General features: G+C 66.3%; 50 protein-coding genes (2 of these 50 cut by a window edge). 31 read left to right on the top strand and 19 right to left on the bottom strand.

What is annotated here, in order from left to right; genetic code table 11:
- From sucC to M3I56_RS01575, 5 genes are all read left to right on the top strand, one after another.
- Window positions 1-907, top strand: partial view of an ADP-forming succinate--CoA ligase subunit beta gene (sucC, locus tag M3I56_RS01595; protein WP_028205962.1) — the 3' portion only. The gene continues 260 nt to the left of window position 1, outside the view; only the last 907 of its 1,167 coding nucleotides appear in the window; its start codon lies off the left edge, out of view; its stop codon occupies window positions 905-907.
- 91 nt (window positions 908-998) lie between these two features.
- On the top strand, window positions 999-1,880 hold the full coding sequence (gene sucD / locus M3I56_RS01590; RefSeq protein WP_028205961.1) for a succinate--CoA ligase subunit alpha: 882 nt from the start codon (window positions 999-1,001) through the stop codon (window positions 1,878-1,880).
- A 186-nt stretch (window positions 1,881-2,066) separates the two neighbouring features.
- On the top strand, window positions 2,067-2,789 hold the full coding sequence (locus tag M3I56_RS01585; RefSeq protein ID WP_254352230.1) for a TerC family protein: 723 nt from the start codon (window positions 2,067-2,069) through the stop codon (window positions 2,787-2,789).
- 126 nt (window positions 2,790-2,915) lie between these two features.
- Entirely contained in the window at window positions 2,916-3,527 is a 612-nt protein-coding gene (locus tag M3I56_RS01580) for a pilin (RefSeq protein ID WP_266233313.1), read from the top strand.
- Window positions 3,528-3,672: 145 nt separating this feature from the next.
- A complete protein-coding gene (locus tag M3I56_RS01575; protein WP_254352228.1) occupies window positions 3,673-5,514 on the top strand; it encodes a Wzy polymerase domain-containing protein in 1,842 nt (613 codons plus the stop codon).
- A gap of 67 nt (window positions 5,515-5,581) precedes the next feature.
- Here M3I56_RS01575 and M3I56_RS01570 read toward each other — a convergent pair whose 3' ends face one another.
- Together M3I56_RS01570 and moaC are read right to left on the bottom strand one after the other, a co-directional pair.
- On the bottom strand, window positions 5,582-5,932 hold the full coding sequence (locus tag M3I56_RS01570) for a nucleotide pyrophosphohydrolase (RefSeq protein WP_254352225.1): 351 nt from the start codon (window positions 5,930-5,932) through the stop codon (window positions 5,582-5,584).
- 4 nt (window positions 5,933-5,936) lie between these two features.
- Entirely contained in the window at window positions 5,937-6,416 is a 480-nt protein-coding gene (gene moaC, locus M3I56_RS01565; protein WP_254352223.1) for a cyclic pyranopterin monophosphate synthase MoaC, read from the bottom strand.
- 182 nt (window positions 6,417-6,598) lie between these two features.
- Between moaC and M3I56_RS01560 the strand changes: the two genes are divergently transcribed.
- A complete protein-coding gene (locus M3I56_RS01560) occupies window positions 6,599-8,386 on the top strand; it encodes a M48 family metalloprotease (RefSeq protein WP_254352222.1) in 1,788 nt (595 codons plus the stop codon).
- Between the two features lie 8 nt (window positions 8,387-8,394).
- Here M3I56_RS01560 and M3I56_RS01555 read toward each other — a convergent pair whose 3' ends face one another.
- The 6 genes from M3I56_RS01555 to M3I56_RS01530 form a co-directional block, all read right to left on the bottom strand.
- Complete coding sequence (locus M3I56_RS01555; RefSeq protein ID WP_254352220.1) at window positions 8,395-9,033, bottom strand: DUF2946 family protein; 639 nt, start codon at window positions 9,031-9,033, stop codon at window positions 8,395-8,397.
- Window positions 9,026-10,114: a YheT family hydrolase gene (locus tag M3I56_RS01550; RefSeq protein ID WP_254352219.1), complete on the bottom strand. Its 1,089-nt coding sequence runs from the start codon at window positions 10,112-10,114 to the stop codon at window positions 9,026-9,028. The genes M3I56_RS01555 and M3I56_RS01550 overlap by 8 nt, the downstream gene beginning before the upstream one ends.
- Before the next feature lie 27 nt (window positions 10,115-10,141).
- Window positions 10,142-10,588, bottom strand: coding sequence for a nuclear transport factor 2 family protein (locus M3I56_RS01545; RefSeq protein WP_028205952.1), 447 nt, complete (start codon window positions 10,586-10,588; stop codon window positions 10,142-10,144).
- 309 nt (window positions 10,589-10,897) lie between these two features.
- On the bottom strand, window positions 10,898-11,923 hold the full coding sequence (gene waaF / locus M3I56_RS01540) for a lipopolysaccharide heptosyltransferase II (RefSeq protein ID WP_028205951.1): 1,026 nt from the start codon (window positions 11,921-11,923) through the stop codon (window positions 10,898-10,900).
- A gap of 209 nt (window positions 11,924-12,132) precedes the next feature.
- Window positions 12,133-12,327, bottom strand: coding sequence for a zinc-finger domain-containing protein (locus M3I56_RS01535; RefSeq protein ID WP_028205950.1), 195 nt, complete (start codon window positions 12,325-12,327; stop codon window positions 12,133-12,135).
- A gap of 60 nt (window positions 12,328-12,387) precedes the next feature.
- A complete protein-coding gene (locus tag M3I56_RS01530; protein ID WP_254352217.1) occupies window positions 12,388-13,311 on the bottom strand; it encodes a branched-chain amino acid transaminase in 924 nt (307 codons plus the stop codon).
- 493 nt (window positions 13,312-13,804) lie between these two features.
- Here M3I56_RS01530 and M3I56_RS01525 point away from each other — a divergent pair, with 493 nt between their 5' ends.
- Window positions 13,805-15,004 (top strand): phosphoglycerate kinase, encoded by a 1,200-nt coding sequence (locus M3I56_RS01525; protein ID WP_254352215.1) that lies wholly within the window; start codon window positions 13,805-13,807, stop codon window positions 15,002-15,004.
- On the opposite strand, the gene M3I56_RS01520 is transcribed toward M3I56_RS01525, so the two are convergent.
- The gene (locus M3I56_RS01520) at window positions 15,001-15,435 is read right to left on the bottom strand and encodes a hypothetical protein (RefSeq protein WP_254352213.1); all 435 of its coding nucleotides are present in this window, start codon (window positions 15,433-15,435) and stop codon (window positions 15,001-15,003) included. The two genes, M3I56_RS01525 and M3I56_RS01520, sit on opposite strands and share 4 nt — an antisense overlap.
- Here M3I56_RS01520 and pyk point away from each other — a divergent pair.
- The 6 genes from pyk (at window position 15,434) to M3I56_RS01490 (ending at window position 22,345) form a co-directional block, all read left to right on the top strand.
- On the top strand, window positions 15,434-16,870 hold the full coding sequence (gene pyk / locus M3I56_RS01515) for a pyruvate kinase (protein WP_254352212.1): 1,437 nt from the start codon (window positions 15,434-15,436) through the stop codon (window positions 16,868-16,870). The genes M3I56_RS01520 and pyk overlap by 2 nt on opposite strands.
- Window positions 16,871-17,280: 410 nt before the next feature.
- Window positions 17,281-18,345, top strand: coding sequence for a class II fructose-bisphosphate aldolase (gene fba / locus M3I56_RS01510; RefSeq protein ID WP_254352211.1), 1,065 nt, complete (start codon window positions 17,281-17,283; stop codon window positions 18,343-18,345).
- Window positions 18,346-18,574: 229 nt separating this feature from the next.
- On the top strand, window positions 18,575-19,465 hold the full coding sequence (locus M3I56_RS01505; protein ID WP_254352209.1) for a phosphoribosylaminoimidazolesuccinocarboxamide synthase: 891 nt from the start codon (window positions 18,575-18,577) through the stop codon (window positions 19,463-19,465).
- A gap of 26 nt (window positions 19,466-19,491) precedes the next feature.
- Window positions 19,492-20,010 carry a 5-(carboxyamino)imidazole ribonucleotide mutase gene (gene purE / locus M3I56_RS01500; RefSeq protein ID WP_028205944.1) on the top strand — a complete coding sequence of 173 codons (519 nt, stop codon included), beginning with the start codon at window positions 19,492-19,494 and terminating at the stop codon, window positions 20,008-20,010.
- Window positions 20,011-20,066: 56 nt separating this feature from the next.
- Window positions 20,067-21,284, top strand: a complete 1,218-nt coding sequence (locus M3I56_RS01495; protein ID WP_254352208.1) for a 5-(carboxyamino)imidazole ribonucleotide synthase — start codon at window positions 20,067-20,069, stop codon at window positions 21,282-21,284.
- Window positions 21,285-21,298: 14 nt separating this feature from the next.
- Complete coding sequence (locus M3I56_RS01490; protein ID WP_254352206.1) at window positions 21,299-22,345, top strand: L-threonylcarbamoyladenylate synthase; 1,047 nt, start codon at window positions 21,299-21,301, stop codon at window positions 22,343-22,345.
- A 102-nt stretch (window positions 22,346-22,447) separates the two neighbouring features.
- Here the strand turns inward: M3I56_RS01490 and M3I56_RS01485 are convergent, their stop codons facing one another.
- The 3 genes from M3I56_RS01485 to dacB all read right to left on the bottom strand — a co-directional run bounded on the left by M3I56_RS01485 (window position 22,448) and on the right by dacB (window position 27,024).
- Window positions 22,448-23,842, bottom strand: a complete 1,395-nt coding sequence (locus tag M3I56_RS01485) for an SGNH/GDSL hydrolase family protein (protein WP_254352205.1) — start codon at window positions 23,840-23,842, stop codon at window positions 22,448-22,450.
- Window positions 23,843-24,024: 182 nt separating this feature from the next.
- Window positions 24,025-24,999: a sterol desaturase family protein gene (locus M3I56_RS01480; RefSeq protein WP_254352203.1), complete on the bottom strand. Its 975-nt coding sequence runs from the start codon at window positions 24,997-24,999 to the stop codon at window positions 24,025-24,027.
- Between the two features lie 342 nt (window positions 25,000-25,341).
- A complete protein-coding gene (dacB, locus tag M3I56_RS01475; RefSeq protein WP_254352201.1) occupies window positions 25,342-27,024 on the bottom strand; it encodes a D-alanyl-D-alanine carboxypeptidase/D-alanyl-D-alanine-endopeptidase in 1,683 nt (560 codons plus the stop codon).
- A gap of 420 nt (window positions 27,025-27,444) precedes the next feature.
- Between dacB and M3I56_RS01470 the strand changes: the two genes are divergently transcribed.
- The 6 genes from M3I56_RS01470 to M3I56_RS01445 all read left to right on the top strand — a co-directional run bounded on the left by M3I56_RS01470 (window position 27,445) and on the right by M3I56_RS01445 (window position 33,310).
- The gene (locus M3I56_RS01470) at window positions 27,445-28,107 is read left to right on the top strand and encodes a response regulator (protein ID WP_028205939.1); all 663 of its coding nucleotides are present in this window, start codon (window positions 27,445-27,447) and stop codon (window positions 28,105-28,107) included.
- An 86-nt stretch (window positions 28,108-28,193) separates the two neighbouring features.
- The gene (locus M3I56_RS01465; protein ID WP_254352200.1) at window positions 28,194-29,495 is read left to right on the top strand and encodes an ATP-binding protein; all 1,302 of its coding nucleotides are present in this window, start codon (window positions 28,194-28,196) and stop codon (window positions 29,493-29,495) included.
- Between the two features lie 136 nt (window positions 29,496-29,631).
- Window positions 29,632-31,137 (top strand): DegQ family serine endoprotease, encoded by a 1,506-nt coding sequence (locus M3I56_RS01460; RefSeq protein WP_254352198.1) that lies wholly within the window; start codon window positions 29,632-29,634, stop codon window positions 31,135-31,137.
- A gap of 197 nt (window positions 31,138-31,334) precedes the next feature.
- Complete coding sequence (locus M3I56_RS01455; protein ID WP_254352196.1) at window positions 31,335-31,841, top strand: carboxypeptidase-like regulatory domain-containing protein; 507 nt, start codon at window positions 31,335-31,337, stop codon at window positions 31,839-31,841.
- Window positions 31,842-32,162: 321 nt separating this feature from the next.
- Entirely contained in the window at window positions 32,163-32,528 is a 366-nt protein-coding gene (locus M3I56_RS01450) for a DUF427 domain-containing protein (protein ID WP_254352194.1), read from the top strand.
- Between the two features lie 32 nt (window positions 32,529-32,560).
- On the top strand, window positions 32,561-33,310 hold the full coding sequence (locus M3I56_RS01445; RefSeq protein ID WP_254352192.1) for a CoxG family protein: 750 nt from the start codon (window positions 32,561-32,563) through the stop codon (window positions 33,308-33,310).
- A 47-nt stretch (window positions 33,311-33,357) separates the two neighbouring features.
- Here the strand turns inward: M3I56_RS01445 and M3I56_RS01440 are convergent, their stop codons facing one another.
- Window positions 33,358-34,344 (bottom strand): helix-turn-helix domain-containing protein, encoded by a 987-nt coding sequence (locus M3I56_RS01440; RefSeq protein WP_254352191.1) that lies wholly within the window; start codon window positions 34,342-34,344, stop codon window positions 33,358-33,360.
- A 145-nt stretch (window positions 34,345-34,489) separates the two neighbouring features.
- On the opposite strand from M3I56_RS01440, the gene M3I56_RS01435 reads away from it, so the two are divergent.
- Complete coding sequence (locus M3I56_RS01435) at window positions 34,490-35,125, top strand: cysteine hydrolase family protein (RefSeq protein ID WP_375541658.1); 636 nt, start codon at window positions 34,490-34,492, stop codon at window positions 35,123-35,125.
- 66 nt (window positions 35,126-35,191) lie between these two features.
- Here the strand turns inward: M3I56_RS01435 and M3I56_RS01430 are convergent, their stop codons facing one another.
- The gene (locus M3I56_RS01430) at window positions 35,192-35,845 is read right to left on the bottom strand and encodes a TetR family transcriptional regulator (RefSeq protein WP_254352188.1); all 654 of its coding nucleotides are present in this window, start codon (window positions 35,843-35,845) and stop codon (window positions 35,192-35,194) included.
- 436 nt (window positions 35,846-36,281) lie between these two features.
- Here M3I56_RS01430 and M3I56_RS01425 point away from each other — a divergent pair, with 436 nt between their 5' ends.
- From M3I56_RS01425 to M3I56_RS01415, 3 genes are read left to right on the top strand one after another with little or no spacing between them, the layout of a single operon-like run.
- Window positions 36,282-37,544, top strand: coding sequence for an efflux RND transporter periplasmic adaptor subunit (locus tag M3I56_RS01425; protein WP_254352186.1), 1,263 nt, complete (start codon window positions 36,282-36,284; stop codon window positions 37,542-37,544).
- A gap of 15 nt (window positions 37,545-37,559) precedes the next feature.
- Complete coding sequence (locus M3I56_RS01420) at window positions 37,560-40,823, top strand: efflux RND transporter permease subunit (protein WP_254352184.1); 3,264 nt, start codon at window positions 37,560-37,562, stop codon at window positions 40,821-40,823.
- A 1-nt stretch (window position 40,824) separates the two neighbouring features.
- On the top strand, window positions 40,825-42,360 hold the full coding sequence (locus M3I56_RS01415; RefSeq protein ID WP_254352183.1) for an efflux transporter outer membrane subunit: 1,536 nt from the start codon (window positions 40,825-40,827) through the stop codon (window positions 42,358-42,360).
- Between the two features lie 147 nt (window positions 42,361-42,507).
- Here the strand turns inward: M3I56_RS01415 and M3I56_RS01410 are convergent, their stop codons facing one another.
- Window positions 42,508-43,329: a helix-turn-helix transcriptional regulator gene (locus M3I56_RS01410; protein ID WP_254352182.1), complete on the bottom strand. Its 822-nt coding sequence runs from the start codon at window positions 43,327-43,329 to the stop codon at window positions 42,508-42,510.
- A 109-nt stretch (window positions 43,330-43,438) separates the two neighbouring features.
- Here M3I56_RS01410 and M3I56_RS01405 point away from each other — a divergent pair, with 109 nt between their 5' ends.
- The gene (locus M3I56_RS01405) at window positions 43,439-44,185 is read left to right on the top strand and encodes a glutamine amidotransferase (RefSeq protein WP_254352180.1); all 747 of its coding nucleotides are present in this window, start codon (window positions 43,439-43,441) and stop codon (window positions 44,183-44,185) included.
- 148 nt (window positions 44,186-44,333) lie between these two features.
- Here the strand turns inward: M3I56_RS01405 and M3I56_RS01400 are convergent, their stop codons facing one another.
- Window positions 44,334-45,788, bottom strand: coding sequence for a nucleobase:cation symporter-2 family protein (locus tag M3I56_RS01400; RefSeq protein WP_254352178.1), 1,455 nt, complete (start codon window positions 45,786-45,788; stop codon window positions 44,334-44,336).
- 609 nt (window positions 45,789-46,397) lie between these two features.
- On the opposite strand from M3I56_RS01400, the gene M3I56_RS01395 reads away from it, so the two are divergent.
- Complete coding sequence (locus M3I56_RS01395; RefSeq protein ID WP_254352177.1) at window positions 46,398-47,876, top strand: xylulokinase; 1,479 nt, start codon at window positions 46,398-46,400, stop codon at window positions 47,874-47,876.
- 202 nt (window positions 47,877-48,078) lie between these two features.
- Here M3I56_RS01395 and M3I56_RS01390 read toward each other — a convergent pair whose 3' ends face one another.
- From M3I56_RS01390 to M3I56_RS01380, 3 genes are read right to left on the bottom strand one after another with little or no spacing between them, the layout of a single operon-like run.
- Window positions 48,079-48,861 (bottom strand): metal ABC transporter permease, encoded by a 783-nt coding sequence (locus tag M3I56_RS01390; protein WP_028205927.1) that lies wholly within the window; start codon window positions 48,859-48,861, stop codon window positions 48,079-48,081.
- Complete coding sequence (locus M3I56_RS01385) at window positions 48,854-49,819, bottom strand: ABC transporter ATP-binding protein (protein WP_254352175.1); 966 nt, start codon at window positions 49,817-49,819, stop codon at window positions 48,854-48,856. Before M3I56_RS01385 ends, M3I56_RS01390 begins: the two co-directional genes overlap by 8 nt.
- 24 nt (window positions 49,820-49,843) lie before the next feature.
- A complete protein-coding gene (locus tag M3I56_RS01380) occupies window positions 49,844-50,827 on the bottom strand; it encodes a metal ABC transporter solute-binding protein (RefSeq protein WP_254352174.1) in 984 nt (327 codons plus the stop codon).
- Window positions 50,828-51,155: 328 nt separating this feature from the next.
- On the opposite strand from M3I56_RS01380, the gene M3I56_RS01375 reads away from it, so the two are divergent.
- The 6 genes from M3I56_RS01375 to M3I56_RS01350 all read left to right on the top strand — a co-directional run.
- Window positions 51,156-51,959, top strand: a complete 804-nt coding sequence (locus M3I56_RS01375; protein ID WP_245623732.1) for an L-iditol 2-dehydrogenase — start codon at window positions 51,156-51,158, stop codon at window positions 51,957-51,959.
- An 84-nt stretch (window positions 51,960-52,043) separates the two neighbouring features.
- A complete protein-coding gene (locus tag M3I56_RS01370; RefSeq protein WP_254352172.1) occupies window positions 52,044-53,378 on the top strand; it encodes a sugar ABC transporter substrate-binding protein in 1,335 nt (444 codons plus the stop codon).
- 144 nt (window positions 53,379-53,522) lie between these two features.
- Complete coding sequence (locus M3I56_RS01365) at window positions 53,523-54,467, top strand: carbohydrate ABC transporter permease (protein ID WP_042266247.1); 945 nt, start codon at window positions 53,523-53,525, stop codon at window positions 54,465-54,467.
- Window positions 54,464-55,333, top strand: coding sequence for a carbohydrate ABC transporter permease (locus M3I56_RS01360; RefSeq protein ID WP_254352170.1), 870 nt, complete (start codon window positions 54,464-54,466; stop codon window positions 55,331-55,333). The genes M3I56_RS01365 and M3I56_RS01360 overlap by 4 nt, the downstream gene beginning before the upstream one ends.
- 11 nt (window positions 55,334-55,344) lie before the next feature.
- Window positions 55,345-56,031, top strand: a complete 687-nt coding sequence (locus M3I56_RS01355; RefSeq protein WP_254352168.1) for an HAD family phosphatase — start codon at window positions 55,345-55,347, stop codon at window positions 56,029-56,031.
- A 29-nt stretch (window positions 56,032-56,060) separates the two neighbouring features.
- Window positions 56,061-56,446, top strand: partial view of an ABC transporter ATP-binding protein gene (locus tag M3I56_RS01350; protein WP_254352166.1) — the start only. It continues 724 nt past the right edge of the window; only the first 386 of its 1,110 coding nucleotides appear in the window; its start codon is at window positions 56,061-56,063; its stop codon lies off the right edge, out of view.

The raw sequence follows: 56,446 nt of genomic DNA, 5'->3' as shown, positions 1-56,446 counted from the left end.
CCCGGAAGGCCAGAAGGTCAACCGTCTGCTGATCGAAGAAGGCGCCGACATCAAGCAGGAACTGTATGTCAGCCTCGTCGTCGATCGCGTGTCGCAAAAGATCGTTCTGATGGGTTCGAGCGAAGGCGGCATGGACATCGAAGAAGTCGCCGAAACGCACCCGGAACTGATCCATAAGGTCATCGTCGAGCCGTCGACGGGTCTGCTCGACGCCCAGGCCGACGACCTCGCCGCGAAGATCGGCGTGCCGGCTGCTTCGATTCCGCAAGCCCGCGCCATCCTGCAAGGCCTGTACAAGGCATTCTGGGAAACCGACGCATCGCTGGCTGAAATCAACCCGCTGAACGTCTCCGGCGACGGCAAGGTTATCGCGCTCGACGCGAAGTTCAACTTCGACTCCAACGCACTGGCCCGTCATCCGGAAATCGTCGCTTACCGCGACCTGGACGAAGAAGATCCGGCCGAAATCGAAGCCTCGAAGTTCGACCTCGCGTACATCTCGCTCGACGGCAACATCGGCTGTCTCGTGAACGGCGCAGGCCTCGCGATGGCCACGATGGACACCATCAAGCTGTTCGGCGGCGAGCCGGCCAACTTCCTCGACGTAGGCGGTGGCGCCACGACCGAGAAGGTTACGGAAGCGTTCAAGCTCATGCTCAAGAACCCGGACCTGAAGGCGATCCTCGTGAACATCTTCGGCGGCATCATGCGCTGCGACGTGATCGCAGAAGGCGTGATCGCCGGTTCGAAGGCCGTGAACCTGAAGGTGCCGCTCGTCGTGCGCATGAAGGGCACGAACGAGGACCTCGGCAAGAAGATGCTGGCCGAATCGGGCCTGCCGATCATCTCGGCAGACAGCATGGAAGAAGCCGCGCAGAAGGTTGTCGCGGCTGCCGAAGGCAAGTAATTTTCACCGGACACGAATGGCGTGGTGCCGGCGCGGCCACTGTAATGAAAGTGGCAGGGCTACATGACGCCAGACGAACAGAGGTCAATACATGTCGATTCTGATCAACAAAGACACCAAGGTCATCACGCAGGGCATTACCGGCAAGACCGGTCAGTTCCACACCCGCGCTTGCCGTGAGTACGCGAACGGCCGTGAAGCGTTCGTCGCTGGCGTGAACCCGAAGAAGGCCGGCGAAGATTTCGAAGGCATTCCTATCTACGCGAACGTGCGTGAAGCGAAGGACGCCACCGGCGCGACCGTTTCGGTCATCTACGTGCCGCCGGCAGGCGCTGCTGCTGCGATCTGGGAAGCCGTCGAGGCCGACCTCGATCTCGCGATCTGTATCACGGAAGGCATTCCCGTCCGCGACATGATCGAAGTCAAGGACCGTATGCGCCGCGAAGGCCGCAAGACGCTGCTCCTGGGCCCGAACTGCCCCGGCACGATCACGCCGGACGAGCTGAAGATCGGCATCATGCCGGGTCACATCCACCGCAAGGGCCGCATCGGCGTCGTGTCGCGTTCGGGCACGCTGACGTATGAAGCGGTTGCCCAGCTGACCGCGATCGGCCTCGGCCAGTCGTCGGCAGTCGGTATCGGCGGCGACCCGATCAACGGTCTGAAGCACATCGACGTCATGAAGATGTTCAACGACGATCCGGATACGGACGCCGTGATCATGATCGGCGAAATCGGCGGTCCGGACGAAGCGAACGCCGCCGAGTGGATCAAGGGCAACATGAAGAAGCCGGTCGTCGGCTTCATCGCGGGCGTCACGGCGCCTCCGGGCAAGCGCATGGGCCACGCCGGCGCGCTGATCTCGGGCGGTGCGGATACGGCCGACGCGAAGCTGGAAATCATGGACGCGTGCGGCATCAAGGTGACGCGCAACCCGTCGGAAATGGGCCGTCTGCTGAAGGCGATGCTGTAATTGCGAAATGCGCCGCCGCTCGTGCATCATGCATGCGCGGGCGGCCGGCGTTTTTTGATATGCTTGCGGAATCCTTTCACGAGGTTTCCGAACAAAAGCGAGGGAGCCAGTCATGGCCTCCTCGCTTTTTTATTTGGCTCGCCGTATGAGCCGCCCATCCTGAGTCACGGCTGAGTCTTCGTCTTCATGCTCGAGTTTTTCGCGACGCTCCATTGGGGCGCTGTCATCCAGATCATCGTCATCGACATCCTGCTCGGCGGCGACAACGCCGTGGTGATCGCGCTCGCCTGCCGCGACCTGCCTTCGCAGCAGCGCATGCGCGGCATTCTGTGGGGCACCGCAGGCGCGATCGCGCTGCGCGTGGTGCTGATCGCGTTCGCCGTGGTGCTGCTCAACGTGCCGTTCCTCAAGTTCACAGGCGGCCTGCTCTTGCTGTGGATCGGCGTTCGGTTGCTCGCGCCCAGTCATCTCGAGCACGCCAACGTGAAGCCTGCCGAGAAGCTGGTGGGCGCGATCAAGACGATCATCGTCGCCGACGCGGTGATGAGCCTCGACAACGTGGTCGCGATCGCGGGCGCTGCCGAAGCTGCCGATCCGCGCCATCGCATCGCGCTCGTGATCTTCGGGCTGATGGTGAGCATTCCGCTCATCGTGTGGGGCAGCCAGCTCGTGCTCAAGCTGCTCGACCGCTACCCGGTGATCGTGACGCTCGGCGCAGCGCTGCTCGGCTGGATCGCGGGCGGGCTCATCATCAACGATCCCGCCGGCGACCGCTGGCCGCTGCTCGATACGCCTGCGGCCGAATATGGCATGACCGTGGCGGGGGCAGTGTTCGTCGTCGCGCTCGGGTCGTGGCTCAGGCGCCGCAACGCGCGGCGCAGCGCGGCGCAGGGGCCGCAGTCGCACTGAGCGCGCATGGCTGTGCCATTGCGCCTGGGCCATCTGGCCGACTGCTGCGCAGAGCGGGCCGCCGATACGATCAAGACGCCTGTTCACGACTGTGAGCAGGCGTTTCTTGTTTCAGGAGCCCTGACGATGACCGTATCCCCCCTTTCCATGAGCCCGCCGCCGCGCAACGGCTGCGCGTGTTTTGCCAGACTCTCGCGCCTCGCCAGCATCGCCGCGCGCTGGACCGCGCGTGGCTTCACGCTGATCGAACTAATGATCGTGCTCGCGATCGTCGGTGTGATCGCCGCCTACGCCATTCCCGCGTACCAGGATTACCTCGCCCGCAGCCGCGTGGGCGAGGGCCTTTCGCTCGCGTCTTCCGCACGCCTTGCCGTGGCGGAGAACGCGGCGAGCGGCAACGCGTTCGGCGCGGGCTACACGGTGCCGCCCGCCACCCGCAACGTGCAGTCGCTGCATATCGACGATACGACCGGTCAGATCACGGTTGCTTTCACCTCGCGCGTGGCGCCCGAGGGCAGCAACACCATCGTGCTCGTGCCCTCGGTGCCCGACAATGCCGATGCGCCCACCGCGCGCGTCGCGCTCGCGCAGGGCAGCGTGCAGGGCGGGACGCTCACGTGGGAGTGCTTCGCAGCGGGCAAGGCGGCTTCGTCGCTGGGGGCGCCCGGCGCGGGCCCAGCGCCAGTGGACGCCGCAACGCTGGCGAGCAATCTCGCGCCGCCGGATTGCCGCGCATAAGGTTTGCGCACAGGTGCGGGGGCAACCATGAGCGCTTTCGAGCGCATGCGCGCAACCGCACGCCGATGCGACCCAACCGGCCGCACCCGCACAGCGGGGGAAAAGTTTTGTATAGTGCCCCGTTGCTGAACGCCCCCGCCCAACCATGCCTTCCAATTTTGCGCGTTACCTTACGTTCGTCTTGCTGGCCCTCGCGTTGACGCTGCCCTATGCGGTCGTCAACCACACCTATCCGATTCCGACTTTCTACGCGGAATTCGTTGCACTGACACTTTATGTGCTGATGGGCGCCGCGACGTTGCTGCTCGTTCGTCCGGCGCGCACGGGCGAGGGCTTCGCGTCGCCCGCGGTCGCGCTCGTGCCGTTTTTCTTCGGTCTGCTGCTGATCGTGCAGACGTTCGCACTGCCGCTCGCCGAGCCTTCGATGAACTGGCTCGGCGCGGGTTATCTGCTCGCCGCCTTCGTGGCGACGCACGCGGGCTACACCATCACGCGCGCGCGCCTCATGCAGTCCGCACTCGTGTGGGGGGCGTTCGCGCTGCAGTTCGGCGGCCTCTTCGCCGTATTCACCCAGGTGATCCAGCTCTTTCACCTGGAGACGAAGGTCACGCCGCTCGTGGTGGCGTACAACATTACCGTCGATCGCCGGCCGTTCGGCAACATGGCGCAGGCCAATCACCTGGCCACCTATATCGCCTTCGCGATGGCGGGTGCGATGTACCTCGTGCTCACGCGGCGTCTGAACATGCTGCTCTGGGGCGTGCTGACCGCGATCTATTCGGGCGGTCTCGCGCTCACCGTGTCGCGCGGGCCGTGGCTGCAGATGGGCGTGATTTTCGTCGCGGGGCTGTGGATCGCGCTTGCGGGCTGCCGCAGCGAAGCAGACGAGGGACGCGGTGCGCTCGCGCAAGGCTTCTCATCGGCGGCGGGCTCGGGCCGCAAGGCCGGCGGCGTGCGTGCCTGGACCATCCCGGTCGTGCTCGTGCTGATCTTTTTCGGCATGAACGCATTCGTGCGCTGGGCCAACGTCCACTATGGCCTCGACCTTGCGCAGTCGGCCGCCGAGCGCATGAAGGACGCCAGCCAGATTGCGCCGCGCCTCGCGCTGTGGCGCTACGGCTGGACGATGTTCAAGTCGCATCCGGTGCTCGGCGTCGGCTGGGGCGACTTCCCGATGCATCAGTTCGAGCTGGTGCGCTCGCTTGGCGGCGTCGAGATCGCCAACAACGCGCACGATATCTTCCTCGATCTGCTCGCGAAGACCGGCCTCGTCGGTCTTGCCATCGTCGTGATCGGGCTCGTCGCGTGGTTCGTGCGCGGGCTGCGCGCGCCGCACACCGCCGAGCGCGTGTTTGGCTTCATGCTGATCGGCGTGCTCGTCATGCATGCACTCGTCGAGTATCCGCAGCAGTACATGTTCTTCCTGCTGCCGGCGATGTTCGTGTTCGGTCTGCTGGAGACGAAGCCGCTGCGTGCCGTGCCGTCGCGCGTCTCGCTCGGCGTGTATGCGGTGGTCGTGTTCGGCGGCGTCGCGGCGCTGTACCCGGTGCTGCGCGACTACAACCGCGCCGAGGTGCTGTATTACGGACAGCACCCGGCGCGCGACTACGGCGACGATCCTTCGCGCCTGTTCGGCGCGTGGGGCGACTACGGCATGGCCACGCTGTTGCCGATGAACGCCGCGAGCCTGCCGAGCAAGCTTTACGCGCACCAGCGCGCCATCGCGCTGCTGCCCGGCGAGACGGTGCTGCGCCGCTACGCGGTCTTGCAGGCGCTGGACGGCGACACGGCGGGCGCATTCGACACGGTGGAGCGTCTGCGCATTTTCGCCTCGGAGCTACACGACTGGCAGACGCAACTCGCTTCGCTCTACGGCCTGCTCGACGAGCAGCCCACGCTTGCAGACTTCAAGGCGCAACTCGTCAAGAAATACGGGACGCCGGCGAAGTCGGTCGAGCAGGACGACGAGGACGATTCGGACGATTGAGCCTCACGCCTCGTGCGTGAAGCGGCGGCGCGTCAGTTCGCCGCCGCGTTCTGCGCCGCTGCGGCAATCAAAGCTCGGAGTATTTCGTGGCGCTGCCTTTCGCCTTCTCCACGGGGTAGCGCTGCGCGTTCAGCTTGAGCTTTTCCGCTGCCGCCTCGACCAGATCGATGCCGGCGGTATGCGCGACCAGCAAGAGGTAGATGAAGACATCCGCGCATTCGTGCTTGAGATGCGTGAGCTGCGCGGGATCGGCGAGCTGTGCGTCGATCTGCGCATCGGTTTTCCACTGGACCGTTTCCAGCAGCTCGCCGGCCTCGATGCTCGTCGAGACGATCAGGTTGCGCAACGTGTGAAACTGCTTCCAGTCGCGCTCGTCGCGGAAGGCCAGAACCTGCGCGAGCAGTTCGTCGAGCGTCATGGCGTCAGCGCTCCGCCATCCAATCCCCCGACTTCCCGCCGTGCTTTTCCAGCACGCGCACATCGGTGATCGTCATGCCGCGGTCCACCGCCTTGCACATGTCGTAGACGGTCAGCAGTCCGACCTGGACGGCGGTCAGCGCTTCCATCTCCACGCCCGTGCGGCCGAGCGTTTCCACCTGCGCCGTGCAGTGAACCCCGGGCAGCGTTTCGTCGAGCGCGAAGTCCACCTTCACGCGCGTGATCGCGAGCGGATGGCACAGCGGAATCAGGTCCGAGGTGCGCTTCGCCCCCTGGATTGCGGCGATGCGCGCAACGCCGATCACGTCACCTTTTTTTGCGTGGCCGTCGCGGATCAGCGCGAAGGTTTCCGGCAACATGCGGATCGTGCCGCTCGCGAGCGCGATGCGCTTCGTCTCTGCCTTGCCGCCGACATCGACCATATGAGCGTCGCCGGCGGCGTCAAAATGCGTGAGTTCAGGCATGGTGGGTTCTTCCTTGAGGGGTACCTATCTTAACAGTGCGGCACGCCGCGCTTTCTACGCGTCTTGCCGCGCCGCAAGAGTTGTAAGGCGGGCTACAATCGATCGGTTGGCGCAAGCGCGCAGGCGGTCCGCACCGGGCGCACCGACGCGCCAGTGTTCCGCATTCCCCGATCCTGTCATCAATGCGTCTGAAACGGCTGCTTGCTGCATGGTTGTGCGCGTCGCTCGCGGTTTCGCCGCAAGCGTACGCGCAGGCGTCGAATGCCGCCGTGCTCAATCTCGGCGCCGTGCAGCCCGTCCCGGCCCCCGCCAGACCCGCACCGAATGCAGCCAATGCGGCGCCCGCACTCGTGAGCGGCCCGTTCGACGACGCGGCGGACCCCGTCGTCCCCGCCTCGATCGCGCAGGGCGTGTTCGGCACTTACGGCGGCGCGCAGAGCCGCTTTGCGACCCAGGGCCACGCAGGCGCAGCTTCGTCTTCGAGCGGCAATACCAGCGTGCGCGCCCCTGCCTGGGTGCCGCAGCTGCCCGACCTCGGCGACGGCTCGGGCGGCGCACTCACGCCGCAGGCCGAGCGCCGTATCGGCGAGCGCGTGATGCGCGAGATTCGCCGCGACCCCGACTACATCGGCGACTGGCTCGTGCGCGACTACCTCAATTCGGTCGCCGCGCGCCTCGCCGCGGCCGCTAGCGCGCAGTTCATCGGCGGGTATCGGCCCGACTTCGATCTGTTCGCGATCCGCGATGGCCAGATCAACGCGTTCTCGCTGCCGGGCGGCTTCATCGGCGTGAACTCGGGGCTCATCGTCGTCACGCAAACGGAATCCGAACTCGCTTCCGTGCTCGGTCACGAAATGGGCCACGTATTGCAGCGGCACATCGCACGTATGCTTTCGCAGAGCGAGCGCACGGGTCTTGCCGCGCTGGCCGGCGTGCTGTTCGGTATTCTCGCGGGCGTGCTCGCGCACAGCGGCGATCTCGGCGCCGGAATTGCGCTCGGCAGCCAGGCGTATGCCGTGGACAGCCAGTTGCGTTTCTCGCGCGCCGCGGAGCACGAGGCCGATCGAGTGGGCTTCCAGCTGCTCACCGGCGCGGGCTACGACCCGTGGGGCATGGTGGCGTTTTTCGAGCGGCTCGAGCGCGATTCGATGGAAGACACGGGCGTGCCGGCCTACGCGCGCACGCACCCGCTGACCGGCGAGCGCATCGCCGACATGCAGGACCGCGCGCGCCGCGCCGCATACCGTCAGCCGCGCCAGGCGCCCGAGTACGGTTTCGTGCGCGCACGTGTGCGTGTGCTTCAGGACCGCACGCGCAATGAGTACATCGACGAGGTTTCGCGTTTGCGCTCGGAACTCGAGGACCGCACGGCGCTCAACGTCGCCGCGAACTGGTATGGCATTGCCTGCGCGCAGATGCTGCTGGAGCGCTATGACGACGCCACGGCGTCGCTCGCGAACTCGCGCGCGGCGTTCGCGCAGTTCGAGGCAGCGGATGGCAGCAAGACACGCAACTCGCCGAGTCTGGACGTGCTCGCCGTGGACATCGCGCGCCACGCAGGCCGCACCGACGACGCCGTGCGGCTCGCCCTGGCCGCGCACAAGGCGTGGCCAGACTCCCACGCAGCCACCGATGCGCTGCTGCAGGCGCTGATCGCGGCGCGGCGCTTCAAGGAGGCGCAGACGCTCGCGCGCAGCGAAACCGAGGCCGAACCGCAGCAGGACGGATGGTGGCTCTATCTGGCGCAGGCGAGCGCCGGACTCGGCGACGCGCTCACCCAGCATCGGGCGATGGCGGAGAAGCTCGCGCTCGACGGCGCCTGGCCCTCGGCCATCCGTCAGCTCAAGGAGGCGCGCGACATGAAATCGGTGGGCTACTACGATCTGTCGACCATCGAAGCGCGCCTGCACGATTTCGAGGCGCGCTACAAGCAGGAGCGTCAGGACGAGAAGGACGAGGGTCGCGGCTGAGCCGGCGCTCAGTCTGCGGATGCAGGCGGCGCGCCGCTCGCGCCGTGCTGCGCGGCCAGCGCCTCGCGCTCGGCGCGCGCCGGGCTCGTCACGAAGGCAAAGCGCGCGCTCACGTCGGCGCGCTTGATCGGCTGCAGCGGTAGCGCGGCGCCAGCGCGCCAGTGGAACGTGCCGCTCTCGGCGTCGTCCGCGAGCGTGGCGTGGTCCGTGAAGAGGTCGAGGTCGTGGTCGTGCAGCAGCGCCGCGCGCGGTGGCGTGCTTGCATCGGCGAAAATCACGCTGCCCGCTTCGTCGAGGTAGGCCGCCAGGGGCTCGAACGCCTGACCGCCCTGATCGGTGAGCGTCAACGCGTCATCGCCGCCGTCATGACCCGCGGCGAGACGCACGATCCACGGCGTGTATTCGAGCTCGACGTACACGCGCTGCGGCCCGTTCTGGAAGTACCACTGGCCTTGTTCGTCGCGCTCGTAATTGCGGTTGATGAAGCCGAGCAGCGCTTCGTGGCGGATCGCCGTGCCGGGTGCGTTCTGCGCCTGGGCGGCCTCGTCGCGCATGCGCCAGTTGCCGCGTGCGTCGAGCAGCAGCCAACCCGTGCAATGCGGGACGTTGGGCCAGCGCGCGAGCGCCTGTTTGACGATGTCATCCATGAGAGACGAAAGGCGAGAGATAGGTGAACACGCGCTGCGCGAGCCAGTCGCTGCGGCCGGGGAACGGCCCCGTCATGAAGCCGACGTGGCCGCCGTGCGCGGGCTGATCGAGCTCGACGGCGGCGCTCACTTCGTGGCGCGCGGGCAGCGCGCGGCCCGGCAGGAACGGATCGTTGCGCGCGTTCAGAATGAGCGTGGGAACGGCGATTTCGCCGAGCTTCGGGCGGATCGTCGCCTGGGTGTAGTAGTCGTGGGTGTCGCGAAAACCGTGCAGCGGCGCGGTCACGACGTTGTCGAATTCGTACATCGTGCGGCTGGCGAGCACGGCTTGCGCGTCGAACAGGCCGGGGTACTGCTCGAGTTTCTGGAGCGCCTTCACTTTCAGCGTCCTCAGGAAGCTGCGCGTGTAGATCATGCCGAAGCCCTGCGTCAGCATCTCGCTGCCTGCATGCACATCGAGCGGCGTGGAGATCGCGGCGGCGGCCGCGACGATCGCGGCGTCCTCGCGACGCTGCGCGAGCCAGTGCAGCAGCACGTTGCCGCCGAGCGACACGCCCGCGACGACGAGCGGCCCTGCGTGGCGGGCGGCGAAGCGGCGTAGCACCCAGTCGACTTCGGCGGCATCGGCGAGATGGTAGAAGCGCGGCAGCAGGTTCAATGGACCGCTGCAACTGCGAAAGTGGGGGATCGCCGCATGCCAGCCGCGCGCCTGCGCGGCGGCCGCGAGCGCGCGCGCGTAGTGGGAACTCGAGCCGCCTTCCAGGCCGTGGAACAGGACGAACAGCGGGGCGTTACGTACGTTGGGGGCGTTGCGTGAATCCGCACCGGCTTGCTTGCCGTCCAGCCAGTCCACTTCGATGAAGTCGCCGTCTGGCGTGTCCCAGCGCTCGCGCCGGTAGGCGGGCGCGGGCAGGCGCGAGAACAGCGCCGGCACGATGGTCTGGATGTGCGCACCGGGCAGCCAGAACGGCGCGCGGTAGTCGTTGTCGTAGTGGGGGCCGAGCAGGGCAGTCTGGGCATCGAGCGCGGCCGCGACGCGGGCTGCCTCGCCGGGCCTGCTGGTGTCGTCGGTCGTACTCATCACTGCCCCCTGCTTTGCGCCCTTATGTCAGTGCAGCGCGCCCTGGCCGTGGCGCAATTTGGCCGAGAACTGGGTAGCTGCGTCGTCGGGCATGCGGCTCGCGTGAATGTGCGCAATGCGCCACTCGCCGCGCTCGTGAACCATCACGTAGGTCGTGAAAACCATGGTGGGAATCGCGCTGGGATCGACCGGGCGGTGCGCTTCCACGATCGCGTAGACCACGGTGCCGAGGCTGTCGTACACACGGATGTCGAGCGGCTCGATCGACACCGGCGCCGCTTCGAGCTGCGCGGCGAGGCCCGCGCGGATGCTCGACAGGCCGTGCAGATGCGCGCCTTCCGCCGTGATGCAGCTCACGAATTCTTCATCGATCCACAGACCCATCAAGCTGTCGATGTTGACTTCCGCGACGGCCTGGTAGTACGCGTTGAGGGTGTCCGCGGCGGCTTCGAAGATGTGGGCAAAACGTGGCATGGCTCGTTGGTCTTGTGCGCTCGGTGTTGCATTCGGCGTCTACCTGGGCGCGGGTTGGCGATTGATCGGTTGCGTCGCTGCGCGGCTGTCGCTGCGTGCCGCGCGTTTGCCGCGAGCATGCCGCTTTCGCGAGACAGGCCTGTGACGTGCTCCGATGCGGCGCTTTGGTCCCTCCCGCGCCGATGCCTCTATTGGGCGCGCGCAACGCGCGTGGCGTCCGTTGCGTGGCGCACATCCATTGGTGTGCGCGATGTTTTCAGCGTGGCGGGCGGGACATAGCCGCCCAACGCTGCTGGCGATGCCTGATGCTTATCGCTGCCCGAGCAGCATGCCGCGCAGATCGCCGAAAACCTGCTCCGGGCTCAGTTCGCGCAGGCAGTTCAGATGCCCGAGCGGACACTCGCGCGCAAAGCAGGGACTGCATTCGAGATGCAGCCATTGTACCTTTGCAAGCTCGGACAAGGGCGGCGTGTGGCGCGGATCCGTCGAACCGTACAGCGCGACGAGCGGGCGGCGCAGCGCGGCGGCCACGTGCATCAGGCCCGAATCGTTGGTCACCACGGCATTCGCGCGCGAGATCAGTGCGCACGCTTCGCCGAGTGCGGTCTGCCCGCACAGGTTGCGCACGTTCGGCGCGCGATCGGCAATGGCCTGTGCGAGCGGGGCGTCCTTCGGCGAGCCGAGCGCGACGATCTGCGTATACGGGAACGACTGGCCCACCATCTTCGCGAGCGCCGCGAAATGCTCGGGCGGCCAGCGCTTGGCCGGGCCGTACTCGGCGCCGGGGCAGAACACGAGCAGCGGCACGCGCGTATCGAGATTGAAGCGCGCCGACACACGCGACGCCTCGTTCGGGTCCGACTCGAGGCGCGGCATCGGCAGGTCGTCGGGTACGCTCGCGCCGGGCGCGTAGGCGAGCGCGGCGTAGTGCCCGACCATTGGCGCTCGCTCGTCCTTCGGCGGATTCGCATGGCGCACGTTCAAGAGGCCGTAGCGGTTCTCGCCCGTGTAGCCGATGCGCAGCCCGATATTGGCGAGCCACGGGATCAGCGCGGACTTGAGCGAATTAGGCAGCACGTAGGCGGCGTCATAGCGCTCGGCGCGCAAATCGCCCGCCAGTTGCCAGCGGCGCAGCAGCTGCAGCTTGCCGTGGCCGAGGTCGGTGGCGTAGACGTCGCGGATCTCGGGCATGCGCTCGAGTACGGGCGCAACCCAGGTTGGCGCGAGCGCATCGATCTGAATGCGCGGGTGCAGTTTCACGAGCCGCGAAAAAAGCGGCTGCGCCATGAGTGCGTCACCGATCCAGTTCGGTGCGATTACCAGCGCGCGACGCATCGGGAGTCAGGGTCCGGAGAGGGTAAAGGTTGCACGTGCGGCGTGCCCGCCTGGGACCGGCTCGGGGCCGGCTTGGGGGCGTATCGGGCCGCGCGCGAAACACGGTTGGGAAAAAGACGACGGGCCGCGCGCCGATGAACCGGCAGCGGCATCACGGAAAGACGCGCCGCCGCATGCACGGCGGCGCGCCGCGAGTGAGGCGAAACGCGTCAGTGGCCGTGGACGACCTCGCCCGCGCGCAGCTTGTAACGCGTGCTGCAGTACGGGCACTTCGCTTCGCCGTGCGTCACGTCGAGGAACACGCGCGGGTGGTTGCTCCAGCGCGGCATCGACGGATTCGGGCAGTAAGCGGGCAGATCCTTGGCCGAAAGTTCGACCAGCGGCATTTCCTTAATTTCGCTCATGAGGACGATTCTCTGTGTAGCTGTGGGGGCCGGGCGAAGGGGCGCCCGGACCTTTATGTCTTAGACCTTCGCGAGCCAGTGCGCGTACTTCTCGTTCTTGCCCGAAACCACGTCGAAGAAGGCCGATTGCAGCTTTTCCGTGACCGGACCGCGCGAGCCGCTGCCGATGGTGCGGTTGTCGAGCTCGCGGATCGGCGTGACTTCGGCGGCGGTGCCGGTGAAGAACGCTTCGTCGCAGGTGTACACCTCGTCACGCGTGATGCGCTTTTCGATCACCGGAATGCCCATGTCGCGCGCGAGCGTGATGACGGTGTCGCGCGTGATGCCGTCGAGGCACGACGCGAGGTCCGGCGTGTACAGCTTGCCATTGTTCACGAGGAAGAAGTTCTCGCCCGAGCCTTCCGAGACATAGCCGTCCACGTCGAGCAGGAGCGCTTCGTCGTAGCCGTCGGCGGTGGCTTCCTGGTTGGCGAGGATCGAGTTCACGTACCAGCCCGAAGCCTTGGCGCGCACCATCGACACGTTCACGTGATGGCGCGTGAACGACGACGTCTTCACGCGGATGCCCCTGGCGAGGCCGTCTTCGCCGAGATAGGCGCCCCACGGCCATGCGGCGATGGCCACGTGAATGGTGTTGCCCTTGGCCGAAACGCCGAGCTTTTCCGAGCCGACCCAAATGATCGGGCGGATGTAGCACGACTCGAGCTTGTTCGCGCGCACGACTTCGAGCTGCGCGTCGGCGAGCGTCTTCGCGTCGAACGGCACGTCCATCTGGAAGATCTTGGCCGAGTTGAGCAGACGCTTGGTGTGCTCGGCGAGGCGGAAGATGGCGGTGCTGCCGTCGGCGGTCTGATAGGCGCGTACGCCTTCGAAAACACCCATGCCGTAGTGCAGCGTGTGGGTCAGCACGTGAATGTTGGCGTCGCGCCAATCAATCAGCTTGCCGTCCATCCAGATCTTGCCGTCGCGGTCGGCCATTGACATACGATTCTCCAGACAAGTGCAGTAAATATCGGGCTTATACAGGGGGTTTCGCCGCGCGCCGCGTGGCTGCGGTTGGCAAAGACGATTATTTTAGCGTCATTTGACGCCTTCCAGCGCGCCCGCGGGCACGTGGGGCGGGGTTTTCGGGCGATTTTAGGGTCGTTTCGCGCCGCCTCTGGCCGATTTTTTTTCGGGTTTCACGCATGCTGCAACGCAGCAAATGGCGCGAACGCCCGCCCGGCGAGCAGCGTCTGCCCAAATACGGGAGATTCGCCTGGACACGTCTCAGATCGTCCTGGCTATCAGCTAAAATACCGATCTCGCAATTCGATGCTGGCTCGTGCCAGCGACGAGCAGCCGACACGGCGATCCGGGACAGCGTTCGAAACCGGATCCCGCGCCGTGCCGCCCCGCACGTCTTGCCGCGCCAGAGTATGGCCTGCGGCGCCGCATCGCCTTGCCACCGCCTTCCCACCATCAAGATGACATGCCCATGAACAAGGTTCTGCGTCTTTCCGATCTGATCTCCGAAGGCAAATTGAAGGGCAAGCGTGTATTCATCCGCGCCGACCTGAACGTGCCGCAGGACGATCACGGCAACATCACCGAAGACACCCGCGTGCGCGCCTCCGTGCCGGCCATCAAGGCCGCACTCGACGCCGGCGCGGCCGTGATGGTCACCTCGCACCTGGGCCGCCCGACCGAAGGCGATTTCAAGCCCGAAGACTCCCTCGCGCCGGTCGCCAGGCGCCTCGCCGAACTGCTCGGCCGCGACGTGCCGCTGGTTGCGAACTGGGTTGAAAACGGCGTGAACGTCGAGCCGGGCAATGTGGTGCTGCTCGAAAACTGCCGCGTCAACAAGGGCGAGAAGAAGAACTCGGACGAGCTTGCGCAAAAGATGGCGAAGCTCTGCGATATCTACGTGAACGACGCGTTCGGCACCGCCCACCGCGCCGAAGCCACGACCTACGGCATCGCGAAGTACGCGAGCGTCGCCTGCGCGGGTCCGCTGCTGGCGGCCGAACTCGACGCCCTCGGCAAGGCGCTCGGCGCGCCCAAGCGCCCGCTGGTGGCGATTGTGGCGGGCTCGAAGGTCTCGACCAAGCTCACCATCCTCAAGTCGCTGGCCGAGAAGGTCGACCAGCTGATCGTCGGCGGCGGCATCGCCAACACGTTCATGCTGGCCGCGGGTCTGAAGATCGGCAAGTCGCTTGCCGAAGTGGATCTCGTGGACGATGCGAAGGCCATCATCGAAGCGGCGCGCGCGCGCGGCGCCTCGGTGCCCATCCCGACCGACGTCGTGACCGCGAAGGAATTCTCGCCGACGGCCAAGGCCGAGACGAAGAACGTGGCCGACGTGGCCGACGACGAGATGATCCTCGACATCGGTCCCGTCACCGCCAACGCGCTCGCTGCGCAGCTCGCGCAGGCCGGCACGATCGTGTGGAACGGCCCGGTCGGCGTGTTCGAGTTCGACCAGTTCGGCAACGGGACGAAGACGCTCGCTGATGCGATCGCCAGTTCGGGCGCGTTCTCGATCGCCGGCGGCGGCGACACGCTCGCCGCCATCGCGAAGTACAACATTGCCGACAAGGTCAGCTATATCTCCACTGGCGGCGGCGCCTTCCTCGAGTTCCTCGAAGGCAAGAAGCTGCCGGCGGTCGAAGTGCTCGAAACGCGGGCGGCCGGTTAAGTGGCGCCGCGCGCCCCGGCCGGGAAGGCCATGAGCAAACTTCCTCGTGCAAGCGCACAGAAGTCGCGCAGCGCAGCCGGGGCCGCAGCAAAACAGAAGGGGCGCGCAGCGCCCCAGGCAGAAGCGGATACGGCGAGGGCGGACGCGCCGCCCGCCGCCGCTGCCGAAATGGACATTGCGGCGACGCAGTCGACTGCTGAATCGACAGCCGCACAGAATCCGACAGGGCGCACAGCCACGCCCGCATCGAACATGACTACGCAGGTAGAAAGCGCCGCAGCGGCTCGTGTGAGCCCCGCGGCGTCCTCCAAGAAAGCGACGCCGGGTACACCCGGTGCGCGTTCCGGCGCATCCGCACCCGCGGCGCAGCCGGCCAGCACTTCTCGCAGCAACGGTTTTCCCAGCGATCCTATCCAGACGAGGAGACTCATGCATCGCGCCACCAAGATTGTCGCCACCATCGGTCCGGCTTCCAGCACGCCGGACATCCTGCTGAAAATGATCCGCGCAGGACTGGACGTGGTGCGCCTCAACTTTTCGCACGGCACTGCCGACGACCACCGTCAGCGTGCTGAAATGGTGCGGGACTGCGCCCGCCAGGCTGGCCGCGAAGTTGCGATCATGGCGGACCTGCAAGGTCCGAAGATTCGCGTCGGCAAATTCGAGAATGGCAAGACGACGCTCGAGCCGGGTCATCCCTTTATCCTCGACGCCGAATGCGAGCTCGGTAATGACGAGCGCGTCGGTCTCGACTACAAGGACCTGCCGCGCGACCTGAAGCCGGGCGACATCTTGTTGCTCAACGACGGCTTGATCGTGCTCGACGTTTCGCGCGTGATCGGCAGCGAGATCCACACGGTCGTGCGCGTGGGCGGCGACCTGTCGAACAACAAGGGCATTAACCGCCAGGGCGGCGGCCTGACGGCGCCCGCGCTCACCGCGAAGGACATGGAAGACATCCGCACGGCCATGTCGCTGGGCGCGGACTTCGTCGCCGTGTCGTTCCCGAAGAACGCCACCGACATGGAAATGGCGCGCCAGCTCGCGAACATCGCGGGCGCGCCGTACGGCATCAAGCCGAAGATGATCGCGAAGATCGAGCGCGCCGAAGCGATTCCGGCGCTGCAGGAAATTCTCGATTCGTCGGACGGCATCATGGTCGCGCGCGGCGACCTGGCCGTGGAAGTGGGCAACGCCGCCGTGCCGGCGCTGCAAAAGCGCATGATCCGCATGGCGCGCGACTCGAACAAGCTCGTCATCACGGCCACGCAGATGATGGAGTCGATGATCCACGCGCCGGTGCCCACGCGCGCCGAAGTCTCGGACGTCGCCAACGCCGTGCTCGACGGCACGGACGCGGTGATGCTCTCGGCCGAATCGGCGGCGGGCAAGTACCCGGTCCAGACCATCGAGGCGATGGCCGCGATCTGTCTGGAAGCGGAGAAGTCGGAGCAATCCGAGCTGGACAAGGACTTCCTCGACCGCACCTTCACGCGCATCGACCAGTCGATCGCCATGGGCGCGCTGTTCACGGCCTACCACCTGGGCGCAAAGGCAATCGTCGCGCTCACGGAGTCGGGCTCGACCGCACTCTGGATGTCGCGTCACTGGACCCATGTGCCGATCTTTGCGCTCACGCCGCGCGCGGGCAGCGAGCGCGCCATGTCGCTCTACCGCAATGTCACGCCGCTGCACCTCGATACGAGCAGCGACCGCGACACGGCGCTGCAGCAAGCCATCGAGGTGGTGGTGAGCAAGGGCTTTGCCTCGCACGGCGACATGGTCGTGCTGACCGTGGGCGAGCCGATGGGGCAGCCGGGCGGCACGAACACGCTGAAAATCGTGCGCGTGGGCGACGTGCTGTAAGTTCGTTGCTGTAACCTCGCGGCGACGATTTTTTTCGCTTTATTTTCGCGACTCCCGAAAATAAATGCGGTCGGCGCCCGAGGTTGCCAGCTGGTATCACACTGGTATCGGATCGGCGCCAGATCGGTGCCATTTAGACGCCTTTTCCCCGCAATTGCAGCCCATACGCCGCAGAAACGTCGCGCGGGCTGTCAACTCTTTTTGCACCTTCTCGCGGTTTTGACGCTCCGATACGCCAATTTCATGCCAGTTACGTGCCTGGCGCCGGGAACGGACGCGCTTCGCGATAAAATCACGCCATCGAGCCCGCGGCAGTTCACGCGGGCGGCGGCTGCCAGGCCGCCCTCGACCGGCTGCGCAAGACAGTCGGCGGCAGAAGCATTTCGTTTCAAATCAAAGGAGTAGCAACAATGCCTCTCGTATCAATGCGTCAACTGCTCGACCACGCGGCTGAACACGGTTATGCCCTTCCGGCGTTCAACGTGAACAACCTGGAACAGGTCCAGGCGATCATGGAAGCCGCGAACCAGGTCGGTTCGCCGGTGATCATGCAGGCATCGGCCGGCGCGCGTAAGTACGCGGGTGAGCCCTTCCTGCGCCACCTGATCGAAGCCGCGGTCGAGTCGTATCCGCATATTCCGGTCGTGATGCACCAGGACCACGGCCAGTCGCCGGCGGTCTGCATGGCCGCGATCCGCAGCGGTTTCACCAGCGTGATGATGGACGGCTCGCTCGAAGCCGACGGCAAGACGGTCGCATCGTACGAGTACAACGTCGAAGTCTCGCGCAAGGTCGTCGAAATGGCGCACTCGATCGGCGTGACGGTCGAAGCGGAACTGGGCGTGCTCGGTTCGCTGGAAACGATGAAGGGCGACAAGGAAGACGGTCACGGCGCCGAAGGCACCATGACGCGCGAGCAGCTCCTGACGGACCCGGAGCAGGCCGCCGACTTCGTGAAGCTCACCCAGTGCGACGCGTTGGCCATCGCCATCGGCACCTCGCACGGCGCGTACAAGTTCTCCAAGAAGCCCACGGGCGACATTCTGTCGATCCAGCGCATCAAGGAAATCCACGCGCGCATTCCGAACACGCACCTTGTGATGCACGGTTCGTCGTCGGTGCCGCAGGAACTGCTGGCCGAGATCCGCGAATTCGGCGGCGACATGAAGGAAACGTACGGCGTGCCGGTCGAAGAGATCCAGGAAGGCATCCGTCACGGCGTGCGCAAGATCAACATCGACACCGACCTGCGTCTGGCGATCACGGGCGCGATCCGTCGCTATATGTATGAAAACCCGTCGAAGTTCGACCCGCGCGACTACCTGAAGCCGGCTCGCGAAGCCGCGAAGAAGGTGTGCGTGGACCGCTTCCTCGCGTTCGGCTCGGAAGGCCAGGCCGGCAAGATCAAGCCGGTTCCTTTGGACATGATTGCCGGGAAGTACAAGTCGGGCGAATTCGCGCAGATCGTTCGCTAAGCGGGCTCCTGCGTCAGGCGTTCCGCACCTTGCCGGACGCCTGAAGTCGTCAAAACATCGCCGTTTCCGCCTGTTTCGGGGGAACGGCGATGGGCTTTTCCGGGAAATTTGCCGGTTTTTGGTTTACCCTCGCAATACCTTCGGTTTTACGGTTTCCTCGCGCGGTTGCAACCGCGATTCTGGACCGAACCCGCCTCCGTTTCGATTGTCCTTTTAGCGAATCACGACGATGTCTACCCTCTACGAATCCACGCTCCGCTCGCTGCCGCTTCTCGGCCGCGGCAAGGTCCGCGACAACTATGCCGTGGGCAACGACAAGCTGCTGATCGTCACCACCGACCGTCTGTCGGCGTTCGACGTCATCATGGGCGAGCCGATTCCGCGCAAGGGCGAGGTGCTCAACCAGATGGCCGACTTCTGGTTCGAAAAGCTCAAGCACGTCGTGCCGAACCACCTCACGGGCGTCGCGCCGGAGACGGTCGTGGCCGCGGACGAAGTCGAGCAGGTCAAGGGCCGCGCCGTCGTGGTCAAGCGCCTCGAGCCGATCCTCGTGGAAGCCGTGGTGCGCGGTTATCTGGCCGGCAGCGGCTGGAAGGACTATCAGGCAACGGGCGCTGTGTGCGGCGTCGAACTGCCGCCGGGCCTGGAAAACGCCCAAAAGCTGCCCGAGCCGATCTTCACGCCGGCAGCGAAGGCCGAAATGGGCCACCACGACGAAAACATCACGTACGAAGAGATGGAGCGCCGCATCGGCACCGAGCTGTCGCGCACCATCAAGGACATTTCGATCAAGCTGTACAAGGAAGCTGCCGACTACGCGGCTACGCGCGGCATCATCATCGCCGACACGAAGTTCGAATTCGGTCTCGACAACCACGGCCAGCTGTATCTGATGGACGAGGCGCTCACCGCCGACTCGTCGCGCTTCTGGCCGGCCGACCAGTATCAGGTGGGCTCGAACCCGCCGTCGTTCGACAAACAGTTCGTGCGCGACTGGCTCGAAACCCAGGACTGGAAGAAGGAGCCGCCGGCGCCGAAGCTGCCCGACGAGGTGGTCGCCAAAACGTCGGCGAAGTATCAGGAGGCGCTCGAGCGTCTCACGGGTCAAAAGCTCGCGTGAGCGAGAAGAGGCAAGAAGGAAGCACAATGAGCGAAGTTCAGACGGCTCACCAGCATGCGGCGCCGCTCGTCGGCGTGTTGATGGGCTCCAGCTCCGACTGGGACACGATGAAGCACGCGGTCGCGATCCTGCAGGAGTTCGGCGTCGCGTACGAGGCCAAGGTGGTCTCGGCGCACCGCATGCCCGACGAGATGTTCGAGTACGCGGAAAAAGCACGCGAGCGCGGCCTGCGCGCGATCATCGCCGGCGCGGGCGGCGCGGCGCACCTACCGGGCATGCTGGCGGCCAAGACCACGGTGCCCGTGCTGGGCGTGCCGGCGGTCAGCAAGTATCTGAAAGGCGTGGATTCGCTCCACTCGATCGTGCAGATGCCCAAGGGCGTGCCGGTCGCGACCTTCGCCATCGGCGAGGCGGGCGCGGCCAATGCGGCGCTCTTCGCCGTCTCGATCCTGAGCGTGACCAACACCGAATACGCGAACAAGCTCGCGGCTTTCCGCGTGCGCCAGAACGAAGCAGCGCACGCCATGGTGCTGCCCCCGCTTTGATTGCCCCGCTTTGATCGTCCCCACGCGCCGCGGCCATCCCGCGGCCGACCACCAAGATGACTCCTGACAATTCACCGGTTTCACCGATCCTGCCCGGCGCCTGGCTGGGCATGGTGGGTGGCGGCCAGCTCGGCCGCATGTTCTGCTTTGCCGCGCAGGCGATGGGCTACCGCGTCGCCGTGCTCGATCCCGACGCGACGAGCCCCGCGGGCACCGTTGCCGACCGCCACATCTGCGCCGCGTACGACGACGAAGCCGCGCTTACCGAACTCGCGCGCCTGTGCGCGGCCATCTCGACCGAGTTCGAGAACGTGCCCGCGGCGAGCCTCGACACGCTCGCGAAGTCGACCTTCGTGAGCCCGGCCGGGCGCTGCGTGGCGGTGGCGCAGGACCGCATCGCCGAGAAGCGCTTTATCGCGGCGGCCGGCGTGCCGGTCGCGCCGCACGTGGTGATCGAGTCGTCGCAGGCGCTCGCCGGCATCGACGACAAGGCGCTCGCCGCCGTGCTGCCGGGCATTCTCAAGACCGCGCGCCTGGGCTACGACGGCAAAGGCCAGATTCGTGTCTCCAACGCTGAAGAAGTGCGCGAGGCCCATGCGTCGCTCGGCGGCGTGCCGTGTGTGCTGGAAAAGCGCCTGCCGCTGAAGTTCGAGGTGAGCGCGCTGATCGCGCGCGGCACGAACGGCCAGGCCGCGGTCTATCCGCTCGCGCAGAACACCCACCGCAATGGCGTGCTCTCGCACACCATCGTGCCCGCGCCGGACGCAAGCCCGGTGCTCGTGCAGCAGGCCCAGCAGGCTGCGATCCAGATCGCGGCGAAGCTCGGCTATGTGGGCGTGCTGTGCGTGGAATTCTTCATCCTCGAAGACGGCTCGCTCGTCGCCAATGAAATGGCACCGCGTCCGCACAACTCGGGCCACTACACGACCGATGCGTGTGCCACGAGCCAGTTCGAGCAGCAGGTGCGCGCGATGACGGCCATGCCGCTCGGCGACACGCGCCAGCACTCGCCGGCCGTGATGCTGAACATTCTCGGCGACGTGTGGTTCCCCTGCGCCGTGGGTGAGACGAAGCCCCAGAAGGGCGCCGCGCCCGTCACGCCGCCGTGGGACCAGGTGGCCGCGATGCCGGCCGCGCGCCTGCATCTGTACGGCAAGGAAGAAGCGCGTCCGGGCCGCAAGATGGGCCATGTGAACTTCACCGCGCCGACGCTCGACGAAGCGCGCACGGCCGCGCGCGATTGCGCGCGCCTGCTGCACATCGCCACGAGCTGAGGTTGGGCCGCATCATGTCCGATCAGCAGAATGCGCCGGCCGCTGGCGCGCCGCCTCTGACCAATGCCGACATCGAGCGCGCCGCCGCGCTGCTCGATGCGGGCGAGCTGGTCGCGTTCCCGACCGAGACCGTCTACGGTCTGGGCGGCGATGCGGCGAGCCCCGAGGCGGTCGCGCGCATTTACGCGGCCAAAGGGCGGCCGGCGAACCATCCGGTGATCGTGCACTTGCCGCCCGGCGGCGACCCGCAGTACTGGGCCGCGGAGTGGCCCGAGGCGGCGCAAAAGCTCGTCGCCGCGTTTTGGCCCGGCCCGCTCACGCTGATCGTCAAACGCCACGAACGCATTCCCGACGCCGTCAGCGGCGGCCAGGATTCGGTGGGGCTGCGCTGCCCGTCGCATCCGGTCGCGCAGCAGTTGCTGGCAGCGTTTTCGGCGCGTCGCGGCGGCCATGGCGGCGTGGCGGCGCCGTCGGCGAACCGCTTCGGCCATGTGAGCCCGACCACGGCGCAGCACGTGCGCGACGAATTCGGCGCGGCGGTGCACGTGCTCGACGGCGGCGCATGCGACGTGGGCATCGAATCGACGATTCTCGATCTCTCGCGCGGGTTTCCCGCGTTGCTTCGTCCAGGTCACGTGACGCCGCACGACATCGCACGCGTGCTGGGCGAGGCGCCGCGCTTGCCCGACGGCTCGGACGCCACGGCGCCGCGCGCCTCGGGCACGCTCAAGGCGCATTACGCGCCGCGCACGCCGCTCGCACTGCTGCCGTTCGAGGCGCTGGCGCCGCTGCTTGCGGCGGCGCGCGATGCGGGCGAAACGGTGGCGCTGGTGGCGCGCGCTTCACGCGCGGGCGTCTGGGCGCAGGCTCAGGGCGTGCACTTCGTCGCCGCGCCGGAAGAACCACAGGAATATGCGCGTGAGCTGTATGGCTTGCTGCGCGCGCTCGATCGCGCGAATGTCTCGCGCATTCTCATCGAGAAGCTGCCGGAGACGATCGAGTGGATCGCGGTCAATGACCGGTTGGGTCGGGCGGCGGCGGCGTTCGAGGCGCAGCAGTAGGGCCGAGGACGGTTTCTCGCGTTCAATGAAAAACACCCCACGAACCTGACGGTCCGTGGGGTGTTTTTCTTGCACCGGAAGATCCGGTGCAAGCGACGCTGATTAAGGCGCCTTGCCGATGCCCGCAGCAGCCAGTTGCGTCTCGACGTACGTCGCGAATTGCGAGTGCAGCGCCGTGGTCGGGTGCACGAGATCCGCGAACATGTAGGTCGTGGGCGCGTTGGCCGTCGTCAGCGTTTGCGGCGAGCAGAACAGCGAGCTGCCGAAGCTCTGGCCGTAGGCCGCGGCGTACGCGTTGATGGTGGCTTGCGGCGTCGTGGCCGGGTTCAACCCGAGCGTTGCTTGCGGATTGGCGAGCGCGTAGTTGGTCGCGCTGTTCGTCATGGCCGTGAGGTTACAGGCGGTATCCGTGTTCGTCACGGTGAAGCCGAGGCTTGCCGCGTTCGCGATCGACTGGTCGAGCCACGAGAACGTATCGACCAGCACGACCTTCTTCGCCTGCACGTCGGCCGCGGTGGCCTTGATCAGCGTCAGGTTGTACATCGCCGAAATGAGCGAGAGCGCCTGGTCAGCCGAGCTCGCGGAGCCGGGCGTTGCGCCGATGGCGGCATCAGCCTTCAGCGCTGCCGGCGTCTTGCCAATGTCGGGCACCGTGACGACCGCGATCTTCGGATTGCCGGGGACGATATCCGCATGGACGAGCGCGCCCAGCGTGCCCGCTGCTGTGAGGACCGGGGCGATCGAGGCGAAGCTGGAGGCGTAGTTCGGGTTCGTGACGATACCGAGCGCGATGGCGGCCGGCACCAAGGCTGTTGCCTGCGCTTGGGTGAAGCCTGACTGCATCAGGCTCACAACCGTGCTCTGCTGCGTCGCGGGATCGTTGACGAGCGTCGAAAACGGAGTGGCCGCGAGCGCCGCGCCGAACAACGCCAGCCCCGTGGGGCTGCCGTTAGTGGGCACGTCCAGCAGGTTCAGGATTTCATTCGCGCCGCCTTCCACGAGCACGAGCTGATTCGCGCTAAAGCTGCCGTGCTGCGCCAGATACTGCTGGAGCTGCCACGTGACCGGCTGCTCGCTCGCGGCGGCGATGACGGCGCTGGTATTCGCAACGCCGCCGCCCGTCACCAGCGCGCCGCCTTGCGCGTAGTCGAGCCCGCCCGTTGCCGTGAGCGGCAGACCGAAGCCGCCTTCGAAGGCCGGCGAAAGCGGGTTGCCGAAGTACTCGGACACGTGCTGCGCCCAGACTTCGCCGGGGTTGGTCGTGAAGCGGCCGCCGCCGAAGCCCGGCAGAATCTGCTCCGAATACGTGCCAGCGTCGCTCAGGCTCGTGCCGAACGCCACCACCTGCATGTTGACGCCCGACGGCGGCGGCGTGCTCGCGTTGTTGTTCCCCCCGCTGCTGCCACCGCAGGCGGCGAGCAGCGCAAAAGCGGCGCTCGCGGCAGCGATCTGGGTGGCGCGCAACAGCGTACGGTGTCTCGGTCCTTGATGCTTCATATTCACTTCATCTCCTCTGTGTGTGGCCTTTGATGCCATGCTTGCCTACTCATGCAACGGGTGCTCGTGGCACGAGCGGCTGCCCCGTTGTCGATGTTTTTCCCGACCGCCGGCCTTGCATGCAACCCCCTGCGTGCTGCTGCCCCAGGGTCAGGGCCAAGGCCGACAGACTACGCAATCTCTCAACTGTTGCGCGACCCGAACTCACCCTCGGTGTTGTTTTCCGGCACGCCGAAGCGCGTTCCCGCGGGCGTCGCCGGCGCCGTCACGGATGCGAAGCCCAGTGCGTCGTGGCGCTCGCACCAATCGGGCGGCGCGAACAGCGCGGCGAGACGCGAGCGCCAGTCGGGCATGCGCGCGAAGTCCCGCACCATTGCGAGCCATTCGTGAAACGTCGCCTTAAGCGGATTGCATGACGCGAGTGGCTTGACGATGCCGTAATCGGGCGCGTCGTGCGCGTCTTCCTCGACATAGCTGCCGAACAGGCGGTCCCAGATCGCGAGCACGCCGGCGTAATTGCGATCGATATAGCGCGCGTTGCGCGCGTGATGGACGCGATGCATCGAAGGCGTGTTGAACACGTATTCGAGCCAGCCGAGCTTGCCCACGGCCTGGGTGTGCACGAAGAACTGGAACGCGAGATTGACGAGCACGATCGCGACGATCTGCTCCGGCGTGAAGCCGAGCAGGGCGAGCGGAATCCAGAACAGCCACATGCCCGCCACGGGATACATGAGGCTCTGGCGAAACGCCGTGGAAAGGTTCAGGCGCTCCGACGAATGGTGCACGACGTGCGCGGCCCAGAGCCAGCGTACGCGATGGCTCGCGCGATGAAACACGTAGTAGAGCAGGTCCTGCGCAATGAAGAGTGCGATCCACGCGACGAGCCCAGGCTGCCACGAAACGAGCCGGAAGTGCCGGTAAACGTGGGCATAGACGGGCACGGCGACGAGCCATGCGAGCTTGTCCGCGCCCTGGTGCATGAGCGCGAGCGCGGCGTTGCATAGCGTATCGGGCCAGGCGTAGCGGGCGCTGTCGGGGGTGTCGTTCGATGCAGCGCGCGCCCGCGTGCGGGAGAGTTGCCACGCTTCCCAGCCGATGCAGGCGAGAAACACGGGAGCGAGGGCGAGCAGCAGCCATTGCGCGTCGAACTGCACGAACGTCGTCCTCCTTGTCCCGTGGGCGGCGCTGGTGGGCAGCGCGGCGGTTGTAGTCTCATGTCTTGTCGGCCGCGTTGGTGCGCGTTCTCACGGGCGCGCGGCTCGATTGGCGGGCGCGTATGACAGATTTTTATTACGCGCCTTCGGCCTTTGCCCGTCAGGGTACACGCCTCGCGCCCAGGACGGGCGGCGCTTTGCTAGAGGAAAACTTCGAGCCCGGCGCACGGTGGCGGCCTCGGGCGAGGCGCACGGGGACAGGTCCGCGGCGCCCGCCCGGCGTGCACACAGCGTGTACGCCGTGTGTAGTCAGCGTGCGCCTGGCGCGTGGTCAATGCGTGGTTAATGCGCGCCGCGTCGCCGGGCAGGTGCCTTGTGCGTGGTCTTCGCGACCCTCGACTCTTTTGCCGCGCGCCTCGGATGCGGCTCGACATACACGGGCTTTTCTTCAGGCATGCCCTTGTAGACCCACTCGAGCAACGCGTCGTGCGCGGCGCGTGCGGACTCGGCGCGCGGATCGTTGATGAGGCTCACCACGATCCAGCTCTCGCCGTTCTCGGCCGCCACGTAACCGGCGATGGCGCGCACGTCGCGCAGCGTGCCCGTCTTGATATGCGCGTTGCCTTCCACGCCCGCGTTGGTGAGGCGGTTGCGCATCGTGCCGTCCACGCCGACGATCGGCAGCGAGTCGATGAACACCTGCGCGACCGGGCTCGCGTTCGCGTTCTGCAGCAGGTTCGCGAGCGAGAGCGCGCTGATGTGCTCTTCACGCGAGAGGCCGCAGCCGTTGTCGAGCACGAGTTCGGGCATGTTCAGGCCGCTGCGCCGCAAGAACGTATTGACGGCCGTGGCGGCCTTGGCCGTAGTCGCAGGCGGTTTGGCCTCGACGGCGCCGAGCGTGAGGAACAGATTGCGCGCCATCACGTTGTTGCTGAACTTGTTGATGTCGTGCACGACGTCCGCGAGCGGCGGGCTCTGGTGCACGGCGAGAAGGCGCGCGCGCGGCGGCACGACGCCTTCGCGCACCGCACCGCCCGGCGTGGCGAAGAGGCTGCCGCCCGATTGCTGCCAGAGGGCGAGGAAGCCGTCCGCGAAGAACGTGCTGTGGTCCACGGGAGCGGCCATGTTGAGCGTGCGCTCGCCACAGCGCATGGCGTAGCTGCCCGCGAAGCTCGCGGTGACGACGCCGTTGCCGCCGGGCGAAACCTGCGGGCTCGGCAGCATGCCGCCGCACGCGCCGGCGCGCTCGCGGATCTGGTTGTCGATCTGCCACTGCGCAACGGGCGGCACCACGTCGATCGACACCCCCTCGCGGGAGGGCGAGAACGTGAACGAGACCGCCTTGAACGCGTACATCAGCGGATCGGGGCCAACGTTGTAGGGCGCGCTGTCGTCGCCGTCAAACGAGGGCAGGTCGCGCGTGGACGGATCGAACTCGCTCTTGTCGAGCACGAGTGCGCCGTCGATGCGCGCGACGCCCGCCGCGCGAATCTTTTGCACGAGGTCGATCAGCTCTTCGGGTACGAGCTTCGGGTCGCCCGTGCCCTTGATATAGAGGTTGCCGTGCAGCGTGCCGCTCGCATCGACTTCGCCGTCGGTATAGGCGCTCGTTTTCCAGCGATAGTCGGGACCGAGCATCGCGAGGCCGCTCCACGTCGTGACGAGTTTCATCGTCGAGGCGGGCATCATCGGCTGGCCGGCATTCACGGCGACGCTGGGCTGGCGGTCGCCGACCTTTTCGATCACCACGCTGACCGACGAGAGCGGCACGTGTGCGCGCTCGAGGCCCGCCATCACGGTGGGCGGCAGCACGGTGGTCACGTTGACCGTGGGCAGGCGTGCGCCTTCGGGCTGCGCGTAGGCGGCCGGCGCGGCGGCGAAGCCCGCGGCGAGCGTGGCGCAGGCCAGGGCGAGGGCGAGCGGTCGAGGCAGGCGCGGGGTGGCGGCGGCGCGATGCGTGCGGTCGGTGCGCGAGGCAGGCGGTCTGAACAAGGAGCGTAGGCGGGACAGCGAAGCGGGCAGCATGAAAAGCGTTCGGGCGAGTGCAGGGGCGGTGCTTGGGCCGGGCGCGGCGCACGGCAAGCCAGGGCTCGCCGGTGCTGCGCGCGGACGCGAAAATTGGGGCGGCGTGTGATTCGTGGTGCGCGCGCGATGCGCTCGCTTGAACGTACTGTACAAGCCTGCACGCGCGCATCGCGGCCGAAACACGAGTGGAGCGCCGCAAAAGCGCACATTGTAAAGACCTCGCGCCGCGTGCGCGCATTGCCGGCGAGAAAACGTTGCACATTGCGTGGCGTGATTCAAACACCGCCCGCAATGCGTACTGTTGCAGCGCGACCGGCTGCGCGCCGCAGCGGCGCGGCGCCCCTGTTCAGGCGCTAGAATGCTCGCATCGTCCTCCACTCACGCAGCGCGGCGCAGCGTCGCCGCCTGGCCAACATTACGATGCGCATACTGCTAGTCGAAGATGACCGCATGATCGCCGAAGGCGTGCGCAAGGCGCTTCGCGGCGAAGGCTTCGCGGTCGACTGGGTCGAAGACGGCGACGCCGCCCTCTCGGCCGCGAGCGCGGATTCTTACGATCTCATGCTGCTCGATCTCGGATTGCCGCGGCGCGACGGTCTCGACGTGCTGCGCACCCTGCGCGCGCGCGGCGCGGCGCTGCCTGTGCTGATCCTCACCGCGCGCGACGCCGTGGCCGACCGCGTGAAGGGTCTCGACGCCGGCGCGGACGACTACCTCATCAAGCCCTTCGATCTCGACGAACTCGGCGCACGCATGCGCGCGCTGATCCGCCGCCAGGCGGGCCGCAGCGATTCGACCATCCGTCACGGCTCGATCACGCTCGATCCGGCTTCGCACCAGGTCACCCAGGACGGTTCGCCTGTCGCGCTCTCGGCGCGCGAATTCGCGCTGCTCGAAGCGCTGCTCGCGCGGCCGGGCGCCGTGCTCTCGAAAACCCAGCTCGAAGAGAAGATGTACGGCTGGGGTGAGGAGATCGGCAGCAATACCGTCGAGGTCTATATTCACGCGCTGCGCAAGAAGCTCGGGGCCGACCTGATCCGCAACGTGCGCGGCCTCGGCTACATGATCGCCAAAGACGCATGAGGCGGGTAATCAAGCGCGGCCTTGCATGGGACCGCAGTCAGCGCTAAAGCGCTAACTGCGGATCGACAGGGAGACCCCTTTAGCCGATGAGTTCCATCCGACGACAACTGCTGTTCTGGCTGCTCGCGATCGTCGTCGCGGGCGTCGGGCTCGCGGGCTGGCTGATCTATCGTCAGGCGCTCGCCGAAGCCAACGAGCTGTTCGACTACCAGCTGCAGGAAATCGCCGAGGCGTTGCCCTCCGAGCCATTCAACGAGATCCTCAGTTCGCGCGATACGGGCGACGAAGGCATCGTGCTGCAGATCTGGAATCGCAACGGCGTGCTCATGTACTACTCGCATCCGCGTGCGCCGCTCGCGCCGCGCGCGGAACTCGGCTTTTCGACGGAGCGCACCGATCGCGGCGACTGGCGCGTGTATGGCGCAATCGTCGGCGACAATGTCGTGCAACTCGCGCAGCCCGTTTCCGTGCGCAACCGGCTCGCCGCGAACGTGGCGTTGCGCACGCTCTGGCCGCTCATCGTGGTGCTGCCGTTTCTCGGCATCGCGGTCTGGATCATGGTGGGGCGCGGGCTCAGGCCGCTCTCGCGCGTCGCGCGCGCACTCGATACGCGTCATCCCGAAGCGCTCGACCCGCTGCCCGAAGAGCGTCTGCCGCGCGAAGTCACGCCGCTCGTGCATGCGTTGAACGCGCTGCTCGAACGCCTCGCGCAGGCCATCGACACGCAGAAGGCCTTCGTCGCCGATGCCGCGCATGAGTTGCGCACGCCGCTGGCGGCCGTGCAGATCCAGGCGCAACTCGTTGCGCGCGCAAAGGATGACGAAACACGCCGCGAAGCGCTCGTCGATCTGCAGGCGGGCGTGACGCGCGCCACGCGTCTTGCCGAGCAACTGCTCGCCCTCGCGCGTTCCGAGCCTGACGGTCATGCGCGCGCGCAGAACGTCGATCTGCATGCGCTGCTCGATGATTGCGTGCTCAACTATGCGCCACTCGCGCAGCAGCGCGGCGTCGATCTCGGCATCGAGGAAAGCGCGGTCGCGAGCGTGCATGGCGACGCCGACGCGTTGCGCGTGATGCTCAACAACCTGCTCGACAACGCGACCAAATACACGCCCGCGGGCGGCCGCGTGGACGTGAGCCTCGCCGTCGTCGATGGGCATCCGCGCGTGCGCATTGCGGACAGCGGGCCTGGCATCCCGCAAGGCGAGCGCGCACGCGTGTTCGATCGCTTTTATCGCGTGGGCGCGGGCGTGAATCGCGCGCGCACCGATATCGCCGGCACGGGCCTCGGGCTTGCTATCGTGCGACGAATCGCGGATCAGCACGGCGCGACCATCACACTCGGCGATTCGCCCGCCGGCGGCCTGCTCGTGGACGTGCGGTTCTGAGTCCGAATCGCCCGCAAATGCCCGCTGCGCGGGCGTTTGCGCGATTATTGCGATTTCCGCGTACTTAAGACTCCTTTAAGCGACACGGCTTACTCTTCGGTACGTCGTGATGAGTACCCCGCGCAAGGAGTCCGCAATGAATACAAAAGTTCTTTCCCGCAGTGCCGTGGCAGCCGCCGTGGTCGTCGCATTGTCGGCGGGCTACGTAGCAGGGCACCGTGATCTGCCTGCTCCGCAGGTTATCTCGCAGGCCCAGGCCGCGGCGTTGATGCCGGCCGAAGCCGCAGCCAAGACTGGCATTCCCGACTTCTCGGGTCTCGTGGAAACCTACGGGCCCGCGGTGGTCAACATCAGCGCCAAGCACGTCGTGAAGCAGACGGCGATGCGCAGCGGCGGCAGCGGTTCGCAGCAACTGCCGATCGATCCGAGCGATCCGTTCTACCAGTTCTTCAAGCACTTCTACGGCGGCGCGCCCGGCATGGGCGGCGGCGACAATGGTCCGCAGGCGGACCAGCCGAGCGCGAGCCTCGGTTCGGGCTTCATCGTCAGTCCGGACGGCTACATTCTCACGAACGCGCACGTCGTGGACGGCGCCAACGTCGTGACGGTGAAACTCACCGACAAGCGCGAATACAAGGCGAAGGTCGTGGGCGCGGACAAGCAGTCGGACGTCGCCGTGCTCAAGATCGACGCGAAGGATCTGCCGACCGTGAAGATCGGCGACCCGCGCCAGAGCAAGGTCGGCCAGTGGGTGGTGGCGATCGGCTCGCCGTACGGCTTCGACAACACGGTGACCTCGGGCATCATCAGCGCGAAGTCGCGCTCGCTGCCGGACGAGAACTACACGCCGTTCATCCAGACCGACGTGCCGGTCAACCCCGGCAATTCGGGCGGCCCGCTGTTTAATCTGCAGGGCGAAGTCATCGGCATCAACTCGATGATCTATTCGCAGACGGGCGGCTTCCAGGGCCTTTCGTTCGCAATCCCGATCAATGAGGCGATCAAGGTCAAGGACGAACTCGTCAAGACCGGTCATGTGAGCCGCGGGCGTCTCGGCGTCGCGGTGCAGTCGATGAACCAGACGCTCGCCAACTCGTTCGGCATGGAGAAGCCGCGCGGCGCGCTGGTGAGTTCGGTGGACGCGAGCGGTCCGGCCGCGAAGGCGGGCCTGAAGCCCGGCGACGTGATCCTGTCCGTGAACGGCCAGGCCGTGGACGATTCGTCCGATCTGCCATCGCTCATCGCGGGCATGAAGCCGGGCACGAAGGCCGATGTTCAGGTGTGGCGTGACAAGAGCACGAAGAACCTCACCGCAACCATCGGCGCGCTGGGCGACGCGAAGGTGGCTTCGAACGACGCACCGCAAGCGCAGATGCAGGGGCGTCTAGGCGTCGCGGTGCGCCAGCTCACGCCGGAAGAGAAGAGCAACGGCTCGCTCGACCACGGTCTGCTCGTCGAGCAGTCGGGTGGCGCGGCCGAGAATGCGGGTGTCCAGCCCGGCGACGTGATTCTCGCCGTGAACGGCCGCCCGGTGACGAGCGCCGATCAGCTCAAGCAAATGGTTTCGAAGGCTGGCAACAGCATTGCACTCCTGATCCAGCGAGACGACGCACAGATTTTCGTGCCCGTCGATCTCGGCTGATCCCTGCTGTCGCGAATCCGGCTCCGTGCGCCGGATTCGCGGCGAGAGCAGGTTTCATTACGTTGTACCTGCGCTGCCGCCGTTGGCCCCTGGCCTCGGCGGCAGCGGTTTTTTTGGGGCGCACAAAACCTTCTGCGCGCCGATCGGGCATGCCCCTTGCGGAAGCATTACATCGGACCACCTGAAAGGAGCGATCGATGAAGCGTTTCCACAACTCGCGCCCCGTCCATACGACCGCTTACGCGGCGATCCTCGCGGCCACACTTGCTCTCGGCTACGCGGGCGGCGCGGCGGCGCAGCAGGCCGATGCCTCAGGCACGGTCGGCGGCTCGACCACCGACAACACGAGCGCCGGCAACACCAATGGCGGCGGCATGCCGCAAGTCCAGCAGCAGGGCGACGTGTCGTACGTCTCCGGCGGGGTGGGCCTCGACGAATCCAGGGCGCTGCTCAGTGCGGAGCGCCAGTGGCCACTGGCGTTGCGCTTTACCCAGCGCAGCGGTGAGTACGTCGCGGACGTGCGCGTGCAGATCACCGACTCGCACGGCGCAAGCGTGCTCGATACGACTTCGCGCGGGCCGTATATGCTCGTGAAGGTCCGTCCGGGCCGCTACAGCGTGCACGTGAGCCATGCGGGCGTCGACAAGACCAGCGCCGTGACGGTGGGCTCGAACGGCAGCGCGCGGGCGGCGTTCATCTGGTAAGGCGCCCAGCCGGGCCAGGCCGGGTTTGGGCGCTCCCGCACGCGCGCCGCGCATAAGATTCACGCAGCCAGGACGAGTTTGGCCGATAATGAAGCCGAAGGGAGGCCGCGATCGCTCAGGCGTGTCGCGAGCGGGTTCGCGTGTTGCCGTCGGTCGCCGTCGATTGCGTGATCGGCACGGCGACAGGCGACTGGCGAGCGGCCATCCCGTGGCATTGCACGGCACGCGCCTTCATGGCGGCGTGCCACGCGAACCGGTGCGGGCTGCCGGCCGGCGAGGGCAGGGCGCCGCAGGCGCCGCCTACCAACAGGGGAGCCGAACATGGCGGTCGAACCGGCTGCGGACCATCGCATCGAACTCGTCGCGAACCGTCACCGCGTGCGCGTGATTCACGGCGGCATCACCATTGCCGATACGCTGCACGCCGTCACCCTTTGCGAAACCGGCTACCCCGACGTCTTCTACTTTCCGCGCGCCGACGTGAACATGGCGCGACTCGAACGCTCCGGCCAGACCTCGCATTGCCCGTTCAAGGGCGAGGCGACGTATTTCCATTTGCGTACCGAAGACGGGCGCGTCGACGACGCGGCCTGGAGCTACGAAGCGCCGCTCGATGACGCACGCGGCATCAAGGGGTATCTGGCTTTCTACGCGACTCGCGTAGACCGGATCGACCAGACCTCCTGATATGGCCCGGTAGCTTGCATAGGGGAGCCGCCATGGAACTGAACGATGCGTTGAGAATTCCGCTCGAACCGGCCGCCGTCTGGGCGGCGTTGCAGGACGTGGCGCTCGTACGCGCGAGCATGGAGCATTGCGAGTCGTTCAGGCGGCTCGGCCCCGGCGAATACGCGATCACGCTCACGGTGCCGCTCGGGCCGCTGCGCGCACGCTATGAAGTGCGTGCCCACATTGCCAATGACACGGCGCAGGTGCCGCTCACGCCCCGGCGCGTGCTGAGCTTTCGCGCCCGCGCGGACGGCATCGGCTCGCTGCGCGGCCAGATCGACGTCGCGCTGCGCCCCGAAGAGCGCGCTATGACGCGGGAGCCGGGTACGGGCAAGGATGTGAGCACGCGGATCGACTACTCGGTGTGGGCCACGCTCACGGGACCGCTTTCCGAGCTGCCGCCGCGCCAGATCGAGAACGCGCTGCACGAACTCGCCGACGACTTCTTCACGGAGTTCTGCGCCGTGGTTGCGGTCAAGCACGGCCAGGCGCCGAACCGCGTGGCGGGCGAGCAGCCGCGCCGGCAGCACGTGTTCCTGCGGCCGATCAACCTCGCCGGTCTCGCCCGGCGCGCGCATATCCTGCCGCAGCACCATGCGGGCGGCACGCTCTCGGGCCGCGCGGCAAGCACGCTGAATCACGAGCCGCCGCCGCACGCCATGCCGTATTGGGCGTGGGCCGCGATGATCTTTTTCGTCGCGCTGCTGCTGTATGCGGCGCGCTGGTTTACCGCGACCTGAATGCGGCGGCGGGCGGCGCGCGCAAGGTGCGCCGCCCGTCGAACCCCTCACGCCCCCCGGAACTCCCGCCGCCACGCCGACGGCGAGATCCTGAACGCCTCCACGAAATGCTGACGCAACGACGCGGCCGAGCCGAAACCCGCGCGCTGGGCGATTGCGTCGATCGGCTGATCGGTGCTTTCGAGCAACTGCTGCGCGCGGGCGAGGCGCTCGCCGAGCAGCCACGCGCTCACCGTCGAGCCCGTCGTCAAACGGAACTGGCGCGTGAAGGTGCGCCGGCTCATCAGCGCACGCTGCGCGAGCGAGTCGAGCGTGTGGGGCGCGTCGAGGTGGGCGCGAATCCAGTCGAGCAGACCCGGCAGACGGTCGCCGCGGTCAGCCGCCGCGAGCGGCTGCCGCACGTACTGGGCCTGGTTGCCCTGGCGATGCGGCGGCACGACGAGCCGCCGCGCCACGTAGTTCGCGGCGCTCGAGCCGCACAGGCGCCGCATGAGATGCAGGCAGCAATCGAGTCCCGCCGCCGTGCCCGCCGAGGTGAGCAGGTCGCCGTCGTCGATGTAGAGCACGCCGGGATCGAAGCGCACGGCCGGAAAGCGCAGCGCGAAATCGTCGGCGGCGGCCCAGTGCGTGGTGCCCGGGCGGCCATCGAGCAGGCCCGCATGTGCGAGCACATAGGCGCCGAGGCATAGCCCGACGAGGATCGCGCCGCTCTCGTGCGCTTCGCGCAGCGCGTCGCAAAGCGCGGCGGGCGGCGCCTCGTGGGTGTCGCGCCAGCTCGGCACGACGATCACGTCCGCGCCGCGCAGCCCCTCGAGGCCCTGCGGCGCGCCGATCGTGAAGCCTGCCGTGGTCGTGAGCGTGCCGGGCTCCGCCGCGCAGACGGCGAGTTCGAACGGCGGCACGCCGCCTTCGCTGCGGTCTTCGCCGAACACGACGCAAGGCACCGAGAGATGGAACGGGCTGATGCGGTCGAAGGCGATGACGGCGACGCGCAACGGGGCCGTTGAAGGGGCCTGACGGGGAGCAGTGGCCATGACGAGTCCCGAAGAGGAATGGCCCGATTTTAGCGAAAGTTGTCATCCGGGCCACTGTCGCGGCGGCGCGCGCGGCACCACAATCCCGCCATCGACTTCGCGTCTTCGGACCGGTCGGTTCCTTTCACCCCCTGGAGGCATGGCCATGTCCGCGAATCCGCGCCGGGCGCTCGTCGTCATCGACGTGCAGAACGAATATGTCAGCGGCGATCTGCCGATCGAATATCCCCCCATCGAGACGTCGCTCGCCAATATCGGCCGCGCGATCGACGCCGCGCGCGCGGCCGGCGTGCCGGTCGTGGTCGTGCAGAACTTCGCCCCTGCGGACTCGCCGCTCTTCGCGCGCGGCAGCGTGGGCGCCGAGCTGCATCCGGTCGTGGCCTCGCGCGAGCGCGATCACTATGTCGAAAAAGCGCTGCCGAGCGCCTTCGCGGGCACTGATCTCAAAGCGTGGCTGGCCGAGCGCGGCATCGACACGCTCACGGTGGCCGGCTACATGACGCACAACTGCGACGCCTCGACGGTGTTCGAGGCGACCCACGCGGGTCTTGCCGTCGAGTTTCTGGCCGATGCGACGGGTTCGGTGCCGTACGCAAACGAGGCGGGAACGGCTAGCGCCGAGCAGATCCACCGCGTGTTCAGCGCAGTGATGCACACGCGCTTCGCTGCGGTCGTGAGCACGGATGCCTGGCTTGCCGCCGTCGAAAAAAGCGTGCCGCTCGCGCGTGACAACATCTACGCGTCGAATCAACGGGCCCGCGCGAACCGCGTGCCGGCCTGAGCGGTCAAGAAAAAGGCGGCCTCGTCCGTGGGCCGCCTCGATCGATCCGGGATGCGCGCGCAGGGCTCAGGCGTCCGGCTCGCTCGCGCCAATACGCAGCGACGGGCTGAAGCGCAGCGCGTCGAGCATCGCGTCGACGTGCAGCTCGGCGTTGCTCGCCACGTCGAACACGTCCGGCAGGATCGCCGTATCGCGCAGGGCGCCGCCAATGAACGAATGGAGCACGCGCGAAGCGCGCTTGGGGTCGAGGTCGGCGGGCAACTGGCCCTTCGACATCGCATTGCGCAAACCCTGCTCGATGCTCGCCAGGCCCTCGCGCATATCGGTCTGATGGCGCGCCATCACTGGTCCCATCTCCTCGACGAACTCGCACTTCAGGAACAGGATCTCGAACACGCGTCGGCGGCGCGCGTCGGTTGCCGTATTGCGCAGACACAGAATGCACAAATCGCGCATGCGCCCGAGCGGGTCGGGCTCGCCGGGATCCGTCGATGCCACCTTCAGCTCGTCGAGCGGCAGCACCACGCGGTCGAACATGGCCGTGAACAGGTCGCCCTTGTTTTCAAAATGCCAGTAAATCGCGCCGCGCGTCACGCCCGCGGTCTGGGCGATGTCGGCCAGCGAAGTGCGCGACACGCCCTTTTCGTAAAAGACGTGTTCGGCGGCGTCGAGGATCCGGTTGCGCGTCTCCAGCGCTTCCTCTTTCGTTCGGCGGACCATTTTGTAAGATGAGTGCGTTGCTGCGGGTTAGGGGGAGTGAATGTATTTGGGGTGCGAACCGTAATGTATTGATTTGTAATATGGAGGTGATGCGCGGATCGCTCCTGAAGTACCACTCAACGGTTACGTAACGTCCTTTTACATTCGTTCGCGAATGTATCTATAATAGCACCCCACCACCTAGGTGCCTCAAGTGGTGATGTCCGGTTAATATCCGTCCTTGGCCAAGTGGTCGTAGAAACCCCAATGCGCGACGCCTCTCGCGGCGGCGCGCGGCAGTATCGCCCGGACGGATATGTAGACCGGAATGCGCCTTTCTAGAAGAAAGTACCGGGTTTATCCGTCAGGTATTTGCCAGATGCTGGCGTGCGTGGTCGTCCTCCTCGTTGCAGGACGCCGCACGCTTTTATTGTCAGTTATAGACAGAGGTCGCTCCATGCGCGTCGAACGGGTTCCATTCCGCCTAATCAGTGTCGCGACGGCTGCCATCGTGCTCGCAGCCTGCGGGCAAAAGCAGTCGGCGCCGCCGCCGCAAACCCCCGAAGTGGGTATCGTCACCGTCCAGCCGTCCGCCGTGCCGGTCGTCTCCGAGCTTCCCGGCCGTACCAGTGCCTTCCTCGTCGCGCAAGTGCGCGCACGGGTGGACGGCATCGTGCTGCGCCGCGAATTCACCGAAGGCGCGATCGTGAAGGCCGGTCAGCGGCTCTACAAGATCGACCCCGCGCCGTATATCGCCGCGCTCAACAACGCCAAGGCCACGCTCGCCAAGGCGCAGGCCAACCTCGTCACGCAGAACGCACTGGTTGCGCGCTACAGGGTCCTCGTGCAGGCCAATGCGGTGAGCAAGCAGGACTACGACAACGCCGTTTCCGCCCAGGGCCAGGCCGCAGCCGACGTCGCCGCCGGCAAGGCCGCCGTCGACACCGCGCAGATCAATCTCGGCTATACCGACGTCGTTTCGCCGGTCTCGGGCCAGGTCGGCATCTCGCAGGTCACGCCGGGCGCCTATGTGCAGGCGAGCGCGGCCACGTTGATGTCGACGGTGCAGCAGCTCGATCCGATGTACGTGGACGTGACGCAGTCGAGCCTCGAGGGGCTGAAGCTGCGCCGCGAGATCCAGGAAGGTCGCCTGAAGACCAACGGCCCGAACGCCGCGAAGGTTTCGCTCGTGCTCGAAGACGGCCGCACCTATTCGGAAAAGGGCAAGCTCCAGTTCTCCGACGTCACCGTCGACCAGACCACGGGCTCGGTCACGGTTCGCGCGATTTTCCCGAACCCCGACCGCGTGCTGCTGCCGGGCATGTTCGTGCGCGCGCGCATCGAAGAAGGCATCAACAACAACGCGTTCCTCGTGCCGCAGGTCGGCGTGCAGCACGACCAGAAGGGCCAGGCATCGGTGTACGTCGTCAACCAGGACAACAAGGTCGTGCCGACGCCGATCACCACTGCGGGCACGCAGGGCCAGGACTGGGTCGTCCAGAGCGGTCTGAACGCCGGCGACCGCGTGATCGTTCAGGGCACGGACAAGGTCAAGCCGGGTGCGCAGGTCAAGCCGGTTGCCGCGCAGCTGCCGCCGCCGCCGCCGTCGGGCGCGCCTTCGGCTGACATGGCAACCGCTTCGGGCTATGCGAACGCCGCCAGCGCCGCATCGGGGCCGAAGGCTGCCTCGGCTGCACCTGCCGCCTCCGCAGCGCAATAACGGGGAGCCCGCTTCATGGCAAAGTTCTTTATTGATCGCCCAATCTTTGCATGGGTGATCGCCATCATTCTGATGCTCGCAGGTGTGGCGTCGGTGTTCACGCTGCCGGTCGCGCAGTATCCGACCATCGCACCGCCTTCCATCCAGATCAGCGCGAACTATCCGGGCGCGTCGGCCAAGACGGTGGAAAACACGGTCACGCAGGTGATCGAGCAGCAGATGAGCGGTCTCGACCACCTGCTGTACATCTCGTCGACTTCCGATGACTCGGGCACGGCCACGATTACGCTGACGTTCGCCGCGGGCACCAACCCGGACATCGCGCAGGTGCAGGTGCAGAACAAGCTGCAGCTCGCCACGCCGATTCTGCCGCAGGTGGTGCAGCAGCTCGGTATCAGCGTCACGAAATCGAGCAGCAGCTTCCTGCTCGTGCTCGCGTTCGTGTCCGAAGACGGCAGCATGACCAAGTACGACCTCGCGAACTACGTGGCGTCGAACGTCAAAGACCCGGTCAGCCGTATCGACGGCGTGGGTACGGTCACGCTGTTCGGCTCGCAGTACGCGATGCGCGTGTGGCTCGATCCAAACAAGCTCACGAACTTCCAGCTAACGCCAACCGACGTCACAGCGGCGATCACCGCGCAGAACGTGCAGATCGCGGGCGGCCAGCTGGGCGGCACGCCGGCGGTGGCGGGGCAGTCGTTCCAGGCGACCATCACCGAATCGACGCTGCTGCAGACGCCTGAGCAGTTCGGCAACATCCTGCTGAAGGTGAACCAGGACGGCTCGCAGGTGCGCCTGAGGGACGTGGCGCGTATTGGTCTGGGCGGCGAAAACTACAACTTCGACACGAAGTACAACGGTTCGCCGACGGCCGGTCTGGGCATTCAGCTCGCGACGGGCGCCAACGCGCTGCAGACCGCGAAGCTCGTGCGCCAGAAGATCGACGACCTCTCGAAGTACTTCCCGCACGGTCTCGTCGTGAAGTACCCGTACGACACGACGCCGTTCGTGCGCCTGTCGATCGAGGAAGTGATCAAGACGCTGCTGGAAGGCATCGTGCTGGTGTTCCTCGTGATGTACCTGTTCCTGCAGAACCTGCGCGCGACATTGATTCCGACGATCGCGGTGCCGGTGGTGCTGCTGGGTACGTTCGCGGTCATGGCAATGGTGGGCTTCTCCATCAACACGCTGTCGATGTTCGGCCTCGTGCTCGCCATCGGTCTGCTGGTGGACGACGCGATCGTGGTCGTGGAGAACGTCGAGCGGGTGATGGTGGAAGAGGGCTTGGGGCCGAAGGAAGCCACGCGCAAGGCCATGGGCCAGATCACCGGCGCACTGGTGGGCGTGGCGCTCGTGCTCTCCGCGGTGTTCGTGCCGGTGGCGTTCTCGGGCGGCTCGGTTGGCGCCATCTACCGGCAGTTCTCGCTCACGATCGTGGCGGCGATGGTGCTGTCCGTGCTCGTCGCGCTGATTCTCACGCCGGCGTTGTGCGCGACCATCCTCAAGCCGATTCCGAAGGGCCATCACGAAGAGAAGAAGGGCTTTTTCGGCTGGTTCAACCGCACGTTCGAGACGAGCCGCGACAAGTATCACAGCGGCGTGTACCACGTGATCAAGCGCTCGGGCCGCTGGCTCATCATCTACCTCGCGGTGATCGTCGCGGTCGGCCTGCTGTTCGTGCGCCTGCCGAAGTCGTTCCTGCCCGATGAAGACCAGGGCACGATGTTCGTGATCGTGCAGACGCCCGTGGGCTCGACCCAGGAAACGACGGCACGCACGCTCGCCAACATCCAGAACTGGTTGCTCAAGGACGAAGGCAGCATCGTCGAGTCGGTGTTCACGGTGAACGGCTTCAGCTTCGCGGGCCGTGGCCAGAACTCGGGTCTCGTGTTCGTGCGGATGAAGGACTACAAGCAGCGTCAGCACGCGGACCAGAAGGTCCAGGCGCTGGTGCGGCGCATGTTCATGCACTACGCGGGCTACAAGGACGCGATGGTGTTCCCGGTGAATCCGCCTTCGATTCCTGAACTCGGCACCGCGTCGGGCTTCGACTTCGAACTGCAGGACCGCGGCGGTCTCGGCCACGAGAAACTGATGGAAGCGCGCAACATGCTGCTCGGCATGGCGGCGAAGGATCCGACGCTCGCCGTCGTGCGCCCGAACGGCCTGAACGACACGCCGCAGTTCACGGTGGATATCGACCGTGAAAAGGCCGAGGCACTCGGTGTGACGGCGGCTGCGGTCGACCAGACCTTCTCGATCGCCTGGGCGTCGGCATACGTGAACAACTTCCTCGATACGGATGGCCGTATCAAGAAGGTGTACGTGATGTCCGATGCCCCGTTCCGCATGACGCCGGAAGACATGGGCCTCTGGTACGTGCGCAACAGCGCGGGCGGGATGGCGCCGTTCAGCTCGGTCGCGAAGGGCCGCTGGACCTTCGGTTCGCCGAAGCTCGAGCGCTACAACGGCATCTCGGCGGTGGAAATCCAGGGTCAGGCGGGGCAGGGCAAGTCGACCGGCCAGGCCATGACGGCCATGGAGCAGATCGCGGCGAAGCTGCCCGCGGGTATCGGCTACGAATGGACGGGCCTGTCGTATCAAGAGCGCCAGTCGGGCTCGCAGGCGCCGATTCTGTACGGCATCTCGATCCTCGTCGTGTTCCTGTGTCTCGCGGCGCTGTATGAAAGCTGGTCGATTCCGTTCGCGGTCATCATGGTGGTGCCGCTCGGCGTGCTCGGCGCGCTGCTGGCGGTTACCTTGCGTGGGCTCGAGAACGACGTGTTCTTCCAGGTGGGTCTGTTGACCACCGTGGGTCTGTCGGCGAAGAACGCGATTCTGATCGTGGAGTTCGCGCGCGACCTGCAGGCCGAAGGGAAGATGGGACCGATCGAGGCGGCGCTCGAAGCTTCGCGACTGCGTCTGCGGCCGATTCTCATGACGTCGATGGCGTTCATTCTCGGCGTGCTGCCGCTCGCGATCAGTAACGGCGCGGGTTCGGCTTCGCAGCACGCCATCGGCACGGGCGTGATCGGCGGGATGATCACGGCCACGTTCCTCGCGATCTTCATGATCCCGATGTTCTTCGTGGTGATTCGCGCGAAGTTCGCCGGCGAGAAGGAAGACGCGGACGTCGCGCTCCAGCACTACGAAGAGCACCACGCACACGACCATGACCAGGACAACGGCGCGAATGGCGGTGGCGCTCGCGGTCAGGGCGGCACGGGTGGCAACGACGGCAGCAACGGCGACGGCCCGGGCAAGGAAGGACATTGAGATGCATAAACTATCCGTAATTGCATTGGCTACCGCGCTCCTCGCGGGTTGCACGATGGAGCCGTGGTACCACCGGCCCGAAGCGCCGGTGTCGCAGAGTTTCCCGCAAGGCGGCGTGTACGCCACGCAGCCGGTTGCTGCGGGCGCGAATGGCCAGAACGGCCAGGCTGCCCCGAGCGCCAATGGCGCCGCGGCGACCGACATCGGCTGGCGCGAGTTCTTCGTCGATCCGCGCCTGCAGCAACTCGTGGACATCGCGCTGAAGAACAACCGCGATCTGCGCGTCTCGGTGCTCAACGTCGAGGCGGCGCGCGCGCAGTATCAGATCGTACGCGCCGATCTGTTCCCCGCGATCAACGGTGTGGGAACGGAAACGCGTACGCGCGTGCCGAGGAACTTTCAGACCACGGTGAACAACCCGTACAGCGTCTACAACGTGGGTGTGCAGGCTTCGTGGGAACTGGACTTCTGGGGGCGCATCCGCAGCCTGAAGGACCAGGCGTTGGCGCAGTACCTCTCGACGGCGTATGCGCGCAAGGCAGCGGAGATCACGCTGGTTTCGGAAGTCGCTGACCAGTACCTGACCATGCTTTCCGACGACGACCTGCTCAAGGTCACGCAGGAAACGCTCAAGACGGCGCAGGACTCGTACAACATCGCGAAGGCGCAGTTCGATACGGGCACCGGCACCGAGCTCGATTTGCGTCAGGCGCAGACGGTGGTCGAGAACGCGCAGGCCAACATGCAGGCGCAACTCCGGGCGCGCGCCCAGGCCGAAAACGCGCTCGTGCTGCTGATCGGCGAGCCGCTGCCGGCGGATCTGCCGCAAGGCCTGCCGCTCGACGGCCAGCCTCTGCTCAACGACATTCCGGCAGGCCTGCCTTCGGATCTGCTCACGCGTCGTCCGGACATCATGCAGGCTGAAGAGACGCTGCTCGCGGCAAACGCCAACATCGGCGCGGCACGTGCGGCGTTCTTCCCGAAGATCTCGCTCACGGCGGCGTTCGGCACCGAAAGCCTGTCGCTCGGCGGGCTCTTCAAGGCCGGCACGGCGGCATGGAGTTTCGCGCCGCAGATCACGCTGCCGATCTTCGAAGGCGGGTCGAACATCGCGAACCTGCAACTCGCGAATGTCGAGAAGCGCATCGAGATCGCCAACTACGAGAAGTCGATCCAGTCGGCGTTCCGCGAAGTGGCCGACGGTTTGGCTGCGCGCGGCACCTACGACGAGCAGATCGCCGCGCTCGAGCGCAGCACCTTTGCGAACCAGCGCTCGCTCACGCTTTCGGAACTGCGTTACAAGAACGGCGTGGACAGCTATCTGCCGGTGCTGGCCGCGCAGACCAGCCTCTACACGGCGCAGCAGTCGCTCGTCACGGCGCGTCTCGCGCGCCTGACCAACCTCGTCGATCTGTATCGCGCGTTGGGCGGCGGCTGGATCGCGCACTCGGGCGAGACGCCGCGCGAGCCCGATGCGCCGGCCGATTACGGCGCGGCCAGCGCGCCGGTGGCGGCTTCGGCTGCGACGGCGGGGTGATGCCCTTCGCTGCGTGTCGAACGCGTAAGCGCTTGATGTAGCAAACGGACGCCTCAGTCACTGACTGGGGCGTTTTCTTTGGCTTGGGATTGCTTTGGCAGAACGCCGCGGGATTTTTCGTGGCATTTTTTTCGGCTTACTACGCAGTCACATTATTCGCAGCGTTCCAGCGCGCCGATGATCGGTTCGAGGTTCGTGCTCTGTCTGAAAATATCGACTCGGCACCACGCCCATGATGCGCCGGAATACGGCGGCGAAGGCACTCGCGGAGTCGTACCCGAGATCGAGCGCAACCGTCGTGACTGGCTCGCCGCTCGCAAGCCGGGGCAACGCGGCGTGCACGCGCATGTGCTGCCGCCACTGTCCGAAGGTCATCCCCGCCTGCGCGCGGAACGCGCGCGCCAGCGTGCGCACCGAACTGTTCAGCGCGCTCGCCCACTGTTCGAGCGTGCGCGGATCGGAAGGCGTTTGTTCAAGCTCTCGCTGCATGGCAAGCAGCCGCGTGTCGCTCAACACCGGCAGGACCAGCGGCCGCGCGGTTGACCATTCGATCTCCGCAAGGGCGAGCGACGCGATCTGACCGTCCCGTCCAGCGGCGTCGTACTCGACAGGCATCTCAACCGCCCTCAGGATCAGTTCCCGCAAGAGCGAAGTCACGTCGATGGTGCCGGGCAGAGCCCCGGCGCCAGCGGGCAGCGACGCAGGATCGACGTACAAGGTCCGCACCGAGGTCGCGGTCTTGAAGTGGACCTCGTGCTCACATTCGGCAGGGATCCACATGGCGCGATGCGGCGATGCGAACCATGAGCGGTTGCCGACGCGAATCTCCATGACGCCGACCGGCGCGTAGAGCAGTTGCGCGCGAGGATGGCGGTGCAGGCCGCTCACGGCTCCGCGCTCGAATTCCTTCGCCATGGCGCCGACGGGCCTTGAGATCGTTTGATAGTCGTCTCGATTGGTGCTCTTCATGTTCGGTCCTGCTTGTCCGGTTTGGAGCAGCGGTTGGCCAAAATCGCGTAGCGAGGCCGCAGGCGCCACTCTACACTGCAGGCCCAATCGCACTTCGGCACTTGCTCACATGACGACACTTTCTTCCGCCACTGCCATCCGGACCGTCGGGGTAGTCAGACATGTTCACTTCGAAGACCTCGGCAGCTTTGCCGACGTGCTGTCTGAATCGGGCTGCGCCGTGCGCTATTTCGAGGCCGGAATCGACTCGCTACCCGACGAAGCGGTCAGCGCACCCGATCTTCTGATTGTTCTCGGCGGTCCGATTGGAGCCTACGAAGAGGCGAGCTATCCGTGGCTGGTCGATACGCTGCGCCTCCTCGAAGCGCGCGTGCGCGCCGACGCGCCGACCCTGGGTATTTGCCTTGGCGCGCAATTGCTGGCGCGCGCACTCGGCGCACGCGTCTACGCGGGCGATCGCAAGGAAATCGGCTGGTCGCCGCTCACGCTAACCGCCGAAGGCCACGCCTCGCCACTGCGGCGCCTTGCAGCGGAGCAGGCCTCGATGTTGCACTGGCACGGCGATACCTTCGCGCTTCCTGAAGGCGCTGCGCTCCTGGCGTCGACGGAGTCGTATCGCAATCAGGTGTTCTGCTATGGGCGCAACGTGCTGGGTTTCCAGTGCCATCCGGAAGTGCGCGCGCGTGAATTCGAGCGCTGGCTGATCGGTCACGCCGGCGAAATTGCGGCGACGCCAGGTGTCAGCGTGCAGCAGTTGCGCGAGGATACGCAGCGATATGGCAGCCGGCTCGAGCAGGCGGCCACGGCGATGTTCCGTGAATGGCTTGCGACGATACGCCCTCACGCCGAGCGCTGAGTCCGCAACGCGAGGACAAAAAAAGCGCCATGGTTTCCCATGGCGCCGAACCAGCAAAAGACCCCGCCTGCATGTGTGTGTAGATGGACACCTGCGAGCGGGGCACCTCTCGCGTCAACTCAATACGTTCAAACTCAGTTCGATCAACTCAGTGCGCGGCCGAGCGCGGCATTTCGTGGCCCGCATCCGGCGCCTGCTCCGCGTCGGGACGACCTTCGAGATCGTGCCCGGCGCGGCGGATCGCGCGCTCGGCGGCTTTCTCGCTCTTCGCACCGTTGAAGATCAGGTTCAGTACCACCGCCGAAACCGAAGCGAGCAGGATGCCGCTATGGAGCAGAGGCGAAAGCGCGGGCGGCAGCTTGGCGAAGAAGTGCGGCGACACCACCGGCACGAGGCCGAAACCCACGCTCACGGCCACGATGAAGAGGTTGTGCTGGTTCTTCACGAAGTCCACGCGCGATAGCACCTTGATGCCGTTCGCCGCCACCATGCCGAACATCACGATGCCTGCGCCGCCCAGCACGAAGGCGGGCACGGAGGCGACCATCTGCGCCATCTTCGGAAACAGGCCGAGCAGTACGAGAATCACGCCGCCCATCGCGCACACGTAGCGGCTCTTCACGCCCGTCACGCCGATGAGGCCCACGTTCTGCGAGAACGACGTATGCGGGAACGAGTTGAAGATGCCGCCGATCAGCGTGCCAAGGCCGTCCACGCGCAGGCCGCGCACGAGTGTGGCCTGATCGACGGGGCGCTCGACCATGTCGCCCACGGCGAGGAACATGCCCGTCGATTCGATGAAGGTCACGAACATCACGATCACCATCGTCGCGATCGGCAGGATGTGGAACTTCGGCATGCCGAAGTGGAACGGCATGACGATGCCGACCCACGGCGCGCTGGCCATGCCTTCGAGGTTCACGCGACCGAGCGCAAGCGCGATGGCAAAGCCCGCGACGATGCCGAGCAGCACCGAGATATTGGCGATGAAGCCGCGCCCGAACTTGTTGATGAGCAGGATCAGCATCAGCACGAGCAGCGAGAGGCCGAGGTAGATGGGGTTGCCGTAGTCGGGGTTGCCCACGCCGCCCGCGGCCCAGTTGATGCCCACTTCCATGAGCGAGAGGCCGATCACCGCGATCACGGTGCCCACCACGACAGGCGGGAAGAAGCGCAGCAGCTTGCCGATCATCGGCGCGATCACGATGCCGATCGCGCCCGCCGCGATGGTCGAGCCGAAGATATCGAGAAGGCCGAGCGAGGGATTGGTGCCGATGGCGATCATCGGGCCCACCGAGGCGAACGTGCAGCCCATGATCACGGGCAGGCGGATGCCGAAGATCCACAGGCCGAGCGTCTGGATCAGCGTGGCGATGCCGCAGGCGAACAGGTCGGCGCTGATGAGGAAGGCGACTTGCTCCTTCGGCAGCCCGATCGCGCCGCCGACGATGAGCGGCACGGCGACCGCGCCTGCGTACATCACGAGCACGTGCTGGATGCCGAGAGTCAGCAACTGGCTGAACGGCAGGCGCTCGTCGCAGGGGTGGACCTGTTTCTGACCAGACCGCTGGGCGGCCTGGTCCTCAATGCCCTTGGCTTGCATGTCGTCTGTCTCCGTCTCTTTGTTTGGGGATATGGCCTCCAAGGTATGCGGTAAGAAAATTTGCAACAAGACCGCTGGAGACTATTCCGTGCTTTCCGGCGACGATATGCGCGCGGAGCGATAGCCAGGCGACATAAGGGTGGGGTCGGCACGCGTGGGCCGCGCGCGGGGGCTTCATGGCGGCAACGCGTGACGCCGGTTCGGACCGCGCATGTGGCGGCGCAAGGCGGGAAGCCCCCTGTTTGCGGCGGTTGAGCGCCTTTGCGCGATGGACGCCGCGGCGCGGGCGTGGCGGTACCGAACCATGCCAGAGCGTGTGCGGGGGCGGCGAGCCCAGGCTGGCGATGCCCAACGGGTCATGTCACATATGGCCGCGCCGTTATGATCTCTATTTCGAATGCGGCATGTGAGCCATTTTGCATCGCGCGCTCGCCCACCGGGTTAACCCGCGAATGGACGTTTTTCGCGTCGAAATCGGCTGTGTTGCGCGCGGGTTCGCGGCAAGTTTGAAGGCCCCGCTTAACGCGCGTCCGGCGCCGGGGATGTCGCCGCGCATCTCGCCGGTATGATTGTTTTTCCCGTCCTCACCCACCTCGCACATCGTTTCCCATGAGCCCATCGCAGACGCGTTTTCTCGGTATCGACCTCGGCACCGGTTCACTCAAGCTCGGCATCATCGATGCCGACGGCGTCGAGCGCGCCGCCGCGAGCGTGGCCTACGCGCTCGAAACACCGCAGCCCGGCTGGGCCGAGATCGCCGTGGATCGCTGGTGGGACGCGCTCGTCGCGGCCTGCGCGCGACTGCCCGAGGGCGAGCGCGCCGCGGTGCGTGGAATCGGCTTTTCCGGACAAATGCATGGCGTCGTGCTCACCGACGAAGCGGGCCGCGCGTTGCGCCCCGCAATGCTCTGGCCCGATACGCGAGCGCATGCGCTGCTCGAAGCGTGGCCCGACGACCCCGAGCATCCGCAGCCCAACCCCGTTGCGCCCGGCATGGCGGGGCCGCTGCTGCGATGGGTCGTGCAGCACGAGCCGCAAGTCGCGAAAGCCGCGCGCTGGGCGCTGCAACCGAAAGACTGGCTGCGCGTGGCGCTGGGTGGCGAGTTCAAAGCCGATCCTTCGGACGCCTGCGCGACCGCGCTCGCCGCACCCGATGGCGCGTGGGAATTCGCGCTGATCGAGCGCCTTGGTTTGGCTTCGCACTGGTTCGCGCCGCTTGCTGCATCTTATGAAGCGAGCGGCACACTAAGCGCAGCGGCTGCACAGGCCCTCGGGCTGCCCGCCGGCATCGTGCTCGCGACGGGCGCGGGCGACACGCCTTGCGCCGCGTTCGGCAGCGGCCTGGCCGACGAAGGTGACGCGCTCCTCACGACGGGCACAGGCGGACAGATCGTCGTGACCACGCGCAGCGAGCCACCCGCGCGGCGCGGGCTGCATCGCTACCGCTCGGCGACGGGCGGCTGGTACACCATGGCCGCCATGCAGAACGTGGGCGTGGCGCTAGAAGCGGCACGCGGCTGGCTGGCCTACGACTGGGCGCCGGCTTACGCGGATGCGTTCGCCGTGCCGCCATCGGCGACGCTCGCGTTCCTGCCTTACCTGAGCGGGGAACGCTCTCCGTGGCTCGACCCTACGGCGCGCGGCGGCTGGCTGGGCGTGTCCCTTGGCGACTCGCGCGGCACGCTCATGCGCGCCGCGTTCGAGGGCGTCGCGTTCGCGTTGCGCGCGGGCCTCGACGCCGTGCGCAGCACCCGTGAAGCCGCCGATGGAGGGAGGCGAGATGCGCGCAGTGTTGCGACGCTCAAGCTCGCGGGCGGGGGCTCCGTGGACGCGCGCTGGCGGCAGTTGCTCGCCGACACGCTCGACGCGGACCTCTACGCGATCGACTGCCCGAACGCAGCGGCGCGCGGCGCCGCGATGCTGGGCGGCCTCGCCTGCGGGCACTGGCGCATGAGCGACCTCGCGGCGCTTGCGCCGGCTGCGACGCAGGTGGCGTCGCCGCGCGAGGACGCCGCGCTCGCGCAGCGCTATGCACGCTTCATCGATCTGTACGGCCGCGTTCGAACCTGGTTTGCACCGGCATCGTGATGAGGCGTATCGACATCACCGATCGTACAACTGACCGATGGCGGCGCCGACTATTCGTCCGAATGCATCGGCAGCACGAGGGTGACGCGTCAGGCACTCGAAAGTCGATTCGCTCGGTCGTTCTCTACTGAGCGAGGCATAAAAGTAGAAAAGGCGTTGCCACCGCGAGGGGCGACGCCTTTTTCATTGCACGTACAACGTTCTAGCGACGACCGATCAGACTCGCGCCGTAGACGAGCGCGGCGAGCGCGGTGATCCAGAAGCTGGTGGGCCAGTCGGTGTAGAACGCGAGCGTCACGCCGAGCCACGCTTGCACGAGCGCGAGCAGCGCGGCGAGCACGAGGCCGGTGGACAGTCGCGTGGTGAGATTCTGCGCGGCGGCGGCCGGACCGACCATCAGCGTAAAGACGAGCAGCACGCCGACGATCTGCGTGCACGCGGCCACCGCGAGCGCGGCGATGGCGAGGAACAGCATCGAGACTGCGCGCAGCGACACGCCCTTCGCTTCGGCGAGTTCGGGCTGCAGCGAGGCGAACAGCAGCGGCCGCATGATGGCGGCCAGCGCCGCCAGGCTCGCCACGGCGAGGGCGGCAAGCACGCCGAGCGTCTCGCGGTTCACGCCCAGGACGTTGCCGAACAGCAGCGCCGTGACCTGCGTGGCATACGACGTGAAGAAGTGCAGAAACAGCAGGCCGAAGCCGAGCGCGAGCGAAAGAATCACGCCGATCGCCACATCGCGGCCCGCGAGCTTTTCGCCGAGCGCGCCCATTGAAACGCCGGCGGCGAGCGTGAAGCCCACCATGCCCCACATCGGCGAAACGCCTAGCAGCACGGCGCCCGTCGCGCCCGTAAAACCCACGTGCGAGAGCGCGTGGCCCGCGAAGGTCTGACCGCGCATCACGAGGAAATAGCCCACCACGCCCGCGAGCACCGCGACGATGCCCGACGCCGCGAAGGCGTTCACCATGAAATCGTATTCAAGCATCGTGCGTGTGGCCGTGTGCGTTGTCGTTGTTGTTGCCGTGGGCGTGACCGTGATCGTGCGCGTGGCCGCCGTGGTCATGGCCATGGTCGTGCTCATGCTCGTGGTCGTGCTTTTCGACTTCCACGTCTCCTGACATCACGAAGATGCGGCCCTTCATGCGCATCACTTCGATAGGCGAGCCGTAGAGGCGCGAGAGCACGGGCGCGGTGATGACTTCATCCACGCTGCCGAGCGCGGCCACGCCGTTGCCGAGATAGAGCACGCGGTCGAGCGCGTTGAGGAGCGGATTCAACTCGTGCGCGGAGAACAGCACCGCGATGCCCAGCTCGCGCTGCACGCGGCGCACGAGTTCGACCACGCCGCGCTGGTGGTTGGGGTCGAGGCTGATGAGCGGCTCGTCGAGCAGCAGCAGCTTCGGGTCGCCGAGCAGGCATTGCGCGAGCAGCAGGCGCTGGCGCTCGCCGCCCGAAAGCTCCGAAAGCGGGCGATCGGCCAGCGCGGTCGCCCCCACGAGGTCGAGCACGCGCGCAACGTCGGCGCGCGTGGCGGCGTCGGCGCGCGGCAGGCCCCAGCGGTGGCCGTCGGCGGCCATCGCCACGAAGTCGCGGCCGCGCACGCGGCGGCTCGCGAGCGCCGTGCGCGTTTGCGGCATATAGCCGATTTTCGCGTTGCCGCGCGCGACCGGCTCGCCCAGCACGCGGATCGCGCCGTGCGAGGCCGGCACGAGGCCGAGAATGGCACGCATGAGCGTGGTCTTGCCCGCGCCGTTCGGCCCGAGCACGCCGATGAATTCGCCCTGGTTCACCGCGAAGTTCGCGTCGCGCAGGATCGTTCGTTCGCCGAGCGTCAGCGTCACGCCCGCTAGCGTGAGCACAGGCGCGGGTGCGCGGTGCGTGCCGTTGCGCTGTCCAGTTTGCTGTGAAGCGATATCGGTGGGCGAAGGGCCGGCCCCGGTCATGACGTCTGTCCTTGCTGAATACGGTTAGTGTTGCCCTGGTGTTCCCACTGCCAGCGCCTTGTCGAGCGAGTCGAGCTGCGCGAGCATCCATTGCTGGAAGTTCACGCCGGCCGGCTGCGTCTCGGTCACGCTCACGGAGGGCACCTTCGACTGCTTCGCCAGCGCCAGCATGCGCCGCGTGAGCGCCTCGGTCGCCTGGCTGTTATAGATCAGCACGCGCACGCGGCGCTCGCGCAGGTCGCGCTCGAACGCGGCGATGTCCGAGGCGCTCGCCTCGGTGTCGTTCATCGTCGCGAGCTGAAAGCGCAGGTTGCGCATGTCGAGGCCGATCGCATCCGACATATAGCCGAACACCGGCTCCGTGGCCGTGACGGGCTGCCCCTGGTAGCGCGCGCGCAGCGCCGCGACCTTGGCGTCGACCGGTTGCAGCGAGGCGAGGAACGTTGCCAGGTTGGCATCGTACACGCTCTTGTGCGCGGGGTCCGCTGCGCCGAGCGCGGCGCTCACGGCGCGCGCCACGGCGGGCATGGTCTTCGGGTCGTACCAGAGGTGCGGATTGTCGCCCGCTTTCTTGCCGACGAGGTCCGCCGCGACGATCGTCGTGCGGCTGGTGCCGCTTTTGCCAGCCCCGGTGGCGCCGAGCAGCCTGGTCATCCACGGGTCGTAGTCGGCGCCGTTGTACACCACCACGCGCGCATTCTCGAGCGCGCGGGCGGTCTTCGGGCTGGCCTCGAAGAGGTGCGGGTCCTGGTCGGGGTTGCTCAGGATGCTCGTCACGTCCACGTAGTTGCCACCGATCTGCTTGACGACGTCGCCATAGAAGTTCTCCGCCGCAACAACGGGAATCGTGGCGCTGCCAGCCTGCGCCGCCAGGGCCGCGCTCGCGCTGCCGAAAGTGGTGCCCAGCGCGAGCGCCAGCCCGGCCGCGAAGCGCGCGAGCGTGACGCGACGGCGCGCGCCTGTTGTGGCAGGCCGGGGCGGGCAGTTGGCGCGGCTGAACGTGATCATGGTTCTATCCTTGTCTATAGGGAGCCTGAAAGCGGGCGAGGGCGCGTCGGCGTCGCGAAGGCGAGATGATATAACGTATCACTTTAATTGGCGAGTCGGCTCGGCATCCGCTTAGGGGGCCGGATCTGAAGGCGGCAGCCAGTCGAGGCTTGCGCGTCGCACCATCGAAATCTCGGCCAATCGCGTTTGTTCGCCTTGACAGTCTCCGACTCGTATCCGATCATTCGATCAACGACAGAGCAAATGCTCACATGTCGGGCGATCGCTCAGCTGCTCCTCTGGACTGTCTGCCGGGCGCGCCCCGCACGAACGAAATTGGAGACAACCTGTGGCACACACCGCGACCCCAGCGGCCGGACGTTTGCAGGACAAGGTAGCCGTGCTGACTGGCGCGGCGAGCGGCATTGGCGAGGCGGTCGCGCAGCGCTATCTGGACGAAGGCGCGCGCTGCGTGCTCGTCGACGTGAAGCCCGCCGGGTCCGTCGCCCCAACGCTTGCCGCCGCGTACCCCGAGCGCGTGCTCGCGCTCTCCGCCGACGTCACCGGCCGTGAAGACATCGATCGCATCGTGGAGAGCGCGGTCGAACGCTTCGGCCGCATCGACATTCTCTTCAACAACGCGGCGCTCTTCGACATGCGCCCGCTCCTCGACGAATCCTGGGACGTGTACGACCGCCTCTTCGCGGTGAACGTGAAGGGCATGTTCTTCCTCATGCAGGCCGTGGCGCGCCGCATGGTCGAGCAGGGCCAGGGCGGCAAGATCATCAACATGTCGTCGCAGGCGGGCCGCCGCGGCGAAGCGCTCGTTTCCCACTACTGCGCGACCAAGGCCGCTGTGCTGAGCTACACGCAGTCGGCGGCGCTTGCGCTCGCGCCCCATCGCATCAATGTGAACGGCATCGCGCCGGGCGTGGTGGACACGCCGATGTGGGAGCAGGTCGACGCGCTCTTCGCACGCTACGAGCATCGTCCGCCCGGCGAGAAGAAGCGCCTCGTCGGCGAGGCCGTGCCGCTCGGGCGCATGGGCCTGCCCGAGGATCTCACGGGCGCCGCGCTCTTTCTCGCCTCCGCCGACGCCGATTACATTACCGCGCAGACCCTCAACGTCGACGGCGGAAACTGGATGAGTTGACCTTTCCCGCAACCCTTGCACAACGCATCACGACAGCAGCACGGCTGCAGCAAGACATAACGCAACGAACAAGGAGACAACGTCATGAAGCCAGCAATGAAGACCGCCGCAAAGTGCATAAGTCGAGCGGTGAGTGCGGGTGCACTCGTCGCCGCGGCGAGCGCCGCGCACGCGCAGACCGTCACAATCGCCATGTTGAACAACCCGGACATGATCGAGCTGAAGAAGCTCTCGCCGGCCTTCGAAAAGGCCAATCCGGGCATCAAGCTGAACTGGGTGATTCTCGAAGAAAACGTGCTGCGCCAGCGCGCGACCACTGACATCACGACCAACAGCGGCCAGTTCGACGTGATGATGATCGGCACCTACGAGGCGCCGCAATGGGGCAAGCGCGGCTGGATCATGCCGATGACGAACCTTCCCGCGAGCTACGACCTCGACGACGTGGTGAAGACCGCGCGCGACGGCCTCTCGTACAACGGCACGCTTTACGCGCTGCCGTTTTACGTCGAAAGCTCGATGACGTATTACCGCAAGGACCTGTTCGACAAGAAGGGCCTCAAGATGCCCGAGCAGCCGACCTATGACCAGATCAGGGACTTCGCCGACAAGCTCACCGACAAGTCCGCCGGCACCTATGGCATCTGCCTGCGCGGCAAAGCCGGTTGGGGCGAGAACATGGCGTACGTGACGACGGTCGCCAACACCTTCGGCGGCCGCTGGTTCGACGAGAAGTGGCAGGCGCAGCTCACCTCGCCCGAGTGGAAGAAGGCGGTGAACTTCTACGTCGACATGCTGAAGAAGGACGGCCCTCCGGGAGCGAGCTCGAACGGGTTCAACGAAAACCTCACGCTGATGTCCTCGGGCAAGTGCGCGATGTGGATCGACGCGACGGTGGCGGCCGGCATCCTCTACAACAAGCAGCAGTCGCAGGTGGCCGACAAGATCGGCTTCGCGGCCGCGCCGACCGAAGTCACGCCCAATGGCGCGCACTGGCTGTGGTCGTGGGCGCTCGCTGTGCCCAAGTCGTCGAAGTCGCAGGACGCCGCCAAGAAGTTCATCGAATGGGCCACGTCGAAAGAGTACGTCCAGATGGTCGCGCAGGACGAGGGCTGGGCTTCGGTGCCGTCGGGTACGCGAATTTCGACCTATCAGAATCCCGAGTACAAGAAGGCCGCGCCGTTCTCCGATTTCGTGCTGAAGGCGATCCAGACCGCCGATCCGAATCATCCGACCGCGAAGCCGGTGCCGTACACGGGTATCCAGTTCGTCGGGATTCCTGAGTTCCAGTCGTTCGGTACGGTCGTGGGCCAGAGCGTAGCGGGCGCCGTGGCGGGACAGATGAGCGTCGATCAGGCGCTTACCGCCGGTAATGCCGCTGCCAACCGCGCCGTGGCGCAAGCCGGGTATCAGAAGTAACTGCGAGAAGTCAGGCTGCGCCGTTCAGGCAGCCAGCGTAGTAGCGCGAGCGCGCGCCGGGCCACCCGGCGCGGCGCGCACCCTCGCGACAGCCGATGCCGCGCCGTGCCTCGCACAGGCGCGCAACCGAGAAGGGTGGTCCTCATGCGTCATCTCCATCTCCCCATGCCTATATTCAATCGAGCGCGCACGCCACAGAAACCGCAGCAGGTCGAATCGCGCCGCTCGGCCTCACGCTGGCTCGTGTCGCCGTCCGTCGCGGTGCTGCTGCTGTGGATGACGATCCCGCTCGCGATGACGATCTGGTATTCGTTCACGCGATACAACCTGCTGAATCCCGATCTCAAGGGTTTCGCGGGCTTCGACAACTACAGGTTCCTCGCCACCGATCCCTCGTTCGTGCCGTCGATCGTGCACACCATCGAGCTGATCGTGGCGGTGCTCGTGATCACCGTGGTCGGCGGCGTGCTGATGGCGGTGCTGTTCGACCGCAAGTTCATCGGTCAGGGCGTGGCGCGCCTGTTCGCCATCGCGCCGTTCTTCGTGATGCCCACGGTGAGCGCGCTGATCTGGAAGAACATGATCCTGCATCCGGTGTACGGCCTCGTGGCCATCGCCATGCGCTCGATGGGCATGACGCCGATCGACTGGTTCGCCGTCTATCCGCTCACTGCTGTCATCATGATCGTGGCGTGGCAGTGGCTGCCATTCGCGTTCCTCATTCTCTTCACGGCGATCCAGTCGCTCGACCAGGAGCAGAAGGAAGCTGCGAAGATTGACGGCGCGGGCCCCATTGCGTTGTTCTTCTACATCACGCTGCCGCACCTGCGGCGCGCGATTGCCGTTGTCGTGATGATGGAAACCATCTTCCTGCTGTCGATCTTCGCCGAGATCTACACGACCACGGGCGGCGGTCCCGGCAACGCGACCACCAACCTCACTTACCTGATCTACTCGATGGGCCTGCAGCAGTTCGACGTGGGCATCGCTTCGGCTGGCGGCATTCTCGCCGTCGTGCTGGCGAACATCGTGTCGTTCTTCCTCGTGCGCATGCTCGCGCGCAACCTCAAAGGGGAGTACGAAAAATGAGCCAGATTACCGCTACGCCCGCGCAATCGCCCGACGCGGTCAAACATTCGTCGCCGCTGCAGTTCATCGGGCGCGTGCTGCCGGGGTTGCTTGCCTGGCTGATCGCGATCGCGCTGTTCTTCCCGATCTTCTGGATGATGATCACGGCGTTCAAGACCGAGCAGCAGGCCTATATTCCGACGATCTTCTTCCAGCCGACGCTCGACAGCTTCAGAGAGGTGTTCGCGCGCAGCAACTACTTCGCGTTCGCGTGGAATTCGGTGCTGATCTCGGCCGGCGTGACGATCGTCTGCCTGATCTTTGCCGTGCCCGCGGCCTACGCGATGGCGTTCTTCCCGAACAAGCGCACGCAGGGAATTCTGCTGTGGATGCTTTCCACCAAGATGATGCCCTCGGTGGGGGTGCTCGTGCCGATCTACCTGCTGTGGAAGAACTCGGGGCTGCTCGACACCGTGAGCGGACTGGTGATTGTCTACACGCTCATCAATTTGCCGATCGCAGTGTGGATGGCGTACACGTACTTCAACGAGATTCCCAAAGACATTCTCGAAGCCGGGCGCATGGACGGCGCGGCCACCTGGCAGGAAATCGTCTATCTGCTCATGCCGATGGCGGTGCCGGGGCTGGCATCCACCGCGCTGCTCTTGATCATTCTTTCGTGGAACGAAGCGTTCTGGAGCATCAACCTCTCCAGTTCGAACGCCGCGCCGCTTACGGTGTTCATCGCGTCGTATTCGAGTCCTGAGGGGCTGTTCTGGGCGAAGCTCTCCGCGGCATCGCTGCTCGCGGTCGCGCCGGTGCTGATCGTCGGCTGGCTTTCGCAGAAGCAACTGGTGCGCGGCCTCACCTTCGGGGCAGTCAAGTAATGGCCAATGCGATGTCCATTCAAGCCCTGATCTGCGATTGCGACGGCGTGCTGATCGACAGCGAAGCCGTGGCGGCCCGCGTGCTGGTGCGCGAGCTCGAAGCGCGCTGGCCTGGCGTGAACGCGGCGCCCGTCGTCATGCCGCTGCTCGGCCAGCGTATCGAGCGTGTGCTGGGCGGCGCGGGCGACGCGCTTGGGCGCAGCCTCACCGCCGCCGACGTCGATGCGATCCGCACCGTGGCCGAGGCCGAAGCGCGTGAGGCACCGCTGTTCCCGGGCGTCGTGGCGGCGCTGGAAGCCGTAACGCTCACCAGGGCCTGCGCGAGCAACAGCTACACGGCGGTGGTGCGTGAGGTGCTGGCGCGCAACGGACTCGATCGCTTCTTTGGCGCGCGCGTGTATTGCGCGGATATCGTCGCCCGGCCGAAGCCCGCGCCCGACGTCTATCTCGCGGCAGCGCAGGGCATGGACGTCGCGCCCGCCGCGTGCCTCGTGGTCGAGGACAGCGTGACGGGCGTGAGCGCGGCGCGCGCGGCCGGCATGACGGTGCTCGGCTTCGTGGGCGGCACGCACGTGGGCGGCGACGCGCACGCGCACGAGTTGCGCGAAGCGGGTGCGAGCGAAATTTTCGACGACATGACGACGCTGCCCGCGCGGGTGGCCCACTGGATGAACCAGGCGCAAACGCGTTCGAACTGAACCGGTTTGCACAGAAACGGAGACACATCATGGCAAGCGTGATCCTCAGAGACGTACTGAAGCGCTACGACGACAACGAAGTGCTGCGCGACGTGAACCTCGATATCGGCGACGGCGAATTCGTCGTGTTCGTGGGCCCGAGCGGTTGCGGCAAGACCACGCTCATGCGCATGATCGCGGGGCTGGAGGACATCAGCGGCGGCGATCTGATGATCGACGGCACGCGCATGAACGACGTGCCGCCGGCCAAGCGCGGCATCGCGATGGTGTTCCAGTCGTACGCGCTGTATCCGCACATGACGCTGTACGACAACATGGCGTTCGGCCTCAAGCTCGCGGGCGCGAAGAAGCCCGAAATCGACGCGGCCGTGAAGAACGCCGCGAAGATCCTGCACATCGACCATCTGCTCGACCG

The organism is Paraburkholderia sp. CNPSo 3281, assembly GCF_024206515.1.
Classification (GTDB): domain Bacteria; phylum Pseudomonadota; class Gammaproteobacteria; order Burkholderiales; family Burkholderiaceae; genus Paraburkholderia; species Paraburkholderia nodosa.
Note: the sequence above shows the minus strand (reverse complement) of the source record. Positions and strands in the feature narration are given on the sequence as shown.

Excerpts from the sequence above, each read along its gene's own strand:
- M3I56_RS01545 (WP_028205952.1), bottom strand. The coding sequence starts at position 10,588 with ATGCCACGTTTTGCCCACATCTTCGAAGCCGCCGCGGACACCCTCAAC.
- M3I56_RS01550 (WP_254352219.1), bottom strand. The coding sequence starts at position 10,114 with ATGAGTACGACCGACGACACCAGCAGGCCCGGCGAGGCAGCCCGCGTC.
- M3I56_RS01430 (WP_254352188.1), bottom strand. The coding sequence starts at position 35,845 with ATGGTCCGCCGAACGAAAGAGGAAGCGCTGGAGACGCGCAACCGGATC.
- M3I56_RS01415 (WP_254352183.1), top strand. The coding sequence starts at position 40,825 with ATGCATAAACTATCCGTAATTGCATTGGCTACCGCGCTCCTCGCGGGT.
- M3I56_RS01450 (WP_254352194.1), top strand. The coding sequence starts at position 32,163 with ATGGCGGTCGAACCGGCTGCGGACCATCGCATCGAACTCGTCGCGAAC.
- M3I56_RS01535 (WP_028205950.1), bottom strand. The coding sequence starts at position 12,327 with ATGAGCGAAATTAAGGAAATGCCGCTGGTCGAACTTTCGGCCAAGGAT.
- M3I56_RS01465 (WP_254352200.1), top strand. The coding sequence starts at position 28,194 with ATGAGTTCCATCCGACGACAACTGCTGTTCTGGCTGCTCGCGATCGTC.
- M3I56_RS01560 (WP_254352222.1), top strand. The coding sequence starts at position 6,599 with ATGCGTCTGAAACGGCTGCTTGCTGCATGGTTGTGCGCGTCGCTCGCG.
- M3I56_RS01495 (WP_254352208.1), top strand. The coding sequence starts at position 20,067 with ATGACTCCTGACAATTCACCGGTTTCACCGATCCTGCCCGGCGCCTGG.
- M3I56_RS01395 (WP_254352177.1), top strand. The coding sequence starts at position 46,398 with ATGAGCCCATCGCAGACGCGTTTTCTCGGTATCGACCTCGGCACCGGT.
- dacB (WP_254352201.1), bottom strand. The coding sequence starts at position 27,024 with ATGCTGCCCGCTTCGCTGTCCCGCCTACGCTCCTTGTTCAGACCGCCT.
- M3I56_RS01460 (WP_254352198.1), top strand. The coding sequence starts at position 29,632 with ATGAATACAAAAGTTCTTTCCCGCAGTGCCGTGGCAGCCGCCGTGGTC.
- M3I56_RS01385 (WP_254352175.1), bottom strand. The coding sequence starts at position 49,819 with ATGACCGGGGCCGGCCCTTCGCCCACCGATATCGCTTCACAGCAAACT.
- M3I56_RS01585 (WP_254352230.1), top strand. The coding sequence starts at position 2,067 with ATGCTCGAGTTTTTCGCGACGCTCCATTGGGGCGCTGTCATCCAGATC.
- M3I56_RS01490 (WP_254352206.1), top strand. The coding sequence starts at position 21,299 with ATGTCCGATCAGCAGAATGCGCCGGCCGCTGGCGCGCCGCCTCTGACC.
- M3I56_RS01365 (WP_042266247.1), top strand. The coding sequence starts at position 53,523 with ATGCGTCATCTCCATCTCCCCATGCCTATATTCAATCGAGCGCGCACG.
- M3I56_RS01435 (WP_375541658.1), top strand. The coding sequence starts at position 34,490 with ATGTCCGCGAATCCGCGCCGGGCGCTCGTCGTCATCGACGTGCAGAAC.
- M3I56_RS01440 (WP_254352191.1), bottom strand. The coding sequence starts at position 34,344 with ATGGCCACTGCTCCCCGTCAGGCCCCTTCAACGGCCCCGTTGCGCGTC.
- M3I56_RS01390 (WP_028205927.1), bottom strand. The coding sequence starts at position 48,861 with ATGCTTGAATACGATTTCATGGTGAACGCCTTCGCGGCGTCGGGCATC.
- M3I56_RS01520 (WP_254352213.1), bottom strand. The coding sequence starts at position 15,435 with ATGAGTCTCCTCGTCTGGATAGGATCGCTGGGAAAACCGTTGCTGCGA.
- M3I56_RS01570 (WP_254352225.1), bottom strand. The coding sequence starts at position 5,932 with ATGACGCTCGACGAACTGCTCGCGCAGGTTCTGGCCTTCCGCGACGAG.
- M3I56_RS01575 (WP_254352228.1), top strand. The coding sequence starts at position 3,673 with ATGCCTTCCAATTTTGCGCGTTACCTTACGTTCGTCTTGCTGGCCCTC.
- M3I56_RS01405 (WP_254352180.1), top strand. The coding sequence starts at position 43,439 with ATGACGACACTTTCTTCCGCCACTGCCATCCGGACCGTCGGGGTAGTC.
- M3I56_RS01355 (WP_254352168.1), top strand. The coding sequence starts at position 55,345 with ATGTCCATTCAAGCCCTGATCTGCGATTGCGACGGCGTGCTGATCGAC.
- M3I56_RS01410 (WP_254352182.1), bottom strand. The coding sequence starts at position 43,329 with ATGAAGAGCACCAATCGAGACGACTATCAAACGATCTCAAGGCCCGTC.
- fba (WP_254352211.1), top strand. The coding sequence starts at position 17,281 with ATGCCTCTCGTATCAATGCGTCAACTGCTCGACCACGCGGCTGAACAC.
- M3I56_RS01400 (WP_254352178.1), bottom strand. The coding sequence starts at position 45,788 with ATGCAAGCCAAGGGCATTGAGGACCAGGCCGCCCAGCGGTCTGGTCAG.
- M3I56_RS01485 (WP_254352205.1), bottom strand. The coding sequence starts at position 23,842 with ATGAAGCATCAAGGACCGAGACACCGTACGCTGTTGCGCGCCACCCAG.
- M3I56_RS01580 (WP_266233313.1), top strand. The coding sequence starts at position 2,916 with ATGACCGTATCCCCCCTTTCCATGAGCCCGCCGCCGCGCAACGGCTGC.
- moaC (WP_254352223.1), bottom strand. The coding sequence starts at position 6,416 with ATGCCTGAACTCACGCATTTTGACGCCGCCGGCGACGCTCATATGGTC.
- M3I56_RS01445 (WP_254352192.1), top strand. The coding sequence starts at position 32,561 with ATGGAACTGAACGATGCGTTGAGAATTCCGCTCGAACCGGCCGCCGTC.
- M3I56_RS01370 (WP_254352172.1), top strand. The coding sequence starts at position 52,044 with ATGAAGCCAGCAATGAAGACCGCCGCAAAGTGCATAAGTCGAGCGGTG.
- M3I56_RS01425 (WP_254352186.1), top strand. The coding sequence starts at position 36,282 with ATGCGCGTCGAACGGGTTCCATTCCGCCTAATCAGTGTCGCGACGGCT.
- M3I56_RS01555 (WP_254352220.1), bottom strand. The coding sequence starts at position 9,033 with ATGGATGACATCGTCAAACAGGCGCTCGCGCGCTGGCCCAACGTCCCG.
- M3I56_RS01470 (WP_028205939.1), top strand. The coding sequence starts at position 27,445 with ATGCGCATACTGCTAGTCGAAGATGACCGCATGATCGCCGAAGGCGTG.
- M3I56_RS01380 (WP_254352174.1), bottom strand. The coding sequence starts at position 50,827 with ATGATCACGTTCAGCCGCGCCAACTGCCCGCCCCGGCCTGCCACAACA.
- waaF (WP_028205951.1), bottom strand. The coding sequence starts at position 11,923 with ATGCGTCGCGCGCTGGTAATCGCACCGAACTGGATCGGTGACGCACTC.
- M3I56_RS01420 (WP_254352184.1), top strand. The coding sequence starts at position 37,560 with ATGGCAAAGTTCTTTATTGATCGCCCAATCTTTGCATGGGTGATCGCC.
- M3I56_RS01455 (WP_254352196.1), top strand. The coding sequence starts at position 31,335 with ATGAAGCGTTTCCACAACTCGCGCCCCGTCCATACGACCGCTTACGCG.
- purE (WP_028205944.1), top strand. The coding sequence starts at position 19,492 with ATGAGCGAAGTTCAGACGGCTCACCAGCATGCGGCGCCGCTCGTCGGC.
- M3I56_RS01505 (WP_254352209.1), top strand. The coding sequence starts at position 18,575 with ATGTCTACCCTCTACGAATCCACGCTCCGCTCGCTGCCGCTTCTCGGC.
- M3I56_RS01360 (WP_254352170.1), top strand. The coding sequence starts at position 54,464 with ATGAGCCAGATTACCGCTACGCCCGCGCAATCGCCCGACGCGGTCAAA.
- sucD (WP_028205961.1), top strand. The coding sequence starts at position 999 with ATGTCGATTCTGATCAACAAAGACACCAAGGTCATCACGCAGGGCATT.
- pyk (WP_254352212.1), top strand. The coding sequence starts at position 15,434 with ATGCATCGCGCCACCAAGATTGTCGCCACCATCGGTCCGGCTTCCAGC.
- M3I56_RS01525 (WP_254352215.1), top strand. The coding sequence starts at position 13,805 with ATGAACAAGGTTCTGCGTCTTTCCGATCTGATCTCCGAAGGCAAATTG.
- M3I56_RS01530 (WP_254352217.1), bottom strand. The coding sequence starts at position 13,311 with ATGTCAATGGCCGACCGCGACGGCAAGATCTGGATGGACGGCAAGCTG.